We start from the raw sequence: 57,671 nt of genomic DNA, 5'->3' as shown, positions 1-57,671 counted from the left end.
TATCGACCAGCTTGCGGAATAGACTTGGATTAGGCACACTGGGTCCTGCTGCATCTTCCACTTTGAAGAGCACATCGTAAGGTTCCAGGCGGATGTGGTTACAGCCTGTCTGCCAAACGAACTGACCTGTAACGGTACCTATTGCATTTGTCTGGGGGGTAAAGGTTGCCACAGCCGGAGCGACCAGTGTGCTTTCATACACCCCACCATTGGAAGTAAGTGTGAGCCTGTCGCCGTTTTTATCTGTTGCCCTGATGAGCTGGCTGATGCGTGTTCCTGCTTCAACGCAGATGTCCGCCAGCGGATCCAGTAAGGGCCGGTCGTTGCGAGCGTCTTCGACCAAAATTTGCATATCTCTTATAATCTGGCCAATCCGCACGCCATCCCGCCATTCTTCTACGACAAAAGCAACATTGTATTGTCCGGCAGTTACCGGAGCATCCCAGGTAAGATCACCTGTAATCGGATTCATATTAAACGTTGCCGGGCTTGCACCAGCTTCGGTTGCACCCGGAGGAGTAACCTGAGTTGGATCTTTGTAAACAACGTCTCTTCCCACGCCTCCGCCAAGAGATTGCTGTGGAACATATAATTTGTATGAAAGACTATCACCATCAGCATCAAAGGCGCCGGGATTGTGGATATATCGTTGTCCCACTGCTGCCAGATCGATTGGTGCATTTAAAAGAACCGGTGTCTGGTTAGATCCTATTGAGCTGTTTATGAGTAAGATGGAATGTACAAAGAAATTGATACTCTGTGTATTAATTCCATTGTTGATATTAAGCGTGCCCTCATTACGGTTATCCATCTCGACAGAGATTTCATAAGCGGCTGCTGATGGAAAGGTATATGTAGTAACATATTCATTTACCGTTGTATTTAAACCAATATTCCTGACAGAAGATGGATCTCGCTGTACCACCTTTAAAGTTTTGGTTGTGTTCGGGCCAGGTACTCCAAAGTAAAAGTTAACCTGTGTTGCTGCATCGGCAGCTGGTTTCCCTCTGGGGCTGACGTCAAAATATGCGGTTAGTTTAACCTCATAGGTAAGGGAGGAAATTTTTCGTGCGGTAATTTCTCCTGCACGAAAGTGTGTAGCGCTCGCCTGATAGCTGCACAGAAATAGTAGAATAAAAAATGGGCAAAGCCGATACCGTAGAAGAGAATTCATCATGCTGATCTTTCTTAACGAACAAAGAGTTATATCCTGAACGAAAAATGATAGAAAAAATGTGTACTAAGAAAACCTTATCATAAGGATTATTTGTTCTCATTATACACCTGGTGACAAACTTAAAGAAATGTATGAAGCTTCAATATTCTGATTCTTAATAATGATTATAAATTATCCCCAGTTTTATAAAAATGAGTTTGTTTTATTGTGTCGCATAGGTTTGTGGTATACCTTTGAATCGTTCTAAATATACCTCTTTTTTTTGCACTAAAACCATTCGTGTTTCCTATGTCGTGGTTTACACAAACGTTAACGAGTTCCATCGGTAAAAAACTTTTGATGGCTCTTACCGGACTTTTTTTAATAACTTTTTTGGTTATCCATGCTGGAATCAACGCCATGATTTTTTATAATGACGGCGGTGAAACTTTTACGCACTGGGGCCATTTTATGGGTACCAATCCTATTATCCGTACGCTTGAGATCGGTCTTGTTGCCGGCTTTCTGATTCATATCGTAGACGGACTTATGCTTTGGAAAACCAATGCAGCGGCTCGCCCGATTGGTTACAAGGTCAGCAATCCTTCTGCCAACAGTACGTGGTATTCGCGCAGTATGGGTTTGCTTGGTACTTTGCTTCTGATCTTTTTGGTAATCCATACCGCTCACTTTTGGATTCCTAACCGTTCCAATCAGTTTGCTACCGGTGAAGAATTGAACCTCTATCAGATGATGCTGGATATTTTCCAAAATCCGTTAGTGGTTCTGATTTATGTACTCGGCTGCATTTCCCTGTTCTGGCATTTGCTTCACGGCTTTAAAAGTGCTTTTCAAACCATGGGCTGGAATCACATAAAGTACAACGGGCTGGTTTCATTTATTGGAACAGCATATTCAATCGTTATTCCCCTTCTTTTTGCACTGATGCCAATCTCAATTTATTTCGGATGGGTATCATAAATAAAAAGAAAGCTGCCGGCTTAGCCAACAGCCTAGTTTTCAATATTCATTTTTCGGTTAATTAAATATTAAAAATATATATGGCAACTTCATCTAGTCTGGATGCCAAAATACCACAGGGGCCGATTGAAACAAAATGGAGTAAATACAAGTCTTCGGTACCTCTTGTAAACCCTGCCAACAAGCGTAATCTTGAAATCATCGTTGTAGGAACAGGTCTTGCCGGTGCTTCCGCGGCTGCGACTTTGGCTGAATTGGGTTATAAAGTAAAAGCTTTTTGTTTTCAGGACTCTCCGCGTCGTGCGCACTCTATTGCTGCACAAGGAGGGATTAATGCAGCTAAAAACTACCAAAATGATGGAGACTCGATCTACCGTCTTTTTTACGATACAATCAAAGGGGGAGATTATCGCGCAAGAGAGGGTAATGTGCACCGTCTTGCAGAAGTTTCCGGTAATATTATAGATCAATGTGTTGCTGCGGGTGTTCCTTTTGCCCGTGAGTACGGTGGTTTGCTTTCCAACCGCTCATTTGGAGGAACACAGGTACAGCGTACATTTTACGCGGCTGGTCAAACGGGTCAGCAATTGTTGCTTGGGGCATACTCAGGATTACAGCGTCAGGTTGGGATGGGTACAGTTCAGATGTACAACCGTCACGAAATGCTTGATGTTGTTAATATTGATGGCAAATGCCGCGGGATTATTGCAAGAAACCTGATTACAGGTGAATTGGAAAGACATGGCGGACATGCGGTGCTGCTTTGTACGGGCGGTTACGGAAACGTATTCTATCTGTCAACAAATGCAATGGGCAGTAATGTGACGGCAGCCTGGAAAGCGCATAAAAAAGGTGCTTTTTTTGGAAATCCATGTTTTACACAAATTCACCCGACTTGTATTCCTGTTTCAGGAGAGCATCAGTCTAAGCTGACTTTGATGTCTGAATCCCTTCGTAATGACGGGCGGATTTGGGTACCGAAAGCTAAAAACGATACTCGTCCGGGAAATGAAATTCCGGAAAACGAAAGAGACTATTACCTGGAAAGACGTTATCCTGCTTTTGGTAACCTGGTACCACGTGATATCGCTTCGCGTGCTGCAAAAGAAAGATGTGATGCAGGTTATGGCGTAGGAACTTCCAAACTGGCTGTTTTTCTTGACTTCGCTGCGGCTGTTGATCGTTACGGACATGGTGAAGCTAATAAAAATAACATTGCTAATCCTTCTAAGGAAGATATTATAACCTGGGGAAAAGCAGTCGTAAAAGAAAAGTATGGTAACCTTTTCGATATGTATAAGCAAATCACAGGAGAAGATCCTTACGAAGTGCCTATGCGTATTTATCCGGCGGTTCACTATACGATGGGCGGACTTTGGGTTGACTACAACCTGATGACAACCGTGCCTGGTCTGTATGCTTTGGGTGAAGCCAATTTCTCTGATCACGGTGCGAATCGTCTGGGAGCTTCGGCATTGATGCAGGGACTTGCTGACGGATACTTTGTAATTCCTTACACCATCGGATCTTATCTTGCAAAGGAGATCGGAACCGGTAAAATACCGACTGATCATGAGGCTTTTGTACAAACAGAGAAAGAGGTAAAGGACCGCATTGATAAATTGGTAAGCATTCAGGGCAAAACATCTCCTGAGCTTTTCCATCGCCGTTTAGGGCAGATCATGTGGGATAAATGCGGAATGGCCCGTAATGCACAAGGACTTAAAGAAGCAATTGTTGAAATACGTGCGCTTCGTGAAGAGTTTTGGAGAGACGTGAAAGTTATGGGCACCACAACTGAATTTAATCCTGAACTGGACAAAGCCGGTCGTGTTGCAGATTTTATAGAGTTAGGAGAGTTGATGTGTATTGATGCGCTTACCCGTGAGGAATCGTGTGGCGGTCACTTCCGTGAAGAGCATCAGACAGAAGAAGGCGAAGCATTACGTGATGATGAAAATTTCATGTTTGTTTCGGCATGGGAGCACAAGTCGATTGAAAACTGGGAGCTTCATAAAGAAGAATTGATATACGACAATATCAAGATTGCCCAAAGAAGTTATAAATAAACGAGCTTTCAGCCGTCGGCTACCAGCTATCGGTGGGGCCGCCTCGGCCATTCGCTTATATTAATATTATTGGTTAATTGATAACCGTTAAATGTTAGAAAAATGAGTGCAGGTAACATGCATATTAAGCTTAAAGTCTGGAGACAAAGCAATACAAATAAAGGAGGTTTCGAAGATTACAGTCTGGATGGTGTTTCTCCGGATATGTCTTTCCTTGAAATGTTCGACGTCCTTAACGAGCAACTTATAGAAGCAGGAACGGAGCCGGTTGCATTTGATCACGATTGTCGTGAAGGAATCTGCGGTGCATGTTCGATGTATATTAACGGACGTCCTCACGGGCCATTGAGAGGTGTAACAACCTGCCAGCTTCACATGCGTTCTTTTAACGATGGAGATACCATTGTTGTAGAACCATGGCGTGCAGAAGCTTTTCCGGTTATTAAGGATTTGGTTGTAGACCGTGATGCTTTTGACCGTGTGATCGCCGCAGGTGGTTTTATATCTGTCAACACAGGTAATGCACAGGATGCAAACAGCTTGCCAATTCCAAAAGAAGCGGCAGACGACGCGTTTTCAGCAGCAGCCTGTATCGGATGCGGAGCTTGTGTTGCTGCTTGTAAAAATGCATCGGCCATGCTTTTTGTATCTGCCAAAATTTCCCAGCTGGCATTATTGCCACAGGGCCAGGCAGAGCGCAGCATTCGTGCAGAGAAAATGGTTGCACAAATGGATGCAGAAGGCTTTGGCGCTTGTACCAATACAGGTGCATGTTCGGCTGAATGTCCGAAGGAAATCAGTATGGTAAACATTGCCCGTATGAACCGGGAATATATCGGAGCAAAAATTTCTTCAACTGCGGTTTAAGAAAAGTTATTATAGATTTGATAAAAGCGGGTACTGATTGTTCAGTGCCCGCTTTTGTATTTATTGCCCGCCAAAACTTTGTTTATTTTAATAGTTTTGGCGAGTAATAATTATTCATTGCTCGCCAAAACTGTAATTTATTTAGTAGTTTTGGCGAGCAATAATTTTTCAGAGATGATAGTTGGCAGAGAAACAGAAACAGAAATCTTAAAAGAAGCCCTGGGAACTTCTGAAGCAGAGCTTATTGCCATTTATGGCCGCCGCAGGGTCGGTAAAACATTCCTGATTAGAAATGTGTATAAAGATCAGTTAATATTCGATTTTTCGGGTATGCATAATAGCTCAACGCCTGAACAACTGGAGAGTTTCACACTTGCATTGTCAGCATTTTCCAAAGTGAGCATCCCTCTCGCAACTCCCCGAAATTGGATTCGGGCTTTTGAAATATTAAAAACCTACATTACAGCTCAAATCAAAAGGAAAAAGTCTGTCATTTTCTTTGATGAATTTCCATGGATTGATTCGCACAAATCCGGATTCTTACAGGCATTTGAACATTTCTGGAATTCCTGGGCCTCGAATCAAAAAAATCTGGTGGTTGTAATTTGCGGTTCTGCTGCTTCCTGGATGATTCGAAAGATTGTCAATAACAAAGGCGGCCTGCATAACAGGATTACACGAAGGATAAGATTATTACCCTTTACTTTAAACGAAGCTGAAACCTACCTTAAAAGCCGGAGGATTATTCTGGACAGATATCAGCTATTACAGCTGTATATGATTTTAGGGGGAATACCGCACTATCTAAAAGACATCAAAACCGGAGAAAGTACGGCTCAAAATATTGACAGGATGTGCTTTACGAAGGATGGGCTGCTTGAGAATGAGTTTAAAAATTTATATGACTCTTTATTTATACAGGCTGACAAACATATTGCTGTAATTCGGGCGCTGGCAGGAAAACCTATGGGATTGACAAGAAATGAGATTATAGAAACCTGTCACTTTACAACTGGCGGAGGCACAACCAAACTACTCGAAGAACTACTGGAGTCTGGATTTATAGAGATGTATATTCCTTTTGATAAAAATGTAAAACAGAGTATTTATAAGTTATCTGATGAGTACTCAGCATTTTATTTGAAATTTATGGAAGGCAATAAAAATTCAGGTCCGGGATCCTGGGTTAAGCAATCTGCTTCTTATTCCTGGAAAAGCTGGAGTGGTATGGCCTTTGAAAGAATTTGTCTTAAACATATTCCGCAGATCAAAAAGGCGCTGGGGATTTCGGCCGTTTATACTCAGGAATCGGCCTGGCGTTATGCACCGAAAACAAAAGAAAACGGAACACAAATTGATCTTTTAATCGACCGTCAGGATTTTACTATTAATCTTTGTGAAATAAAATTTTCTACATCTGAATTTACCATTGACAAAAAATATGCTTCTGAAATTCAGGCAAAGGTTAATATCTTCCGTGAAAAAACTAACACTAAAAAAACAGTTTTTCCAACTATGATCACCACATTTGGTACTAAATCAAATGAGTACAAACTTAACCTGATCCAGAGTGAAGTTAAAATGGAATCTTTATTTGAAGTACTTAGCTGACGGAAAAATGTATAAACAAAAACGAGACACCGGAATCCGGCGTCTCGTTTTTGTTTATACCAAAGGGCATCAGCCTTTCAGTTTCAACGCTTATTTTTTAGCAGTTGTATCAGCTGCTGCGGTACCGGTAGACTTGTATTCTTTGTTCAGTCCGTCGATAATTTTTTGCGTTACATCCAAGGATGGGTTGGCAAACAGAATTCCGCCACCCAAAGAATAACCAAGAACGTATTCAAAGCCATTGTCTTTGTTATACTTCTCAATGTATGCACGGATGTTTTTATAAAGCTGTTCGTTCTTTTTAGCTTCTTCCTGGCCCAGAGCCTGTGCAGCCTGGTCACGGTAAGCAACAAGATCCTGTTGTTTTTTCATCAGCTGAGCCTCTGTTGAACGCGCTTGTTCAGGAGTCATTGTTTGTGCTTTTTGCTGGAAAAAGGCAACTTCATTTTGCAATGATCTTCCTTTTGTATTCAGTTCATTTTCCAGCTGGAAGTTTTTGTTTTCAAGTTCTTTTTTAGTGTCTTTGAAAAAATCATAATTTTTCAAAAGAGAATCGACCTGTACATAAACAGTACGACGTCCGGGAACAACTGCACCGTCTGCTGCTGTAGAGGTACCGTCTGGCTTGCCTGAGAAATGTAAAAAGAATAACACCGCTACAGCAAGAGTAAGTACGATGTTCCAAATCAACGAAGTATTGTTATTCACGTCTTTAAAGTTTTATTGTTTTTTAGAAAGAGCCGCAAAGATAATGATTTGTGTTTCAAGGCATGCAATTCAGCAGTTTTTTACTACACTTAAAATAAAGAGATTCAAATGCTGTCTGTTAAAGCATTTTTTTGATAAATTATATTATTTCACCCGGCCCAATTTTCTCTGTCCAGACTTCGGTATTGTATGGCTTCGGCCAGGTGTTCGACTTTGATGTCATCGCTTCCGGCCAGGTCTGCTATGGTTCGGGATACTTTCAGGATGCGGTCGTATGCTCTGGCAGAAAGTCCAAGCCTGTCCATCGCCGTGCGTAGCAAGGCTTTACCCGGATCGCTGATGATGCAAATTTCTTTTACCAGTTCCGGCGGCATCATGGCGTTGGAATAAATTTCTTTCCTGTCTTTAAACCGTTCAGTTTGTCTTTCTCTTGCCTTGATCACCCTTTCCCGAATTTGTTCACTGCTTTCAGATTTACGGGTAGATGCGATCTGGTCAAAAGACACAGGAGTAACTTCTACGTGCAGGTCAATCCGGTCGAGCAATGGTCCGCTGACTTTGTTCAGATATTTCTGTACAACACCTGGTCCGCATACACATTCTTTATCAGGATGATTATAATAGCCGCACGGACAAGGATTCATGCTGGCTATCAACATAAAATTAGCCGGAAACTCAACCGCCATTTTTGCCCTGGATATACTCACTTTTCGTTCCTCCAAAGGCTGGCGCATCACTTCGAGAACCGTTCTTTTAAATTCAGGAAGTTCGTCCAGAAAAAGAACGCCATTATGTGCAAGGGAAATTTCACCCGGTTGTGGAAAACTGCCGCCTCCAACCAGCGCTGCATCGCTGATAGAATGATGCGGAGCACGAAAAGGCCGGCGTGAAACCAATGTGGCGCGTTTTCCAAGTTTGCCTGCAACAGAGTGGATTTTTGTTGTTTCGAGTGCTTCCGGCAAACTTAATGGTGGCAATATACTCGGAATACGTTTTGCGAGCATTGTTTTACCTGCTCCCGGCGGCCCAATCATGATAGCATTATGTCCGCCCGCAGCAGCAATCTCTAAGGCACGTTTTATATTTTCCTGTCCCTGAACATGTTCAAAGTCGGCATCATATTCATTTTGACTTGTGAAGAAAAGATCTCGTGTATCTACAATCAGAGGTTGAATGTCCTTTTTACCTTCAAAAAAAGCAATCGCGTCTTCAAGTGTTTCAACCGGAATAACATCGATGTTGTTGACAATTGCCGCTTCATGAGCGTTTTCAGCAGGAAGGACAAAACCTTTGAAACCCTGTTTTCTGGCTTCGATCGCAATGGGAAGTACTCCCTTAATCGGACGCAGAATGCCGTCTAAAGAAAGTTCACCCATGATGACGTAATCTTCAAGATTTTTCTCGGTAGTGAGCTGTTCCGAAGAATTCATGATGCACAAAGCAATTGGCAGATCGTACGCAGAACCTTCTTTGCGAATGTCGGCAGGAGCCAGGTTCACAACCACTTTTTGCCGCGGCATTTTATAATTGAAGTATTTTAGAGAAGCTTCTACGCGCTGCTGACTTTCTTTTACTGCGCTGTCGGCCAGGCCAACCATAAAAAAACCCATTCCCTGGCCCACCGTAACTTCGATGGTAATCATATTGGCATCGACACCGTAAACGGCGCTTCCAAAAGTTTTAGCTAGCATGTGTGTATTCTTGTTGATGAATTATAGATATCTTTTTTGGAAATCTTTCAAAAATAAGAAGAATTTATATAAACGATGAGTGCGTTTTTAACAGATTTATTTCTATTCTACTACTGCTGAAACGCAAATATAAGTAGGTATAATTCCGGTGCTTCGGATCCGGACTTCTGCATCTTCCGCCTGTGTATTACCGGTTAGGACGAGGGCAGTATCCAGGCCAAACTTGTTTCCACCCAAAATGTCGGTATGCAAAGTGTCACCGACCATCAAAATATCTCTTTTGCTTACATTCGGATAATTTTTGATATGCTGGTAAGCAAAAATAAACATCTGGGGATCGGGCTTACCAAAACGGATAAACTGTCTTCCGATCGTATCTTCAATCATTTTTGCCAAAGCTCCTACAGCGATAGATAAACGACTTTTAGATGCAGGATAAGTTTTGTCCGTATTGGCTACGATCACGGGAATATTCCTTTTACGAAGCAAATTCAGCGTTTTTGTTAAATCCGTGTTCCAGTCAAATCCTTCATCATCCAAAAAAACCAACGCATTCACATCTGACACAGCATTCAGGTCAAGCTCTCTGATCGATAATGTCTGCATTTCCGAAGTACCGATGTAGTGTGCAGAGTTGTCTGTTCCTAAGTAGGCGACAATTCCCTGACGCACCTTTAAATCTAGGTATTCCCGTGCGAGCATTCCTGAAGAAATTATACGGTCGGGCGTAACGTCATTTATTCCTAGTTTTACATAAGATTCCGCCAGTTGTTCCGGGCTTCGTGAGGCATCATTGGTGACCACATAAAAGTCTTTTCCTGTTTCCCTCAAATAGGCAAATGTGTTCTCAATCCCCGGAATTAACCCATTATAGGTTTTCAAAACACCGAATGCATCAAAAAATATTACTTCATATTTAGATATTACAGATTTGAAATTGTCTAGTATCATAACAGGTGTCTAAGAGTGAAAAAGCATTGCAGATCCTATATTTTTAATAAACGAAGAATTTTGTCTTCGTCAAAACCATCGATAGCCGGGAAATACAGCTCGTAGGCTTCTCTTTGGAGTTTGGTGCAATAGGATCTGTGGAAAAAATATTTTCCGTATTTGATAACATAATTCAAAATAAAAAACCGGTAGGCTTCCTTAATAAAACGAACCTCCTTTTCTGTAAGCGGGTATACTTTGTGGTATTCCTGCAAAAAAATCATAAAACGATCTTCCGTTAAGGGGCCCATCAGATAGCTAAAAACAGTGCGGTCACCCACATTCGAAACAACACGGCTGAAAAAGTAAAAATCCATAACCCGGGAAGAAACTCTGAACCAGTCATAATCCCACCGTGAGAAGAATTTCAGGTCTTCGGTTACAGAAAAATTTCCAATGTTCCAGTCCACAAAAACGGGCATCAGGTCAAAAGAACTGACGTTCAATCGCTGGATGTTTTTCATAAAAATATCGCACTGCCTTTTCAGGATATGGATGTAGCCGCGATGTTCATACTTTCCGGTCTCCGTTTCCAGAATGTCCAGCAGATGCTGAATATCTGTTCTCAGATTTTTTGATGACTTTGGAATCGATTTTCCTGCACGAAAAGAAGCCAGGTGAAACTTGGCTGCTTCGGTACCGAGCTTTCTGATCTGATCTTCGTTTAGCCGGCGTGGCAGACGGTTCATGGCACGTATCGGATTGTAAAAAACAACCCAGGTATCCACAAAATCTTCCTGATAACGATAGGTATAAACCTGATTGTTTTTCATCAGGGATCTGGCCAGTACGTTTTCGTATGGATAAAGCAAATTGTTGGCGAGCGTCTGAATAATCCGGTGATCTTCCTTAAAGTGCTCATACTTACCAAAATAGGAAAGCTTAGCAATAACATTATCGTCATTATCCAGTGTTACCCGGAAAACGTGGTTAGTCGAAACCTTCGCACTGATATCTTCTACAAACTTTACTCCGATCGAACTGTCAAATCCTTCCCACGCTTTTCGTATGATGGCGGGATAATCTTTTAAACGCATTACTTTTTCTCATTTGGCTTTGATGAATCTACATAGCCGTCCGGTATTCAGAGGGTTATATGGGCAGCAAAGGTAAGAACTTACCCAAGCAGATGGATGTATCTGTTCATTTTGATTTAAATATTATAGCAGAAGAATAATACTTTTGCTTTATTTTGTATATAAACTTATCACTGCTGCTTTGTTCTTCTATTTCTCCCGCTTTCTGATTCGTCTTGCGTTACCTATTTTTTTACGCAGGCTAATGGTTGTCAACCTGGAAAATGTTCCTAAAAGAGGCCCATTACTTCTCGCTTCCAATCATCCTGATTCGTTTTTTGATGCTCTGGTTATCGGCGCCACGCTTACGCAAATGATTCATACACTTGCCCGTGGTGATGCATTTAAAAAACCTGCGGTGGCATTCTGGCTGAGACAAATCAAACTGATCCCGGTTTTTCGGGGATCCGAAGGAAGAGATCAGGTTCGTAATCTTGACAATACTACAAAAGAAAGTCTGGCTGCGATGAGAGAAGGCGATGCGGTTATCGTTTTTTCCGAAGGCGTTTGCGTAAATGAATGGAAACTTCGGCCGCTTGGAAAAGGAACAGCGCGTATGGCGCATCAGGCCTGGTTTGGAGATGCCAGCCTTACTGATATGCTTGTGATTCCTACCGGTATGAACTACGAACATTATCGTGGTACAGGAAAACGGGTGTCGATTCGTTTTGGAGAGGCTATTAAAAGAAATGACCTGAAAACGAATCCAGAAGAATATGAAAAATGGCTTCGTGAATTTAACGACTTACTTCAGGAAAGAATGAACCGGGAAATTTTGACTATACCTGAGGGAGCTTCAAAAGAAGAACGTTTGCAGGCGATGAATGCATTTTTCGGAACAAACTCGGTACCGTCAAACGGAAATGTATTTTTCCGGGCGATTGGCTGGGTTGGCCGTGCGATCCATCGTCCGTTATACCATGTTTTTACCAAAAAAGTAGCTAAAATTACAGCACGCAGTGTCTTTTATGACTCGGCTCTTTTTGGGTTATTACTTTACCTGTATCCAACAATTGTTTTGATATTATCTCTGATCGTTGGCCTGTTCGCTGGTTTTAAAGCAGGTTTGGCGCTGTTCGCTACGCTTCCGCTTTTGGCATGGATGGGAAACAGATACCGGTAGCCAAAAGGTGGATAAAGTATGGAAACGTTTAATTTCCATACTTTATCAAAAAAAATGATCAGTCTTTCACTCTGCTCAGACCGAGTAATTTAAGCATCCAGTCAGGCAACGGTTTATTAGTCTTTCTTTTTTGTATGTCTAAAAACCACCCTATTTTTTTCAGGATTGGTAATTTATGTGTCTCTACAAGTTCGATTAACGTACCATCGGGATCCTCTACATAGGCAAAACGCCCGGCAGCAGATTCCATACCAAATGATTTTTCGCTGTCCACGGTAAACGGATACCCCTGCGCCTGAATTTTGGTTTTTAGTGTAGCCATGTCCAAAGTATCAAAGCATAAATGGATATAACCGCAATCACCCCAGTAACGGTTTTCAAAAAGTTTTTTAGGAGTCCGGTCCAAAGCCTGAATAAGTTCGATCTGAATGTTTCCTAAAAGTTTGGCAAATGCACCTTCGGGCGTAAAATGTTTTCGAAGTAAAACCCTGCGGAAGCGCTGACCCGAAATTGATGTCGGCAGATCTTCAAAAACACCGGTTTTGTCATAAACGATTTCCATAGGTTCCAACAAATTCCGGTAAAACGCAAGCGATTTGTCTACATCCGAAACACCTACAACAACGCCTGCAACACCTCCAACTGCATGGCCGGTTTTTTGAAACCAGGAAGTATCGCTGGTAATCTGAAATATATTTCCGTAAGGATCATTCCCCCAAAAACCCTCGCCCTCGGGAAGTGAAGATAACGGCCCGACAGCCTCTTTGGATTTGCTTTTAACCCACTCATGTGCCATTTTTACATCCGGTGCTTTGAATCGTACAGCATTGATTCCGAGATCTCCCAATTCCAATTTAAAGTTTGCTGGCTGGGAGGTACGGCTTGTAAAAGACCAGATTTCCAATCCGCCCCCACCAGCCATATTAATTGCCAATGCGGCATGCCTTTGGTGCACTTTACCGCCGGTGTAGGGAGTCATAAGCGGTGCTTCGGCTTTGTCATCAAAAACAGGAACATCAAAGCCAAGCACACGGCGATACCATTGCCAGGCTTCGGGAACATTTTGGACTCCAACACCTACTTGTTGAATTCCGGAAATAAGTGGAGAACTCATTCGTTGAGAAATTGATTTAACACAATGACATGGGAGCCGGTAACCCGGCTGGAAAGCAAACCGCAATTTTACGAAATAAAAACAGCAATCGGGAAGGTTGGTGGCCAGTTATTAGATGTATTAAAACAAAACCTTTCAACTTAAGGAAGATCGAAATCCAAACGAGATGATTTTGGTAGGGTTTTTATAGTTTTTTCTAAGTCGCCGCTCTGAACTTATACAAGTCGAAAGCGTTTATGAAATTGGTGTCATAAATAAATTTATATGCTATGACTATACTTATTTTTATCCTTTCTCTCAATCTGACGACCTTAAGTCCGCTGGAATTTATAAGCAGAGACCATCCTGTAAAAAAGCAGCAAACAGCAGAAAAAAGGAAACTGATTGTGTTTTCCGGTTCAGACTGGTGTAAAAATTGTATTCTTTTTAAAAAGGAAGTGCTTAACAGCCAGATGTTTCAGGATTTTGCAAAAGAGAATATCGAGATCGTTACAGCTGACTTTCCGCAAAAAAAGCAGCTTTCCGCAGAAGAAGTGAAGAGAAATGAAGCTTTGGCTGAAAAATATAATAAGCAGGGTGAATTCCCTAAACTGATACTACTTTCAGCAGATGAATCCGAGGGTAAAATTATTTCTTACAGCCAAAGTCCTGAAAAATTTGTTGCCGAATTAAAAAGTTTACTGGCCCGCTAATGGAGGAATTTAAAATAATCAGAAAATTAATGGGCTCCGTTTTTGAACTGATTATTTCGGATACAGATAAAAGCCGGGCGGAAGAGCTTTTGGAAACAGGAGTAAAGGAAATTGAAAGACTTGAAAATCTGCTTTCCGAATTCAGAGAAACATCGTTTACCTCATTATTAAATAAAAATGCAGGTTTGCAGCCAGTCACGATTGAAAAAGAAGTCTTTGACCTTATTGAAAGATCAGTTCAGATATCAAACCTAACGCAGGGTTCTTTTGACATTACCGTGGGGCCGCTCAAAAAACTATATGATTTTAAAAACGGGAAATTCGTTTTGCCGGATAAATCAGCAGTTAAAAAAGCTTTACAGGTTGTCGGATATAAGCACATTTCTCTAAGAGAAAACAACAATGTTTTTCTTAAAAAGAAGGGCATGTTTATCAGTTTTAGTGCAATAGGAAAGGGATATGCTGCCGACAGGGTGAAGCAAATATGGCAAATTTTAGGAGTGGAACACGGTGTTGTAAATGCCGGTGGTGATTTGACAGTACTTGGTAAAAAGGGCAATGGTCAGGAGTGGAAAATCGGCATTGCCGATCCGGACAACCCTGATAAAATTTTATGTTATATTCCCATTGAAAATGCATCTGTTGCAACGTCCGGCGATTATGAACAGTTTTTTATCAAAAACGGAATCCGTTATGCGCACAACATCAACCCGAAAACGGGAAAACCGGTAAGCGGTATTAAAAGTGTGACAGTAATAAGTCCCCGGGCAGAACTGTCCGATGCGCTGGCCACCGCCATTTTTGTAATGGGAGTAGGTGCCGGAATACATCTTATAAATCAGCTTCCCCAAACGCATTGTTTGATAATCGATGATCGGAACAACATAAGTCATTCATCAAATCTTATCTTTGAATATGCAAAAGAATAGATTTCTGTTTCTGATTTTCCTGGCGGTTTTGTTTTCCCATTCTGCCTGCCAGACTGTAAAACCTTATCAGCGTATTTATCTCAATGATCCTGAAATGCAGTTGGGCAGCAATACCGGAAAAAAATTTGAAGGATATGTGGAAAGCATCCGGGAAGGCGCAACGGAGGCGGGAGGTACTAAGTCGAGCGGAGGCTGCGGGTGTAATTAATCTGGCATGAATAAACGATACCTGGTTGTTGGTTTGCTTTCTCTGATGTTATTCAAAGCCAAAGCGCAAAAGGAAGATAGTTTGTATCAAAAGCGAACGGTTTCTCAAACCGATATTGAGCTGGTTTATTCCCACTATATCCAGGATGGTAATAATTCAGCCGTGACAGGTGGTCGAGGAACCGAAAAACTCACTGTTTATTCTCCTTCGGCCCGTATCACACATACGTTTAAAGATTATAATACATTTCGGTTTGTAGGAGGTGCAGATGCTGTTACGTCTGCTTCCACGGATAAAATTGATGCGGTTAAATCATCTGCATCGCGTAAAGACCTGCGTTCATATGCAACGCTTGGTTTCGAAAGAAAATTGAAAAGGAAGGATCTGACTGTTGGCATCGGCTCTGGTTTTTCATTAGAATCGGATTATTTTTCCATTCCGGTTTTACTGAGCTCTGAATATACAACACCTTCCAGACAGCGGACTTTTAACCTGGGCTTTCAGGCTTACTTCGATGATTTAAGATGGGGGCGAATCAATGAAGATTACTACCGGCCCGTAAAACTGATTTATCCTGCAGAGCTGCGAGACACGGCTTGGTTTAATAATTACAGACGGACATCCTACAATTTAAAACTAGGTTTTACACAGGTTATCAACCGAAGGCTTGTTGCCGGAATTTTCCCAGAAATCGCTTATCAGAAAGGGCTTTTGTCAACACCATTCCATCGTGTTTATTTTCAGGACGTAAAACAGCGCGTCGAAAAGCTGCCGGAAAAGAGATACAAGGTTCCCGTTAGCCTTCGGGTTAATTATTTCGCTGGAAAACGCACGGTGCTGAAACTAAATTATGGCCATTACTGGGATAGTTTCGGGATCCGGGCTAACAGTGCCGAGCTGGAAGCAGCTGTAAAAACTTCTCCGCAATATACGTTCTCACCCTTTTTTAGAATTTATAACCAATCTGCTGCCAGGTATTTTCTGCCTTATAAAAAACATATATCATCCGAAACCTTTTACACTTCTGATTATGATCTTTCGGCATTTACCAGCTACAAAGGCGGGATGAATATGCGGTTTGTGCCACATATGAACCGAGTAAGAAAGCTTTCTTTTGATGAGATCAACCTGCGTTACAGTTATTTTTATCGCTCCAATGGTCTTAACGCTCACATTCTAACACTTTCAATCCGTTTTAACTATAAGAAAGTATAAATCCTGATTTATGACGTATAGACAGACTCAAGGAATTTTTTTGCCGGATTCTGTATGGTTGGTGCCTAATAATTTATATCTTTAAGAGTAAAAATCAGAATATTATTTTAATTTATCCGTCAGCGCATCCTTTTGTTGACTCTCATCGTATATTTGATGAGCATTAGTCTCAATATATTAGTAATGAATCAGTACGTAGTTATTGCCCCAATACAAGAAAGTTTAAAGCAGTTTATCAGTTCAACAAACTATTCAAAAGTCATAGTAATTGCAGATAACAATACCAAAAAACATTGTTATCCATTGTTAAAAAGTGCTTTACCAGCACATAAACTGGTATCGATTCCAAGTGGTGAAGCCAACAAAGTGCTGGCAACCTGCGAAAAAATTTGGGAAGCGATGACAAATGAAGAGTTGGACCGTCATGCATTGGTTGTGAATATTGGAGGAGGGGTGATTGGAGATATGGGCGGATTTTGTGCGGCAGTTTATAAAAGGGGCATAGATTTTATACAGGTTCCCACAACCCTGTTATCCCAGGTGGATGCGAGTGTTGGTGGGAAATTGGGTATTGATTTTCATGGGTTTAAGAATCATTTAGGTGTTTTTAATATACCAAAAAGTGTATTGATTGATCCCATTTTTTTAAAGACTTTGCCGGAGCGTGAGATAAGGTCAGGGTTTGCAGAGATTATCAAACATTGCCTGATTGCAGATGGAGATAAGTGGAAGCGGATTAGCCAGCTTGATTTTGAAGAGCAGAATTGGGCCGATCTGATTGACCATTCGGTTAAGATAAAACAAAATGTTGTAGATCAGGATCCTACGGAAAAAGGACTGAGAAAAATTCTCAACTTTGGACATACATTAGGGCATGCAGTTGAAACGCACTTTTTAACAAAAACACCTGCCGAACGTTTATTCCACGGAGAAGCAATTGCGGTGGGTATGATTATGGAAAGCTTTTTGTCTTTCAAAAAAGGAATGATCAGCAGTGAAACATTAAGTGCGGTTGAAGAATTTATTTTTGCAACATACGGTAAAGTTAAAATCGCACCGGAAGACATTGAATCGATTTTGGCCTTAACCCGCCAGGATAAAAAGAACAGGGGAAATGAAATCCGTTTCTCTTTATTGACAGGAGTGGGAAGCTGCGGTTATGATATTGTAGTTTCTGTTTCTGAAATGCGTAAAGCAATAGCTTATTACATGGGGTGATTATCGGGGGCGGATCATAAGCTATTCAAGGTTTGAGTTTTATACATTCATATATATTTATAACCTGACAAAATGAAATGCTTATGTTAAAGTCTATTAAACCGTATGCCGCCGCATTTTTAATTGTTTTAATGGCGGGTTGCTCGAGTGGTCGTAAGGTGTTTGTGGAGCACGATTACAGTTATGAGACCAATTTTAAGGATTACTCTTCCTATACGTTCCTTGAATGTGAGCGTGATACAAACAATCTTTGTACAGAAATTTATGAGGCGATCCGCCGCCAGATGCAGGTTCGTGGATATAAGCTAACTGCCGACAAACCAACTCTTTTGGTTAATTATGGTATCTTCTACGACAACCTTCGTTATCAGGGTTATATGCAGCCGGTTATTAAAAACTGGGTAGATACCGAAAACGACGGTTTCCGTTATGAACCGATCAAATATGCTCTCGATAAAGGAACGCTGATCGTATCTTTAATTGACGCTGACAGTGATCAGGTCGTATGGAGAGGTTACGCTTCCGGCATTTTCAAAGGTGCTGAAAATACGAATAATCACTACCGGAGCGTAGTCCGACGCATTTTTGACCAATACCCTTTGTTTGCAAAAGGTTACGATCCGCGACGTTATACTGAGCAGGTTGGGCGGTAGTTTTTTAGTTTACAGTTTTTAGTTCACAGTAGACAGTCTGATGCTGTTGACTTAGGATTATGAACTTACTACGGCGTTAAATTCACAGTTCCAAGTAAACAGTTTGCAGTCTAATACTGTGAACTGTTTACTTGGAACTAATGAGTTATCTTAACTTCAAAGTCGCCAAAGTCAAAATAGCTAAAATAATTCCGACGATCCAGAAGCGGGTTACGATTTTGGCTTCGTGGATGCCTTTTTTCTGATAATGATGATGTAAAGGTGACATCAGTAGAATTCGCCTTCCTTCGCCATATCGTTTTCTGGTATACTTGAAATAACCAACCTGCAAGATTACTGAGAGGTTTTCAGCAATAAATATTCCGCAAAGTACCGGGATCAGCCATTCTTTACGGAGTGCCAGCGCGATTACAGCGATAACGCCTCCAATCATCAAACTTCCTGTGTCGCCCATGAAAACCTGGGCGGGATAGGCATTGTACCAGAGAAACCCGACACAGGCCCCGATAAATGCTGCGCAAAAAATTACCAGCTCCCCCGAGTTAGGGATGTACATGATGTTGAGGTATTGAGAAAATCTTGTATTTCCCGACAAGTACGCCAACACACCTAATGTCAAAGCTATTATGCCGGAAACACCAGCCGCAAGGCCATCAATTCCATCTGTAATATTGGCTCCGTTAGAAATTGCAGTGATGATAAAGATAGCCACAATAGTATAAATGATCCAAGTATATTCTTCCGGAAGCCATCCAAACAGCAGCGTCTTATAGTCAAATTCACTGTTTTTAGTAAACGGAATAGTTGTTACTGTTGGATGTATAATGTCCCGGTAGCGCTGTATTTCGCCTAATGAAGAGCTTAAAACAGGTTTTTCATAAATCCGGATTTTGACGTTATCATTAAAAGAAAGCGTAAGCCCAACAATTATACCTAAACCTACCTGGCCAACAATCTTGAATCTTCCGTGTAAGCCATCTTTGTTGTTCCTGAATTTTTTTAGATAGTCATCCACAAACCCGATCATTCCTGTCCAAAGCGCCGTGATGATGAGCAGTACAATGTATACGTTGGTCAGTTTGGCAAACAGCAAAACAGGTATAAGCAACGAGGCCAGGATAATAAATCCACCCATGGTAGGAGTACCCATTTTTTCCATCTGTCCTTCAAGTCCCAGGTCACGAATGGACTCGCCCATTTGTTTCCTTCTCAGAAAATCAATGATCCATTTCCCGTAAGTGGCTGCTATAAACAAAGAAAGTACAGTTGCCCCTAACGCTCTGAAGGAAATGTACTGGAATACACCCGCACCAGGTATATTAAATTGTTTGTCGAGATATTCGAATAGATAATAAAGCATGAAAGACAAATTGGGATGACAATTGCAAAGTTGCGTCTTTTCGGACACTACGCAAAAGTTACGCTCATTTTTAGCAGTAGTATTACGAGGTTTTAATTAACAGAGAAAAAATAAAGGCAGCTGTTAGTTTTTCGGGTATTCAAGAAAAGCTTGTCCCAGCACTTCCTTATCGTCAAAATGATGTTTTACGCCTTTGATTTCCTGGTAATTTTCATGTCCTTTTCCCGCAATTAGAATAATGTCTTCCGGACTTGCTTCTTCATAAGCACGGAAAATCGCTTCTTTACGGTCTTCAATGACAGTAGTTTTTTTGTAATCAAGAGGAGGCACTCCTTTTCGCATCTGATCCAAAATGTCCGTAGGATCTTCGTAGCGCGGATTATCGGAAGTAAGAATAACCCGGTTGCTGTACTTACATGCAATTTCAGCCATTTTCGGCCGCTTTTCTGCATCTCGGTTTCCTCCACAGCCAACAACGGTAATCACTTTTTCATTTCCATGACGTAAATGCGTAATGGTTTGAAGAACATTTTCCAGCGCGTCGGGTGTATGTGCATAATCCACGATACCAACGATGTTATCGGCAGAATGAAATTGTTCAAACCTTCCGGGAGGACTTTTAAGTGCAGAAAGTACAGTTAAAACGATCTCAGGATCTTCACCCAGTAAAACCGCAGCACCAAATACAGAAAGTAAATTGTAAGCATTAAAACGGCCAATTACCCTAAACCAAACCTCATGCATGTTGATTTCCATGTGCATGCCCGTAAGCGTGTCAGAAATGATTTTCCCTTTAAAGGAAGCCATCGTCTGAAGGGAGTAAGTTTCAATTTTTGCCTTTGTATTCTGAACCATCACAGAGCCGCGCCGGTCGTCTACATTAACAAGCGCAAAGGCGGATTTTGGAAGCTGGTCGAAGAAGCCTTTTTTTGCTTTGATATAATTATCAAATGTCTTGTGAAAATCGAGGTGATCGTGTGTGATATTGGTAAAAATACCTCCTGCAAACTGTAACCCCGTAATGCGATGCTGTGCGACCGCATGGGAGCTTACTTCCATAAACACATGTGAGCAACCTTTTTCCAGCATCAAAGCCAAAAGCTGATTTAGTGCGATAGAATCCGGAGTGGTATGCGTGGACGGAATAACCTCATCTTCAACCTGGTTTTGCACGGTGGAAAGCAAACCGCATCGGTAGCCTAAACCACGGAACAGTTGAAAAAGAAAAGTGGCAACCGAAGTTTTTCCATTTGTGCCGGTTACACCAACAAGCGTAAGTCTTTTGGAGGGATTTCCATAAAATTCAGAAGCAATCAGTCCCATCGCTTCCGCAGAATCTTTTACGGTAATATAAGTGACCTCAGGATTTATGTTGGCGGGAAGTTCTTCGCAAAGAATAGCCGATGCTCCGGAATTAACTGCGGTGTCGATGAACTGGTGTCCATCGGTCTGCGTGCCGCGTAATGCTACAAACAAACTTCCTGCAGAGACCCTTCTTGAATCTAATATCAAATTCTGAATCAAAACATCGGAAGGTCCGGTGATAGTGGTACCGCTAATGTTTTGAAGTAATGTATTTAAAGATTTTCCCTTATCAATATCCATAAATGGAATTTACTGTAACGTTAATAATATCGTTTTAATGCCGCTGTTGTTTGCTCCCGGCGGAAGAGATTGTTCCACTACCTTTCCTGAACCTTTGAAAGTAACTTTGTATCCTTTATTTTCAAGAATATAAAGTGCATCCCGCATGGCTAATCCCTGCAAATCAGGTACTTCCTTTGATTTTACAGCCAAAGTTTTCCATCTAGGCTTACCTTTATCCACAATGGAACCCACGGCATATTCTGCACCTTCCGGCAGCGCGGTGAGTTTTAATTCTTCACTGATTATTTTAAGATCGGAAGCTTTTCCGGCCCATCTTAAGTCTTTGCTTTTTTCAGGGATCGAATCTTTTACCGGTTTTTGAATGGCTACATCATAAGCATAAATCCTGTCGGCAACTTCTTTGAAAACCGGGGCGGCAACACTTCCTGCATAACGGGTATAATCTGCACCGGAACTTCTTGGATTATCAATAATGACAATGCAGCTGTATTTAGGCTTGTCGGCAGGAAAATAACCCGCGAAAGAAGTATAGTTCCTTCCCTCGGTATAAATTCCATTGATCAGTTTTCTGGCGGTACCGGTCTTTCCTGCAATTTTATACAGATCCGATTTGATGTTTTTTGCGAGCCCGTTATTCACGACACCTTCCAGCATTTTTTTTAACTTTCTGATTGTTTCAGGTGAAGCAATTGGCTTTTCTTCAACATAAGGCACCATTTTGTCTTCCACTTTTTCCGCGCTCCTGATTTCACGTACCACCATCGGGCGAACCCAATAACCATCGTTGGCGACTGCGTTATAAAAAGCAAGAGTTTGCAAAGGAGTCATTTGCATTTCATAACCATGGGCCATAAAGTAGAGCGAATAATTACTCCAGAACTTAGAACTGCGGTCACGGATCAGCGGCGGCTTTTCACCTTTCATGTGAATACCGGTTGGGCTGGTCAAATGAAATTGTTTTAAATATTCCAGGTATTTATCCGGCTTATTGGCAAAATAGCGCTGCATAAGCAGAACGATTCCGATATTGGACGACTTTTCCAATACCTGTGAAGCAGTTATTACACCAAAACCACCCCGATGCGCATCTTTAATTGTATGATTACGAAAACGAAGTGCTCCTGTTCCCGTATTTACCGTAATTTTATCCGGATCCATGTTGGTTTCTTCCAGCAAAGCCATCATCGTCGCCAGCTTAAAGGTTGATCCGGGATCATTACTGCCGGCTAAGGCATAATTAAAAACTTCTTCATATTTATCATTGGATCGCTTGGTAAGATTGGCCATAGCGCGGATTTCTCCGGTTGCCACTTCCATAATTACCACCGAGCCAAAATCTGCCTGCATTTCAGTAAGCTTACGGCGTAGAGCGATTTCAGCCATGTCCTGGTAATTCATATCCAGAGTGGTATAAATATCCCTGCCGGTTTCCGGCTGAACATTCAGAGCATCGCCAACCGGGATTTTCATTCCGCCTTCGACCATTTCCACCCAGCCGATTCCTGCTTTTCCTTCAAGTTTTTTATCAAAACTGGCTTCTATACCAATATAACCTCTGCCGCTTTTGGGATCTGTGCCGCCAATGGTACGGTCTGCCATTGGACTGAAAGGTTTATAGCGTTTGTAAATTGTTTCAAACTTACCACCTCCGCCTTTTCTCTCTTTTGCAAAAAACGGCCACTCTTTTATCTTTTCACGATCAAGGTGGCTGATTTCTTTACTTTTTAAGCGTAAATATCTTTTGCTCTTGCTTACCCGGTAACGCAGGATTTTACTTTTGTATTCGGAAGCGCTTAATTCTCCGAAATTTTTTGAAAGCAACCGCGCCAGTTGGTCCAGGTTTTCCCTGAAATATGTTGAATCGGCTACTTTCGTGTCCAGACCAACATAATAATAAGGCAGAGACGTAGCAAGTAAACTATTGTCGCTGGAATAGATATTTCCACGCATTGCAGGAATCGTGTCCAGTTTCAGATCATTTTTTACCGAATACTCGACCCACGTTTTTCCTTTGAATGTATCGTAATACTGAACACGGATCAGCTTTGCAAAAACCAGGATTGCAAGCAAACCAAGGGCCCAGCCTACGGTTCGCGCACGGTTTATTAATGCTTTTTTATTATTCTGACCGCTTTCTACATCGTTCTTCATGACTTGCAGCAATAGAAATATTTAGGACGAAATGATTGAGTGTGTTGTGATTTTATAAGTGAAGTATGTCATTCGTCTTTTGCAATGATAATTTTTTTAGGCGGTGTAAGATTTTCCTCCAGTCCGGAATCTTTCACTCTTTCTATCACAACCGACTGCTTCCCTTCCTTCTGATATTCAGCGTGAATGGAAGTATACTCAGCCCGCAGATCATCCACTTCCTTTTTTAATTTGATACTGTTTCGGACGTAACTCTCCGATTCAAAGCCGATTCGTTCATAAAGCACAAGCAAAATAACGACCCAGCCGAAGTAATAGAAATACTTTACCGGAACACGCTCTTCGTGGCCGGGTTCTTTCTCTCCAAATAATTTATCCAAAGGCAAAAAACGGTTCAGCCAGTTGAAAAGACTGTATTCCCTTTTTGTTTTTTTTACTTTTGGCGGAACAGGTTTCGGTCTTCGTTTATTGACAGCCATGTTTTAGCTATTGGCTTTTAGCATTCAGCTATAAGCATCGTACATAATTTTTTTATTCTTCGCGATCTCTGCGCCAAACTCATCTGCTCTGCGTGAAAATCTTTTAAACCTATTTCTCCGCAATACGCAACTTCGCACTTCTGGCCCTTGGATTTCTTGCCACTTCTTCCTGTGTCGCTTCCACCGGTTTGCGGGTAATACTTTTCAAAGGTTTGATTTCATTTCCGTAAAAATCCTTTTCGACTTCACCGTCAAATTTTCCTTTTTGGATAAAGTTTTTCACGAGTCGGTCTTCCAGAGAGTGGTAGGACATCACAACCAGCCTTCCTTGCGGATTTAACACCTCCGGAACCTGCATCAGGAATTCTTCCAAAACTTTCAGCTCATCGTTTACCTCAATACGTAATGCCTGAAATACCTGCGCAAAGTATTTGTTTTCGCGGTGACGAGGGGCATATTTCATTAAAATTCCCTTCAGGTCGTTAATCGTTTCAACAGGAGAATTGTGTCGTGAAGAGAATATGGCTTCTGCCGCTGTTTTGGCATTGTGAACTTCGCCATACATCCCGAATATTTTTTGCAGCTCAGCAGCAGAACGGACATTAAGTACTTCCCTGGCCGTTTTTTCACTGTTCGGATTCATCCGCATGTCCAGATCTGCATCGAAACGCGTTGAAAAACCGCGTAGAGGCGTATTAATCTGATGAGAAGAAACACCAAGGTCTGCTAAAATACCATCCACTTTTTCGGCCTTGTGAAGCCGCAGATAACGTTTTATATGCCGGAAGTTGGCAGCGATAAAGGTAAATCTTTCATCTCCCTTAAATTCTTCTGCATTTGCCACAGCATCAGGATCCTGATCAAAAACGAGCAGGCGGCCTGTCGTCAGTTTTTCCAGAATAGCGCGCGAATGACCGCCGCCTCCGAAGGTAACGTCGACATAAATTCCATCGGGCCGGATATTCAATCCTTCCAGGCATTCCGATAGCATGACCGGTTCGTGATATGTATTTTGCAACTCCATTTATTAAAAGCAACGTGCGTAGGAACTATTTCTTGCCATGAGGCAGTTACAAACTTAACAATTTTAAGGCGTAGGAATACCTGTTCCCAAAGGATTTAATTTTAATGACCTACCTGTTATTTCCCATCAATAAGTTGAACATGAGAGCAATAAATTTTTTTATCGCAATATTTATTATTGCCGGCATCGCAGGCTGCGGTTCTTCTGCGGACACGAATCTGAAACGCGGTATCTGGCGGGCCACATTGACCCGTGACGGACAGCAGCTTCCGTTGCTGTTGGACATATTTGAAAATCCGAATGGAAAGAGCTATACAATATACTCAGTGAACGGAGCAGAACGTCTTCGTCTGGATACAGCTTATTTTGAAAAAGATTCCCTGCATATCCCTATGGAGCTTTTTGATGCGGAAATCGTAGCAAGTCTTGAAAAGGATGTTTTAAAAGGAAGATACAGCCGGTTGAAGGAAGGCGCGGTTGTTGCATCTCTGCCTTTTGAAGCGACATTTGGCCAAAACTTTCGATTTTTTAAAGATGGTGAAGCAAAAAGCAAAAAGGATATAACCGGAAAATGGTCAACCCTATTTATTAACCCTGCTACCGGTGACTCAACTGTTTCAGTCGGAAATTTTACACAAAAAGGTAGTGAAGTAGAAGGTTCTTTTTTAACCCCGACAGGGGATTACCGCTATCTGAACGGAAATGTAAACGGTGACAGTTTGTTTTTATCCACTTTTGATGGTTCGAATGCAATGTTGTTTAAGGCAGCGATTCAGGGAGACGGAAGTCTGAAAGGTGCTTTGTGGTCCGGGATTAAGGCTTATAAAACCTGGGAGGCAAAAACAAACCCAGAGGCAAAACTGCCGGATGCCACCAAACTTACTTTCCTGAAACCCGGTTTTGATAAAGTTGATTTTTCCTTTCCAGATGCAAATGGTAAGCTGGTTTCTTTAAAGGATCCGAGGTTTAAGGATAAGGTTGTTATTCTTCAGATACTGGGTTCCTGGTGTCCGAACTGTATGGACGAAACCAATTTCCTGGCTCCCTGGTATAAAAACAACAAAGAACGCGGTGTTGAAATTGTCGGATTGGCCTTTGAACGGTCGGATAAACCTGAAGTTTCAAATCCTAAGATTAAAAAAATGATAAACCGTTTCAATATGGATTATCCGGTTGTGCTTGCAGGAACAAACACGGACGAGGCGACAGCAAAAGCGCTGCCGATGTTGAATAAGGTAATGTCTTATCCAACAACTATTTTCATTGATAAAAAGGGAAAAGTTCGTGAGATACATACCGGCTTTTCCGGACCGGGAACCGGCAAGTTTTACGAACAGTTTGTGGAAGAATTTAACGGGCTGATTACTAAAATGGTTGATGAGAAATAGTCAAAAATAGTGCCGGCGCTGTATGGATTCGTACAGCGCTATTTTTTTGATAAGTAAATTAGTATGCTTGCATAATATTCCTGTCTTTTCTTACATTTGTAAGTAAGACAAACTCTGACATCAATATAAATCTGAAAAGATGCGCAAGGAAAAAACGATTGATTTCCAGATAAAATGGGCCTGGCATTCTATTTCAAGAATGTACAATGCCTATGCTGCGCGGTTTGATACAACAATGGCTGTGGGTTATGTGTTGCTGAATATTGACATTGAAAATGGCACGCCTGCTACGAAAATAGCGCCTTTGCTGGGAATGGAGCCAAGAAGCCTTGTCCGCATGCTTAAAAACCTGGAAGAACGTGGTTTGATTACCCGTGAGGTCAGTGAGAATGATAAACGCTTTGTGAGAATTATGCTCACCGATCTTGGAAAAGAAAAACGTGAACTGGCGAAAGAAGGTGTCATTTCATTCAATACAATGATCCGTGACAAAATTCCCCTGGATAAACTGGTTACTTTTTTTGATGTGATCAAAGACATAAACAAACTGGTGGAAGAAGAAAATCAGAAGCTGAAAGCCGGGGATGTGGAGGAGGAGATGTGAGGAGCAAAGGGAAAAGGGAAGATGGAGGAAGCTGGTCGGATGGCTTTTTCGCCATCCGACCGGTAAAAAATATTAAAACAAAAGGCTAATAGCTACCAGCTAAAAGCCAATAGCTATTAATCCTAAAAACCAAAATCTTTAAATAATGAATCGTTCCATTCGTAAAGTTGCTGTTCTTGGTTCAGGTATTATGGGATCGCGCATTGCCAGCCATTTTGCCAACATAGGTGTAGAAGTTTTACTTCTTGATATTGTTCCAAAGGAACCTAATGACGCTGAGAAAGCAAAAGGTCTCACGACCGAACATCCGGCAGTAAGGAACAGGATTGTTAATGATTCTTTCCAGCAGACGCTGAAGGCTACGCCCGCATCCTTGTACAGTCCTGACTTTGCATCCAGAGTGAAACTTGGCAACTTTGATGATAACCTGAAAGACATTAAAAATTATGACTGGGTTATCGAGGTAGTTGTTGAGCGGCTGGATATCAAAAAGAGTCTGTATGAAAAAGTGGAGGAGCACCGCAAGCCAGGTACGCTGATTACTTCCAATACGTCAGGAATTCCGATTCATCTAATGGCAGAGGGCCGTAGCGAAGATTTTAAAAGGAATTTCTGCGGGACACATTTTTTTAATCCACCGAGATATTTACGTTTGCTGGAAATCATTCCTACCGCTGAAACGGATCAGTCGGTGGTCGATTTTCTAATGCATTACGGTGATCTTTTCCTGGGAAAAACGACGGTTCTATGTAAAGATACACCTGGTTTTATTGCCAATCGGCTTGGAATTTATGCTTTGATTCAAACCATGCGCGTGGCTGAGGAAATGAATCTGAGCGTGGATGAGGTGGATAAGCTGACGGGGCCGGTGGTAGGTCGCCCAAAATCCGGAACATACCGACTTTCTGATGTGGTTGGACTGGATACAACGGTGCATGTTGCCAATAATCTGTATGCATCGGGAGAAGGAACTGACGAATCGCGTGACGCATTTATTTTGCCGTCGGTGATGCAGAAATTGTTTGATAATAAATGGCTGGGAGACAAAACCGGTCAGGGTTTTTATAAAAAAATTAAAGATGAAAAAGGTAAGTCGGTTATTCTAGCCCTTGACTTTTCGACATTGGAATATAAACCTTCCGAAAAGGTAAAATTCGCCACTTTGGAAGCAACAAAAGCGATTGGTGAAGTACCAAAGCGTTTTAGTGTTTTACTTGCCGGGAAGGATAAAGCGGGAGAATTTTACCGCAAAACGTTTTCTGATATTTTTAAATATGCTTCGTTCCGTATTCCTGAGATCTCGGACGAAATCTTCCGGATTGACCAGGCAATTTCGGCTGGTTTTGGCTGGCAGCTTGGACTATTCGAAACCTGGGATGCCATTGGGGTTAAAAGCATGTTAGGTATCATGGAAGAAGCCAACATGAAGCCGGCGGACTGGGTTTATGAAATGGTGAATGCAGGAAACGAATCTTTCTACAAAGTTGAAAACGGGAAACGGCTGTATTACGATGTAGCTTCGAAAACCTACAAAAAGATACCGGGTCAGGATAGCTTCATTCTGTTAAGCAACCTATCTAAACAAATTGTATGGAAAAATGCAGGAGCTAATCTTTATGATATTGGTGACGGGATTTTGAACCTGGAATTTAAATCCAAAATGAATACAATGGGTTCTGAGGTAATTGAAGGAATCCAGAAAGGAATAAGTTTAGCAGAGAAAGAATATCGCGGTCTGGTAATTGGTAACGAATCAAGTGAAGCATTTTCGGCCGGAGCCAATCTGGCAATGCTTTTCATGTTTGCTATCGAACAGGAGTTTGATGAGATTAACATGGTAATCGGGCAATTCCAGCAAACCATGATGCGCGCCCGATACTCTTCTATACCTGTGGTTACAGCGCCGCACACGCTTGCCTTAGGCGGCGGCTGTGAATTAAATCTTCATGCCGATAAAGTGGTTGCACATGCCGAAACGTATATGGGGCTCGTTGAATTTGGTGTTGGTATCATTCCTGCCGGCGGAGGAACCAAAGAAATGGCTTTAAGATGTTCCGATATGTATCAGGCAGGCGATACGGAACTGAACATTTTGCAAACGGCATTTATGAACATTGCTCAGGCGAAAGTTTCCACATCTGCTCAGGAAGCCAGGACTATGAACTATCTTCAGGAAAAGGACCAGATTGTATTGAACCGTTCAAGATTAATTGCAGAAGCCAAACAGGCAGCAATTGATCTGGCAGAAAATGGTTATACGCAGCCAAAACAGAGGAGCGATATTAAAGTTCAGGGAAAAGCAGGTATGGCTTTATTTATGGCTGGTGTTGCCCAAATGCGCTTAGGAAACTACATTTCCGATCACGACGCAAAGATTGCCAACAAACTCGCTTATGTGATTAACGGGGGAGATTTGAGTTACCCGCAGAACGTTTCCGAACAGTATTTGCTGGATCTGGAACGTGAAGCATTTTTGTCCTTATGTGGTGAAAAGAAAACACTCGAAAGAATGCAGGGGCTCCTGAATGGCGGGAAACCACCAAGAAATTAATACTTAGCCCTTCTGAACACAGCCTCATTGCGTTCAGAAGGGTTATTAATGTCGAAATGTCCGGTCGCGGGCAAAATCAAAAAAAGACTACATTCTTAATTTTTCTTCCCAGACCAGTAGTTCAATCAAAGTCATTCCTAATGCATTCGCAACATCAGAGGCTCTTTCCAGCGTCATCCTGGTTTCTCCTGTTTCTATTTTGCTGAAACCCGTTTGGCTAAGACCTACTTTTAGGGCTATATAATCTTGCTTATAACCGCGTGACAATCTGATTTTCCGTATTTTTTTTCCTATAAACTTGGGTTCAACATTGTGCATAGTCGGAATTAGATTAGAGATTTTCCCATATATTCTATATCCGGTTAGACTAAGGTAGAAGTACTTAGTCACATTCATTTGTTGTTACTATCTTGCGTTTCTGAAATTTCATCAGCACACGCGTATTAAAATGAACCTGACAAAGTACTTCGAACGCTTCCGTCGCCTGCATCGCCTGATAAGCAAAAAAGCCACAGGCTCCCCCATAGAATTAGCTTCAAAACTCGATCTTTCAGAACGAGCCGTATTTGAATATATCCGGATCATGAGGGAAATAGGTGCACCTATTTCATTCTGTCCGATTAGGCGCAGTTATTATTATGAAAGGGAGGTTCGGTTTGATATTGGTTTTCGGGAGCTGGATGATAAAGAGGTAACTGATGTGGATGGAGGGTGCAATAATACGTCGTCAACTTTCTTGACTGAATGTGTGGGTTATTCTCATATACAGTTTAAATACGAGGAGCACCCATGATTCTTCATTTAAAATATTTAATCTTTCGTTTTGCTAATTTCATTCGAAATCCGAATAATCCTAATTATAAATTAATGTCAATCCGGCAGAAGTTGCTGGATGTTGGGGTGTATTATCTATTTTTTTCTTTTGTAGTTTGTACATATTTTGGTTTGATTATCCTAGTTCTGGAAGAGTTACATGTAGTGAATGAGCTGGAACATGTTTATAAAAACCATAACTTGTGGAAAAGAGCTTTGGGAGCAATAATATTGGCTCCTATTTTGGAAGAAGCTCTATTCCGCTTTCCAATAGGACGTTTGCGGATGAAACCCTGGTTTAGATGGTTATTTTATTCATCTGCTTTAATTTTTGGGTGGATCCATTTCTTTAATTATCAATTAGTAACATCTAATTACATGTTTTTCCCGTTGATTACACTGCCTCAAACATTTTTTGGATTTCTATTGGGATATATTCGGATGCTCTATGGTTTTTGGTTTGCGGTGATGCTTCATCTTTTATATAATGCTCTTGGAATAGGGCTTAGCTTCATTTTTGATTGACTTGATATGTAAAATAATTATTTTTTTGAATATTTTTTATCACTGCAGTAATAGTGCAGTGAGAGAACTTAGATTTACAGCATCATCTTTAAAAAGTTGGCCAACAGATTGAATGATGGTATTTGTATAATTTAATTTCACTTTAAACTAATTAGTAATGGAAAAGTTACAATTGCACGGATTAGGACTCGTAGAAATGAATACGGAAGAAATTTTACTGTCTTATGGAGGTGGCTTTTGGGCCGAAGCAGGTTATCTCGCAGGAGCCTGTATTGCTTATGCAACTAACGCAGCTGACAAGCTGAATCAGATAATGCTAGAAACTGTTAAATCGAAAGCGGTAGAAGGAATATTTTCAAAATAAAAATTAATTAAGATGGCAATTGTACAAAAAAATAGTGTTTGGTTATCTGCAATGAATGTTTTAGATGATAGTAGTTTGATTGATATTTCAGGAGGCGAAGTTGTAGTTTCTGCCAAAGATGCATCTGAAATAGGTAAGGAAGCTGGCGCAAACATTAAAGGTATGGTAGATGGATGGAATGATTTTTGGAGTAACTTACAAAAATCTTACAACCAACATCGTCAATAGTTATAATTTAGGGTGTGTAAATATTATACATCCTAAATTATAGTTTATTTGATAACTTATTTCAATTAATCACGTAAATAATATTATTTGTGTGATTTTTTAAATGCCTACAGTTTTAAAGTATATGATTATTAATTTACTTACTTTCTATCGAAATCCATTTTCTAATTTTTATTCTGGAAAATTAGACTCAATAAGACAAAGACTAGAATTGATGAAAAATCTTTATCTTATTTGTATTTTGGCCAATTTCATTATTGTATTAATTATTAGTTTAATAGTTGAGCCTACAACAAAATCGTTATTTAATTTTTCTATTTCAGATAATTTAAAAAACAATCAGTTAAATTTTAGAAACTTAAATTCTGAATTAGAGGGATTTTTAAAAACGTCGTTATTCGGTCCATTTGAAGAAGAAATTGCGTTTAGATTGATTTTGATTACTAAAAGCTCAATTTTAAGATTAGTTGTTTTAATTTCTTGGATTGAATATTTTCTTCCGGAATGTTATAGACTCAATTTTTTTTCATCCACATACAATTTACTATTAGGATCTATTTTGATTTTGCTTTTTTTTGATAGATATAATGACACGGTAGATTATACTCATTTTTTAAATAAAGATAAATATAATTTGCTATGTTGGACTTAAACAATTTCATTCTCCCTAATTCATATTGGTAATTTCTCACCGGTTAACTGGTATTTTATCTATTTATATCCAATATACGTCTTTCCTCAATTTATATCGGGAGTCATTTTTAGTTATTTAGCTATTAGATATAATTCAATAATGTTGCCTTTTATTTTGCACGTTATTATCAATACTACACCTGATATAATTAGGTTACTAAACTAAGAGAATATTCTCAGATAAAGATATCATTCTATCTTGGCCACCCACACACTTATCAAACAACACGACATTACCGACTGCGGAGCAGCCTGTCTTGCTTCCATTGCGGCTCATTATAAATTGCGGCTCCCAATTGCCCGTATTCGCCAGTTTGCAGGTACGGATCAGAAAGGCACCAATATGCTTGGCCTCATTGAAGCTGCTCAAAAAATGGGATTTCAGGCTAAGGGTGTAAAGGGTGCTGTCGAAAGTCTTCCAAAAATTCCGCTACCTGCTATTGCTCATGTTATTATAAAAAAGAATTCTCTATCGGCTACTGACAATTCCGGAACGGGCCTGCACCATTATGTGGTCCTGTATTAGGTAACGACTGTGAAGGTAACCTACATGGATCCGGGAGATGGTAAGTATCATTCCAAAACCATAGAAGAGTTTAAACAGTTGTGGACAGGGGTATTAATGATACTTCTTCCTTCCGAAGAATTCAAGGCGGGTGATCAGCGCATATCCGTTGCACGCCGCTTTTTAGCTTTGATCAATCCGCATAAAAGTGTTATGATACAGGCATTGTTTGGTGCGGCTGTTGCTACCTTACTTGGTTTATCCACCTCCATTTATATCCAAAAAATAACAGACCATGTATTGCCCTCCGGTAATATGAATCTGCTGCGTTTATTGAGTGTCGGTATGCTTTTAATCCTGCTATTGCAAACAGTTGTGGGGACTATAAAGACCGTTTTCGTCTTTAAAACAGGACAGCAAATTGACGCACAGCTAATCCTTGGGTATTACAAACATTTACTGAAACTTCCGCAGCAATTCTTTGATACCATGCGCGTGGGAGAAATTATTTCCCGTGTAAATGATGCCGTTAAAATCCGTTCTTTTATTAATGAGACTGTCATGGATCTGGTCGTTAATGTATTTATTGTGCTGTTTTCATTTGTACTCATGTTTACTTATTACTGGAAACTGGCACTTATAATGCTTGCCATCATTCCGTTTTATTTGTTTTTTTATTGGTTGTCTAACAAAATAAACAAACGTTTACAGAGGGAGTTAATGGAAAACTCAGCCGAACTGGAAGCGCAACTGGTAGAATCGTTAAATGCAGCATCGACTATTAAACGGTTTGGCATGGAGGCTTATGCCAATTACAAAACCGAAACACGGTTCATCCGGTTGATCCGGACTGTTTACAGTTCGTTTATGGCTTCTCTTTCTGTTGGTACCGCAAGCGGGGTTGTTTCGCAGTTATTTACGATCATTTTGCTTTGGGCTGGTACTTCGTTTGTTATCACCAATGAACTTACTGCCGGCGAGCTCTTCTCTTTTTATGCATTAATAGGGTATTTCACCGGACCTGCCGGAAGGCTGATCAGTGCAAACCGAACCATTCAGGATGCATTGATTGCGGCAGACAGACTCTTTGAAATTATGGACTTGGAAAGAGAGAAAACAGAGAATAAAATTGAACTAACGCCGGATATGATCGGTGATATTCATTTGGAAAATGTCACTTTCAGGTATGGAACACGGGCTGTTATCTTCGAGAATTTAAACCTTACGATTAAAAAAGGAAAAATCACTGCAATAGTAGGAGAGAGCGGCTCCGGGAAGTCCACATTAATTTCGCTGTTGCAAAATTTATATCCTTTAAAAAATGGCCGTGTACGGATCGGAGATTATGATATTCAGCATCTTGGCAATGAAAGTTTACGAAGATTGGTTAGCGTAGTTCCGCAGCAAATCCATCTGTTCGCAGCAACGGTTTTGGAGAATATAGCACTTGGAGAATTTGAGCCTGATATAAAAAGGATACTTTATTATGCGAAAAAACTAGGCATTCACGAGTTTATTGAGGAATTGCCGAAAGGATATGCAACGGAACTGACAGAAAACGGGAACAATTTGTCTGGCGGACAAAGGCAGAGACTGGCGATTTTAAGAGCGTTGTACCGCGAGCCGGAAATTATTATTTTCGATGAGGCTACGTCTTCGTTAGATACTATTTCAGAAGAATATGTTCAGGAAACGATTAGATCCTTATGTGCTGGCGGAAAAACTGTGGTACTGATTGCACATCGGTTGTCTACCGTCAGGGATGCGGATGAAATACTGGTTGTTCATAAAGGGAGAGTAATTGAAAAAGGAAACCATATGGAATTGCTCCTGCAAAAGGGACAATATGAAACATTATGGACACAGCAAAGCGGTTTGCCATTACAGGAAGCTAATCATTCAGTTAATTCATAATGCAGCAGCAACTTTTTCCAGCGGACGTTCTCGAGAATAGTACAGAAGGATATCTGCCACGGGTGGCTGTAAAAAGTCAGTGGATTTATACTGTCACAGTGGTTGCGGTAATTCTTACATTATTTTCTCTTCCGTTTCTTTATATAGATATTTCCGTACAAAGCGGCGGTATTTTACGCACAAAGAATGAAAAAACGGAGCTTCGCTCTTTGGTAAATGGAATCATTCAAAAAGCCCTGATCAGTGAAAACCAGCCGGTGAAAAAAGGCGAAGTGCTGTATGAAATTAATTCAGAGGAATTAGCCGTTCGTATTCAATTAAATACAAATCAGCAAAAGGAAAAGATTTCCTTTATAAACGATCTTGAAAAACTGGTTGGTGTGAACAAAGAATCTCTTTATGAAGGACGTTCTTTCGGTACGACACTTTATGCGCAGCAATTTTTTTCATTCCAGTCAAAAATGCAGGAAAATTTATTTCATCAGCAAAAGATAAAAAAGGAATTGGAAGCGGACAGAAAGCTCTTTAAAGAGAAGGTAATTGCAATGCGGGAATTTGACACCAAGGAATTTGAACATACACAATTGGCAGCTCAATATGAGTCAGCATTCCGCCAGCAGATGGGTCAATGGCAATCGGATCTGAGCAGTCAACGCACAGCTTTGCGACAGCTTCTCTCTGAGGAAAAGCAATTAACCGAACAGAGGAAAAGTTATGTACTCAAAGCTTCGGTTACAGGGACGATCCAGCAAGTTACCGGCAAATATGTGGGCAGCTTTATACAAGCGGGAGAAGTTGTTGGTACTATTTCCCCTGATGATACACTGGTCATTGCTGAATGTTATGTTTCACCTCAGGATATTGGTCTTATTAAAAGGGATCAGGCTGTTTTATTCCGTGTTGATGCATTTAATTACAATGAATGGGGAATGGTAAAAGGCACAGTCTCTGACATTGCTCGTGATTTTATAATAATGAATAATCAGCCGGTATTCAAGGTTAAATGCATTTTAACGCAAAGAAAACTTCATTTAAAAAACGGCTATGCGGTGTCTCTTACAAAAGGACTTAGCCTGCACGCTGAATTTATCATTGCAAGACGAAGTCTTTATCAGCTTATTTATGACAAGTCGGACGATTGGTTAAATCCGAAGAGGAAATCGGAGTAATCTGACATGTATTTGATTATTCAATAATATGGTACCACAGCCAAGCCCGCCGCGTTTAAACTCCTGAGCACCATTCAAGCCAAACCCTCAACAACGCTCCCCTTACTGTTAAACAGCTTATTAGATAAATACCCAACATAATAAGTATCAGTCGTTTCAAAAGTTAATCCTTCCAGTATCAATGCGATTTCTTCCTGGGATACTCTGCGGTGGACCGGGTTCATCGTTCCACCGTATTCTCCGGCTTTGGCCAACGGGTTCCATTGATATTTGGCATCTACAATGCTGCCGCGTGCAGCCATAATGGGCGGGGGCGTAGCCGATCCGCGAAAGTCCGGGTTTTCAGGATGATCGAGACCCAGGCTGTGGCCGAATTCGTGTGCAGCAGTAGTGGAAGTACCGAGGTTATCGGTTGTAAGCCAGTGGCCGGAATTATCTCCAAGACCAAATCCCATAAACGACCTCGTAATTTTATTTTCATTTTCAATCCTGATAAAATTATTCCGGTAGTCATCATTTACCGTGGCCATTTCCAAGGCTTCCCGGGACGAAATGATCTGGTAATGAATGTCAAATAACACGTTTAATAAGGCTCCGTTTATTGCGACCGTTGCTTTGGGTTCATTGTACATCCGGTTTATTTCTTCAACAATCAGTTCGCCAACCTGCTGATTTGCTTCCGACCCGTAGAGATACAGTTTAGAGGCAATGGTAATCCGGTTTTCATTTTGCTGGAGGTTGATAATGGCAGCCATGTGTGTATGTTGTTTATATTTTTCTGGAATTCAGTCATTTAATCACGTTCTTGGTTACGCTTTATTTAAGCGAATGAGTAAAATATTTCTTTAAATTAATACATTTTTGTAGCTTACTACTTTGAAGCCCGAAACAGAAGTGTAGAAGTATCAGGCGAATTAAAAGTACAATGAACCACCAATGATATCAAAAAAAGCAAAATATGCGCTGAAAGCGCTTAAAGTGTTGGCAGAACAATTTGGGAAAGGTCCTGTATTGATCTCCTATATTGCTGAAAAGGAAAAAATACCGAAAAAATTTCTTGAAGCTATATTGCTGGATTTGCGTAACAACGGTGTTCTTCAAAGCCAGAAGGGAAAGGGAGGAGGTTATATGCTTCGTATTCCGCCTTCCGAGGTAAGCTTTTCAAAGGTACTCCGCATCATTGACGGGCCAATTGCTCCTGCACTCTGTGTATCGATGTTCTTTTACGGCAGATGTGATGACTGTAAGGACGAAGAAACTTGCAGCCTGAGAACGGTGCTTGAAAAATGGCGGGACGCCAATCTTGCTGTTTTGGATAAAACAACTTTAACCGATTTACTTAGGGCAGAAAATGCTCCGGAAACAGATTTACTATCCTGAGACTAGCGATCCTTTCGTACGAAGAGTCTGGTATCGTCGAATGTGCCCTTGAAATTGTAATTTGAGGATATATATTCTGCAAGCGCGGGAAAATTTTCGAATCCCTGAGTTTTTCGATCCTGTACCCAGAAGCTGTTTTTACCCACGGCATCCAGAAATACAACAGGTTTCGTTCTCTGGATATTTGAAATATAACGGCTCCTGTATTTACCAAGCATATCGTGCTGATATATCGAACGCTCTGAATGATTTTCAGCTGTGCCTTCAGCCAGCTGTGCTTCTACATAATACATACATTGCCATCCCCAAACGACCATAAAGTCATCTTTTTTGGTATATTTTTTCAGTTCCTTCACAACCGGACTTTCCGCAAGTGTGGTTGCATTGTCTGATATGAATGAATTGAGCTGATGTTGATTTTTAAAAGATGAATAGTCTGAAAAGCAAAAGTAAAGGAGTAATAATCCCGGGAAAACAATTGCCCATTTATTCAATCTTTGAATACCAAAAGCCGCGAGTAAACTCCAGGGAACAATACAGAAGTTAAGATAGTGAACAAAATCATTTCCTGATTTGGTAACTGCGTAAACAGATGCTAAAACCAGCCCAATAATTATAGCTGAAATCTGTAAATTCCCTTTAATGTTTTTTTGAAATACCTGGATAAGTCCAAAAATAGCCGGTAGTATCAGTACAGCGGTAAATATTATAAAATCAGTACTTAAACTTAATATTTTGAAGAACTGCTGTACAATCGGAGTTTTGGCACTTCCTCCTGCATAAATGACATTACCGAGTAAGTAGAAATCTATCAGATCAGTAAGTACATGATTGCAGGCAGCCCAGATAAATGTTAAAGCCGGAAAAGTTATTCCTCCAAACACAAGCATAAGGGCCGGACGATAACTTTTTTTATCCTTATAAATTAAATAACAAAACCAGAATGCAGCAACCACCAAAAGCAGAGCCTGAGGCACAGCCTGTAGTTTAGCAAAAGGAACAGCCCCTGCTGTTAGTCCCAACAGATAACTGTTTGTTGTTGAATTAGCCTTATCCAAGTGATATCTGGATAGAAACCAAAGTGTCAGCGTTAATAAAAAGGCAGGTAACTGCTCACTGGAATAGTGAACAAAATCGGGTTCCTGAGTAAAGGATAGAAAGATTAAGGGAATGAGTACAGAAATTTGCGCAGTCAGCGAGCCGAACCAGTTTTTTAAGGACAATAACAAAAATAATAATGTACCCACGGTACACAGCAACCCCATAAACCTGCCGGAAGTGTAATCAATTTGAAAGCCAAAAAGCCTGGGAACAACAAGCAGATAATTGTCTAAGGGACCGATGGTAGTACCGTCAACAGAGCGCCAGTAAACCGGATTGTGAAAAAGCGTAATTGCGTGGCTTAGCATCTGGCTTTCATCCGGATTTATTTCCCGGTTAAAAACGATAACGGGTAATCGCATGAAGGTTAACAATGCGATGCTTAAAATTACGAAAATAGGAAGTGATACTTTTTTGTAAAATGCTGATAACATGACAATGCCAGCCAGAATATATCCGATCAGCCAATAAACGGTTGGGCAGTTGTCGAAGTGGATCATACTAGCTGAAAGACTCTACTTTTTCAACAAAATCCCGATAATGTACGGCTGGAATAAAATGCTGCTGAGAGCGATATTGCAAAACCATAAAAACCAGGAAAAGCGATATCATAAAGGATTGGAGCATGAGAATCACAAGTGTACTCCCTAAAGTAGATGCCCATCCCGGAGTAGCATTTCCTATAAATTTTAAGAAAAGAATAATACAGATAAAAGCAACCGAAACTGCGGACATCAGCATCGAGAAGATTAAAATACGAACCGCTGTTGTATCCACCATAACCGATATTGCACTCAAACCATGAAGGACCAGTGAGACAAAATTCATCTTACTTTCTCCTGCCAGCCGCTTGGCTCTGTTCGTCAGCACGGAGTCATATGGTATTCTGGATTTTATAATTCCACCAGGATAGTTATTCCAAATTTCTGAAACACGTACCAGATTTTGCAACCGTTGCTGAGGAACCAGACTAAAATTCCCAAAAGTAATAACCTTACCTGTTAGTAGCTGGAAAACCATTTTGTAAATGACATAAAACGCACGAAACATAAAGTTTTCGGTACGTTTATTTCTTTCGGCAAAGATGATTTTATCAGGCTCTTTTAATGATCTTGCAGCAAGTTTATTTATGTCCCCGGGGGCATCTTCTCCGTCAGCATCCATTACAATAATTTTTTCTGCCGGCAAGTTCTGCGCCACCCAGGAAAGGCCAATAGCGATTGCTTTCTGATGACCAAGATTTCGGTAAAGCCTTAAAACCCTAATTTCGCGTCCTTTAAATGCAGGAAACGGAGTGGTACGGTATCTGGAAGAACAGTCATCGACTATTAAAAGCGTTGTGTTTTCCAGAATTTGGAAATCCACATCTTCATTAATCTTTTCAATAAGAAGATTCAGCGCCTCCCAGTCGTTGAATTGGGGAATGATAATTACAAAATGGTCTGGCATATAGGGAGGTTTAAAGACCTTCGAAGATTATAAACCTTCGAAGGTCTTTTTATTTAAACGGTTTTAACTCCTAAACGGGAAGATATTCCGTCGTGTATCTGTGTTAATGTTTCTACCAGGCCAAACTCCCAGTTCCAGCCCGGATAATGTGCTTTAAACTTGGTAAGATCACTTACGTACCAGATGTGATCGCCTACACGGTTGGTATCTGAATAGGAGTATGAAAGTTTATTGCCCGTTATGGTTTCGCAAAGTGCAATTGCCTCAATCATCGAACAGTTTGCAAAACGTCCACCTCCTGCGTTGTAAACTTCGCCCGGGCGTGGATTCTGGTAAAAGTGCCAGAACATGTTTACCAGGTCATGGCTGTGAATGTTATCGCGAACCTGTTTGCCCTTGTAACCAAATATCGTATAGTGATTACCTGTAATTGCACATTTCATCAAATAGGCAAGGAAGCCATGTAACTGTGCTCCTGAGTGATTTGGGCCTGTAAGACAGCCACCACGGAATACTGCAGTTTTCATGCCAAAATATTTTCCGTATTCCTGCACCATAATATCAGCTGCAACCTTTGAAGCACCAAAGATGGAGTGTTTAGTGTGGTCTATACTGTGGCTTTCATCAATTCCATTCTCAAAATACGGGTGATTTTCATCGATTTCCCAACGTGTTTCCAATTCTATCAGAGGAAGATAATTTGGGTTATCACCATAAACCTTGTTTGTAGAAGTAAAGATAAACACAGCCTCAGGCGCATGCAGGCGTGTCATTTCCAGCATGTTAAGTGTGCCTGTTGCATTTACACCAAAATCCGTAAACGGCTCCCGCGCAGCCCAGTCGTGGCTTGGCTGTGCCGCTGCATGTATAATTAGCTTAATATCCGTTCCGTATTCTTTAAATATTGGTTCCAGCTGGCTTACCTCACGAATGTCAGCAGAGTAGTGTTTATAGTTATTAAATGCGTCCTGAATCCGGTTACGGTTCCATTCTGTATTTCCGTCGGTTCCGAAAAAATATTGACGGAGATTATTATCAACTCCAATAATAAGATCAAATTTATCAGCAAGGAATGCAACTGATTCGCTTCCTATTAATCCGGCAGAACCGGTTACTAGCGCTATGCTCATGATAAGTATTAGATGTGTTTTTTAAATTTGTTGTTAGAATAATACTATAAATTCGCTGTGTGTATACATAAGAATGTAAAGTAAAATAAAAACACACAATTATCCCAACCACTGAATAATCGTATAACTTTTAATGCAATTGGAAGTAATCATAAGACATAAAAAAAGATATCCCCAGCTTTGAGGATATCCCGAAATATATTTTTATAACGGTACCTGTTACTGTTTCACAACCGCGCTGGTTGCTCCGCTGTAAAGCCTTTCCCGAATTGCATTAACACGTGTTTCAAGCTCCGGCTGGGCAGTATACTTATTTGCCATTTGTCTTGGCAAAGAATCAGGCCCTGCTCCGTATACATAAGAATTTGCTACGTTCACATCTTTCTGACCGATATGATTGTATTTCTGATAATCACAGGAAGACAAAAGTGCTATACAGGCAACAAATGCAACTACTTTACTAAATTTCATCTCGTTACTGGTTCATAGTAATATGCACAAAAATAGGTGCCTTTTTAATAACGACCAAATTGTGCGTTCCTATTTGTCAAATTTTTAATCTTTCCAGCTCAGTCTTCACAAAATCCATCAGTTCGGTGATGTTTTTTTGTGAAAAATCGAACGAAATATTCGCTGCCTGGTATATTTCAGTAATTGGTGCGGTGTAGCCTAGTTTAAGTGCATCCATATACCCTTTCAGACCTGCCTCAGGGTTTTCACGATAATTTTTCCAGACACCAATCGCTCCCAGCTGTGCAATTCCGTATTCTATGTAGTAAAAAGGAACCTCGTAAATATGAAGCTGTCGCTGCCACAGATATTCACTGAAGGTTTCCAGACCGGACCAGTCCATCACTGTATCTGTAAAATCGCTGTAAATCTTTACCCATTGCTCTGTGCGCTGCTCAGCCGTATGGTTTGGATTTTCATACATCCAGTGCTGAAACTTATCTACCGTAGCAACCCATGGCAAAGTTTCTATAATTGATTCTAGATGCTGAATTTTTGCACGTTTTAAATCTTCTTCGTTATCAAAAAACTCATCCCAAAAATCCATCGTGATCAGCTCCATGGACATCGAAGCAAGTTCAGCTACCTCTGAGGGGGTATGTTTGAAAGAGTTAAGCGCCAGATCACGCGTTACCAGAGAATGGACCGCATGGCCGCCTTCGTGTAAAAGCGTAATCATATCGCGCAGGTTGGAAGTTGCGTTCATGAAAATAAACGGAACACCAATTTCATCCAAAGGATAATTGTAGCCACCTGGTGCTTTGCCTTTTCTTGATTCCAGATCCAGATGTTTCATGGTTTTCATTGTCCGTAAACAGTTACCCAGGAATGGATCCAGGCGGCTGAAGCAGCGGATCGTTTTGTCCAGTAATTCTTCGCCGGTTGCAAAAGGTTTTAGCGGATCCAGGCCTTTCGGGTCAACTTTTGTATCCCACGGACGAAGTGCATCCACTTTTAATGCATCTTTACGGCTGGCTGCCATATCGTCAAGCAAAGGAACAACTGCTTCTTTTACGGATGCATGAAAGTCAAAACAATCCTGAGGAGTGTAATCAAACCGGCCCATGGCTGCGAACATATAATCCCGGTAGTTTTCGAACCCCGCATTTTTAGCAACGGTACTTCTTAATTCGACCAGTTTGTTTAAAAGTTCGTCCAGTTTTTTGTGGTCATCGTAACGACGCCCGTTGATTGCCCGCCATGCTTCTTCCCGGGTAGCGCGGTCGGTTGACTGAAGGCGGTCTGCTGCTTTCTGCAAAGTCATTTCCTCGCCGTCGAGGGTAACAGTCATGGCACCGGCAATAGCGCCATACTTGCGTTCCTCAGTCTGCATTTCGGTGATTACAGGAATATTTTCTTCCCGGAAAAGCTCAATTGCTTTTTTCATACCGCGAAGTGTAATATCAAAACCTTTGTCTGTCAGTTGATCAAGAAACTGATTGCCTATGATTTTCTTGTCCAGCTCATTACCATACTCTGATAATTTTGGCTGAATTTCAGTAATAAAAAATTGAAGTGCATTAATCAGACCAGTGTTGGCCGTGTCGCAGGTTTGGCGGATATAACGCCAGGCAAAGTTTTCAGAAAGATAGGATTCGAGCTCACTGCGATTCAAAAACCATTGGCGAAGTTCATCAACGGAATTAATTTCCCTTTTTTGCAGATTTTCATATAGGGGCTGTAAATCTTCCCATTTTTTTAGTTCAAATTCTTCACCTATGAATACACGTGAGGCGCGTATTGGAATATTTATTGTTTCTTCGTTTGTCATTTCTCTGGTTACAATTATGGTTGTCCAAAGGTAAGGCGGAATGAAGCGAAAGTGCAAGGAGAAACGCTTTCCGAATAATCATAAAGATTAAAAAGGACGGGAGCGGATCTTATGTATGGTAACAGTGGTAAAATGGCCGAATAAATTTTCCCGCTGCTTGGAAAGGAGTTCTAATAAGATTTTAACTATTGAGTCAGTGTCCTTAAAGTGGTATCTAAGGAATAAAACACTAATGTCCTTGACGTTATGCGCATATACCCATTCGCCAAAATCTTTATCTTCAGTGAGAATTATTTTGGGAGGATTTCTTGACATTTCTATAATAGATTCGTCAGGACTACCTCGCCTGGATTCATAGATCGAAAATACGTCGAATCCTGCAAGTCGCAATTCTTTAATGAGTTTGTGATCAATATTTTCATCTGCAAGTATCACGCAGCCGATTCAATATTTTCCTCATTGGCGACAAGTTTGGCAGCATATATTAAAACTGCCTGTATCGCTTCTCTTTCTAAATCGGGATACATCGCCAATAATTGCTCTGTCGTAACACCTTCACCCAATTTACGTAAAATCAATTCAACAGATAGCCTTGTCCCCTTTATGACAGGTTTGCCTAACATCACTTTGTGATCCGAAACAATATGGTCTCTATAATTCATAAGTGTGATTACTTATAATGAAAAATAAAGTTAAGAAATTAATGAATTTATATCCAATCTAAGTGTTGGATAGTTAGCTTAATTTCTGCTGCGTAACATCCGTCAGATTATCGGTAACAATATTTTCTGTTTCCCTCACATTGGCAAAAGCGTAATGCATTTTCTCGCGGTCGAACTCTTTTTCATTGTTAGCCAGCCAGATCGTAGCCACTCCGTTTCCGATGATGTTGGTGATAGCCCGTGCTTCTGACATAAACCTGTCTACACCCAGCAGCAACGCAAGACCTTCGAGCGGGATCACTTTAATGGCGGTAAGTGTAGATGCAAGAACAACGAAACCGCTTCCTGTGACACCGGCAGCACCTTTGGACGTAACCATTAGAATACCAATTACAGAAAGAATTTGCCCCATTGTCAGATGAACATCAAATACCTGGGCCAAAAAGATGGTTGCCATGGAAAGGTATATTGTTGTACCGTCTAAGTTAAAGGAATAACCGGCCGGGACAACAAGACCCACTACCGGTTTGGAACATCCCATTCGTTCGAGTTTTTCCATCACCGATGGCAATGCGGCTTCGGATGAAGATGTTCCCAAAACGATCAGTAATTCTTCGCGGATGTATTTCAGGAAAGACCAGATGTTGATTTTATAGGTTCTTAAGATTAATCCTAAAATACCAAAAATAAAGATCGCCATTGTGGCATAAACGGTAACCATCAGCTTGCCAAGCGGAAGCAAAGTGGCAATACCATATTTCCCGATCGTGAAGGCCATTCCGCCAAATGCACCGATCGGAGCAAATATCATAACCCAGTGAAGGGCTTTAAAAACATATTTTGAAGCGAAACCAAGCCAGTGAATAATTTTATCCTTTCCAGAATATTTACTCAATACCGTTCCTAAAACCAGCGAAACCAGCAGAACCTGGAGCGTAACGTTATCCAGGAAAAACTGTAACCAGCTAAAATCCTGCACCTTATTTGCATAAACCGAAATATCACCCTTTTGAAGATTTGCCGTTACAACTCCATCGCCCGGCCGGATAACATTAGCAATCACGACACCGACAATCAGCGCCAGGGTAGTTACTACTTCAAAATACAAAAGTGCCTTTGCTCCAACCTTTCCAACTTTTTTCAGGTCGCCCATCCCGATGATTCCCAGGGTAATTGTCAGGAAAATAATGGGGTTGATAAATATTTTTACAACCTGGATAAACCCTTTCCCCAGGAACTCCATTTCAATTCCTTTTTGTGGGTAATAATGGCCAAGAAGTGCGCCGCAGGTAATAGCAGTAAGAACCCAGAATGTAAGGTTGGTAAATAACTTTTTCAAACTTTGGTAACGTTTAGGAGTAGATAAACAGCATAAGGACCAGCGTGCGGCGGTGATGTAATTTTTGAAGATACAATAATTAACTGCTCACGCCGGAATCCCGGACAAGAAAAGTAATTTTTTAATATTGTTTATACTTGGTCTAAATAAATAGCTTATATTTGCCTGTATTGAAGTAATGGCGAAATCAAATTCCGGACAAGTATCATCTTATGGCAATTTATTCATAGGCAGTTATGCACGACGATTCCCATTCTTACAGCACATTACGTATTCTTAGCCAGTCGGCCAATGGTTACATCGGCCGTTGCAATTGCTGCGATCATTACAATTTTGTTTTTGGAAACTTTCTGTTCCTGTTTTCGGAGGAAGGCTTAAATGGTTTCTGCTCGATCTTGTATGATAAGCAGCATGTTCATTCGTTGGAAAGTCCCTTGCCCAACGGTAAAAATATTTTGTTTCCTTCTCCTATTCCAAACTTTATGTTATCGTTTACAGAAGAAGAGATTGAAGAAATAAAAGGGCTTTTTCAGGAAACACTTCTGGCATTGGAAATTGACAGAATTTTTGCCCACAACAAATAGATTTAAAATTTTCTCTAATGTTAAGACCTGCGTTTTCAAAAATATTTTTTTCTCTATGCTTACTACTAACGGTCTTTGGATCAATAACCGGTTATGCATCCAAGCCGCTTCGGATTGTATCTGTAAATGGCACGCTGAGTGAAATTATTTCAGGCCTCGGTTTGGAAAGTCAGCTGGTAGGCGTGGACATCACCAGTACTTATCCTGCATCCTTATCCAAAATACCAAAAGTCGGTCACAACAGGAGTATTTCTGCGGAGGGTATTATTGCACTGAATCCTGACGTAATTCTTTACACCGATCAAAGTATGCTTTCGCCTTCTGTGATCAAACAATTGACTAGCAGTGGTAAAAAAGTGGTTGAATTTAAACATGAATATTCCAAAGAAGGGGCAGTAAAGCTGATACGCGAAGTAGGAGCTTACTTTAATGCCAAACCGCAGGCTGAAAAAATGGTTAAAACGCTGGAAGCGGATCTTGCGAAAATTGCCAAACCGGCCACTCCTAAAAAACTGCTGTTTATATATGCCCGCGGAACCGGAACACTGATGGTTTCAGGGACCGGAACATCCCTGGATAAACTATTTATTTTAACAGGAAATAAAAATGCCGTTCAGGGATTTACAGAATTTAAACCACTTACAGCCGAATCTCTTTTAGCAGCCAATCCGGATGTACTGGTTTTGTTTACCAGCGGACTCGAAAGTGTCGATGGTGCCGAAGGACTTCTTAAAGTTCCGGGAATTGCTAATACCAACGCCGGCAGAAATAAAAAAATAGTATCGATGGACGGTCAGTTTTTAACTGGATTTGGTCCGCGTCTGGGAAAGGCAGCGATTGAACTTGTACAAAAAATAAGGTAACATGCAGGCTCAGACACTCAATAAACCGGAAACAACCTTCTTAGCACCCGGCCTGCCTGCAAAACGGAAAGCGTCCGTATTTTGGGTAGGTACGGTGTTGGGAATTGTTTTGCTTGCCTGCGTCATTTTTTCGGCTTGCATAGGTGCGTTATCTATTTCCCTTGCGGAACTCTGGCAGATTATCGCTTTCAAAACCGGACTGACAAACGTCGCTAAATTCGAAGAGCAAAAAGCGCTTGTTTTTTGGATCATCCGGTTGCCCCGTGTTTGCCTGGCAGTGCTGGTCGGAGCAGGTTTGGGAATCGCTGGTGCCTCGCTTCAGGGGCTTTTCCGAAATCCTATTGCTGATTCAACGCTTATTGGTGTTACATCCGGAGCGTCGCTGTTTGCTGTTATTGTCATTATGCTCAACGTTAAATATCTTGGTGTTATCAGTGAAATAGGAGGTGCATACACACTTTCTTTGGCAGCATTTGTAGGCGCTGCACTTACTACTTTACTGGTTTACCAACTGTCGAAACTTACCGGTGAAGGCGGAATGACGACCATGCTTCTTTGCGGAATTGCCATTAATGCATTTGTAGGAGCTATGACCGGACTGATGACTTACATGGCTAGCGACGAACAGCTTCGTACTATTACTTTCTGGAATCTGGGAAGTCTTGGCGGAGCTAACTGGACATCCGTTTTGGCAGTTGCTCCCTTTGTTTTTTGTTCAGTTATATTCATGCCATACTTATCCAAAGCCTTGAATTTGTTGGTGTTAGGTGAAAGCCAGGCTGCTGCACTGGGAGTGAATATGACTGTGTTGAAAAGGCAGGTCATTGTGCTGGCTACAATGGGCGTCGGATCGTCGGTTGCAGTGGCTGGTACGATTGGTTTCGTAGGGCTTGTTGTGCCTCATATTATCAGAACTGCTTTCGGTCCGGACCATAAAATGCTGTTGGTTGGCTCTGCCATTGGCGGAGCGATTGTACTTACACTTGCTGATACCATTTCGAGAACAATCGTTGCACCTTCGGAACTGCCAATTGGAATCCTTACCGCGATGTTGGGTACGCCCTTTTTTCTGTATATTCTTTGGGATCAAAAACGGAGGAAAATATGATCCAGGTAAGCAACGTCCATTTCGGTGTTAAGGGAAGAAAACTACTAAGTAACGTAAGTTTTGCTGCAAAACCAGGCGAATTTTGGTCTATCATCGGCGCTAACGGAGCAGGGAAATCCACTTTGATGAAGTTGTTATCCAGGGAGCATTCACCTACTTCGGGAAGTATAACGTTTCATGGCAAAGATTTAAAAAAGTATAAACTGAAAGAGCTTGCACAGCGTCGTGCTGTATTGGCACAGCAAAATTCAATTACGCTTGCCTTTACCGTTCTTGAAATCGTTTTAATGGGCAGATACCCGTTTTATGATACACAGCCAACCAGGCGTGATCTGGAAATCGTGGATCTTTGTCTGAAAAAAGTAGGTATATCAGAATTTAAAAATCGCCTTTTTCCAACCTTGTCGGGAGGAGAGCAGCAACGTGTGCAGGTGGCAAGAACTTTGGCGCAAATTTGGGAAGTTAAAGAAGGTCTCATTTTGCTTGACGAGCCGACAACGGGTATGGATTTACTTCATCAGTATGAAACTTTCCAGCTGGCAAAAGAAATGACGGAAAAAGGTTTCGCTGTAGTTGCCGTCGTTCATGATCTGAATTTGGCTTTACAGTATGCCGATCAGGTTTTGATGATGAAAGGTGGAGAAACTTTTGCGTCCGGATCTGCTGAAACGGTGTTAACAGAAGAAAATATTAAAACTGCATTCGGTTTAACGGTACGTATTATCCAGCCGGATCATACACATTTTCCAATAATTGTGCCGGATACAGCTCCCGTACAAGCTTCTGTATGAGTCGTATTTTGTCAAAATTTTAAATAGAATTACCCAAAGAGTCAATAATAAATTTGAAATATAAATTCACTATGAAAACAATCCTCACAACAAGTCGTGCTGAGCTCAAAGGAAGCTGGACAGCGTTTAAAGCAGAAAACCCTAAAACCAGAATCCGTGACGCGGCTAAGGAGTTAAATACAACGGAAGCGGAACTGGTGGCTACCGGAATCGGCGAAAATGTGACACTTCTGGAAGGAGATTTTCGTGAATTGTTAAAAGAAATAGGTTCACTTGGTCATGTGATGGCACTAACACGTAACGATCACGTGGTGCACGAACGCAAAGGTGTTTACGAAAATGTTTCATTCAACAATCACGTAGGTTTAGTTCTTGGACCTGATATCGATTTGCGAATGTTTCTGGGAGACTGGAAATTCGGTTTTGCTGTTTCAGAAAATGATCGTCACAGTTTTCAGTTTTTCAACAGCAACGGAGAAGCGGCACATAAAATATATTTGACTGAAAAAAGTAATAAGGAAGCTTTTGATATTCTGGTTGAAAAATACAAAGCTGCGGATCAGGAAACTGCACTTTTGATCACCCCAAAAGCTGAAAAGAAAACTGAGGAAGAAACAACACCGGATATTGATGTGGCAGCGTTTCAAAGCGAATGGCTGGCATTGAAAGATACCCACGATTTTTTTACTTTACTTCGCAAATATAAGCTTTCGCGCAAGCAGGCACTTCGCAATGCACCGGAAGGTCACGCCTATCAGATCAAACCTGAAAGTATGAAATCAGTGTTTGATGCGGCTTCGGAATCACAGGTTCCAATTATGGTTTTTGTATCAAATCCAAACTGCATTCAGATACATACCGGTCCAGTCAAAAAAATCTTTGTGATGGGTCCGTGGTTAAACATTATGGATCCTGAGTTCAATCTTCATTTACGTGAGGATGCTATTGATGAAGCCTGGGTAGTAAAAAAGCCGAGTGAAGCAGGTTTGGTAACAGGTATTGAGCTGATCGACAAGGAGGGGACAATGTTCAATCAATTCTTTGGTAAGCGTAAGCCGGGTATTCCTGAGTTGCCGGAATGGACAAAACTGGTTGAAGAATCGGTAATCAAACTTTAAAAGAATTAGCCCAGCAGGTTTAAACTAGCTATTGCTAATAATTAAGTTAATAAATTTCGCCATAGTAGTTAGAAAGGACTGATCCGGATGGGTCAGTCCTTTTTTTGCTATTAATTTTCCAAAAACCAACGGATGATTATCTTTGAAAAGGGATCCTGACTTTTGTCAGATTCCTTCACACACACTATAACCGGAATGAAAAATTTTATACATTATTGGCGGACAGCCAAATATGTTCTGCATGAAATCCGGCCATTTGAGTTAATCAGGAACATGGGTTTCCGTTATGTAACTTTCCGGCTCTGGTTTGCCTTTCAGAAACATACAGGCTTGTTAAAACTGCGTTTTCCAAAACATTCGGATCAGCAGAAATTTATAATATTGAAGTCCTGGCAATATCTGCCGGTAAAATTCTTCTTTCATAAGCCATTCGAATCTGCCCCTTTTTCACACTCATTTGACGAACTAAAAAAGCGGGTGGAGGCACTTCACAATAGCAACTTTCAATTTTTCAACTCTGTATGGCGTCCGTTTAAAGGCTGGCATATACATCCTGAAACCGGTTTTGAATATGGTCAGACACAGCATTGGTCTGAAATTTCTGATTTTTCAACACAAGCAGGTGATATAAAGTACATCTGGGAAATGTCCCGATTTACGTTTGTGTATGATCTGATACGTTATGATTTTCATTTTCAGGAAGACCAGTCTTCTTCTGTTTTATATAAAATAGAAAACTGGATAGACAGCAATCCGGTTAACTGCGGGCCAAACTGGAAATGCAGTCAGGAAATAACCTTCCGTGTTTTAAACTGGACTTTTGCCCTTCAATATTATAAACGTTCAGATCGGTTGACTGAGGAGCTGTTTGAGAAAATCATCAACAGCATTCACAGGCAAATACAGCATGTTGAGCAAAACATTAACTTTTCACGAATTGCCGTACGAAATAATCATGCTCTGACTGAAACACTTGGACTTTACCTGACAGGGTTGCTTTATCCCTTCTTTCCTGAAAGTGCACGTTGGAAGGAAAAAGGGAAAAGTTGGTTTGAAGAAGAGATTGAGTACCAAATTGAAGAAGACGGAACATTCCTTCAGTTTTCAATGAATTATCACCGGGTTGTCATTCAGTTACTCACCTGGTCAATCGGAATTGCTGAGGCAAACGGAGAAAAGTGGAATGAAATAATCTATGACCGTGCCCGGAAATCACTGCATTTTCTCAGAACCTGTCAGGATGATAAAACAGGCTGGCTGCCAAATTATGGGAATAATGACGGAGCATTATTTTTTCCTTCAACCGAAGCCCATTTCCGCGATTATCGTCCTCAGCTGGCAGCGTTGGCTAATGTTTTAGCATGCGTTTGGGCCAGAGAGGTTAGGGCACGGGAGTTTCGCAAACCTATGCCCCTGTCTCCATGCCCAACACACTTTTCCTTCCCACAGGGTGGTTATTACGTACTCAGAGACAGCGGAACCATTACTTTTCTTCGTTGTGGAAGTTATAAAAATCGTCCATTTCAGGCTGATAATCTGCATATTGATATTTGGGTTGATGGAGAAAATATTATGCGCGATGCGGGTTCCTATCGCTACAACGCGGATAAAAAATGGACGGGCTACTTTTCGGGTACCGCTTCGCACAATACGGTGATGCTTGGAGATTATGATCAAATGACAAAAGGACCCGGTTTTGTCTGGTATGATTGGATTAAAAAGAGCAAAGGAGAATGGAGAACGGAAGAAGGGAAAATAATTTTTGATGGTTTTTTCGAAGGGTTCAGGCATCTTGGAAAAGATATTAAACACAGAAGAAAAATGTTTAAGAGAGCAGGAGAATTGTATTGGCAAGTGGAGGATTGGATTGAAAATGCACCTGATAATTTGCCTGTGAGACAAGTATGGCATCCCTCGGAAACGTTTTTTGAGAAATTTACAATACAGGCTTTTGATAAAACAGGAAATGAGATACTGCCGGATGTGGAGCAAAGTTGGTACTCTCAATTTTATGGAATCAAGAAGGAGTGTAAGCAAATAGTTTTCAGTACTCCGGAGAGTTATATCAAAACTGTTATCAGAATGCACTGAGCAGCATGTTGCTTTGTTCCGTTAAACAGGATTAGTTACTTTTAGTTGTAAATGACGTAATTTATGAATTGGCGATTGCCGGTATGTATTTAAAGAATAATCGTAAATGACTACAGACATACGCTGGAAGCAAAGATTTTCAAATTATTCAAAAGCACTTTCGCAGCTTAAAAAATTTATTGATAAAGGGGATCTCAATGAAATGGAACAGCAGGGGCTGATACAGGCTTTTGAATACACCTATGAACTTGCATGGAATGTGATGAAAGACTTTTTGCAGGAGCAGGGTAACCAGGATATTTATGGGTCTAAAAGTGCAATCATGGAATCTTTTAAATTAGGCTTGATCGAAGATGGCGATGGCTGGATGGAGTTATTTAAAGATAGGAACCGATCGAGTCACACCTACAACGAAGATACTGCCAGCGAGATAGTGCAGCATATTTTTTCCCTTTCCTATCCGCTGTTTGTTATTTTTAAAAATAAAATGGACTCACTGCTATGATTTTTGGTTTAAAGGAGGCGGTAGTAGAAAGTATTCAAAGCGTTTTTGCATCTTTTCCTCAGATTGAGAAAGCGGTTCTTTACGGATCAAGAGCGAAAGAGAATTATAGAAATGGCTCGGACATAGATTTGACACTTTTCGGTAATGATTTAAATCTGTCTGTCATAAACAAAATCGAGTTGAAAATAGATGATCTTTTACTTCCTTACACATTTGACATTTCTATTTTTCACCAGATATCCAACCCGGATTTGATTGAACATATCAATCAGGCTGGAAAGATATTTTATGAAAAGAGTTTGAACGGTGCAGAATAATTGATATTTAAAAATGCCCGCTTTTCCATGCGAATTCTCCTCATCCATCAGTATTTTCTCGAAGACAATGCCGGCGGCGGTTCGCGCTGGAATGAAATGAGCCGGATCTGGACAGAGGCCGGGCATGAGCTAACGGTGCTGGCAGGAACTGTTCACTACATGAGCAGCCAAAAATCTATGGGCAAAACAAAAAATTTTTCGAAAACTAAAAACAAGGATGGCGTTACTGTCATCCGTTGCCCGGTTTATGCAAACTATAATAAGAACTTTACCGGGCGGTTGCTAGCTTATTTTTCCTTCGCATTTTCCAGCAGCCGGGCAGGTTTGTTTTATACCAAAAGTAAATATGATCTAATAATAGTCAGCTCTCCTCCGCTTTTTGTAGGCATCGCCGGCTTGGTTTTATCATTCTTTAAAGCGGTTCCATTTGTATTTGAAGTCAGAGATCTTTGGCCTGAATCCGCTATTGAAACCGGCGTTTTGAAAAATAAGATCTTAATAAAATTAGCATTCTGGTTTGAAAAGCTGGTTTATAGAAAAGCCAGATTAATAAGTGTGCTGACACCTGCGTTCAAAGACAAGCTCATTGCTAAAGCAGTGCCGGAAGAAAAAATTATCTACATTCCCAATGCGGCAGATTTTGAAACGGTAGAAAATGTGCTCAGAACCTTCGACGAAAAAGCGTTCAAAATAAAACATCATTTTGAAAATAAGTTTGTTCTAACTTATGTCGGGGCACATGGCATTGCCAATGCTCTTGTGCAAATTTTGATTACGGCTGAGCTTTTGCGTGAAGAGAACGTCTGCTTTTTACTGATTGGCGGCGGAATGAAAAAAGATGATTTAATGCTGGAAGCAGTAAATAGAAAATCGGATAATGTTCGCTTTGTAGATGAAGTTTCGAAAAAAGATGCTATCAGGTACATTCTTGCTTCCGACATGGGAATTTCCATTTTGAAGAAAACCGAGGTTTTTAAAACCGTTTATTCCAATAAAACTTTTGATTACTTTTCCTGCAGAAAACCTGTACTGATGGCTATTGATGGAATTTCACGAAAACTTGTGGAAGATGCCGACGCAGGAGTTTATATTGAACCGGAAAATCCCGAAGATTTTGCTAAAAAAGTCAGACACTATCTAAACAATCCTGATTTGATTAAAAGACATGGAGAGAATGGCTATGCTTTTGCCAAAATAAATTTTAACAGAGAAATATTAGCTCAACAGTATTTAAACTACATTGTTGGCCTTTAATCCGATATTAAACCTCGTAAAAATCCATGGTAAATTTCAGAAATATTCATCCAAGAAAGCGTATCGCTTTGGTAGCACACGACAACCGGAAAGCAGAACTGATGGAATGGGCTTATGCCAACCGTGAAATGCTGGCTAAAAACGAATTATACGGAACCGGTACAACCGGGAAATTGCTGGAAGAAACTTTAAACCAGACAGTCATCCGTTTGTTAAGCGGTCCGCTGGGTGGTGATCAGCAGGTTGGCTCCATGATTGCCGAAGAGAGAATTGATCTGCTGATCTTTTTCTGGGACCCGATGTCGGCCCAGCCGCATGACCCGGATGTAAAAGCATTGCTGAGGCTTTGTGTGGTTTGGAATATTCCGGTTGCTTCCAATCGTGCTACTGCTGATTTTCTCTTTACGTCTCCACTTATGGATGAAGAATACATTGCTTCTCAGATCGATTATAGTACTTATTTGAACAGGAAAGTCTGAACTGAAAAAGCAAACGGCGGGTTTCATTTATAAAAATATTTGAATGAAAAACGTAGCAAATTTATTCCCTCTGCCGGTAACAGAAACCGCCTATTCATACGCTGATTACATGTTCCTGATGCAAAAAGTAGTTTTGGAAAACAGAACAACCGGCCCCAAACAATCAGAAGATCTGGCGTTTTATACCAAGCTGAACCTGGCCAGAATGCAGCGGTTAAATAAGAAAGTTGAGATTAGTGAAGATTTGAAAGCCAAAGTTGCTCAGATTAATATTCCGCAGACCTGGTATATTCTTACCGAAGCCTGGTGCGGTGATGCGGCACAAAATATTCCTGTTTTGGTAGCTGCGGCCTTACCCAATCCATTGATCAATGTTAAATTGCTGCTTCGTGACGAAAATCCGGAATTGATGGATGCCTACACGACCAACGGCGGTCGCTCTATTCCGAAATTGATTTCCGTAGATGAGGATTTTAACGAACTTTTCACCTGGGGACCGCGTCCTGCTGGTGCCAATGAGCTGATGCTGCAATACAAAGCAAATCCCGTTCAGACAATGAAGGAATTTGTAGAAGACATTCAGCGCTGGTACATTGCTGATAAAGCGCAGTCGGTTCAAAAAGAATTGACAGAGATTCTTGAAGGAGTGTTCGCAGAAAAGTAAGTTTTTGCCCGGTTTACTCTATCTTTGCGATAGGCTGATATTAATTTTTCGTCTTGATATCATGATAAGAAATTAAGCCGATTCAACGATTTTGAACTGATTACTGAGATCTTCCAGCATTGTCGACTTACTTTAAAAATATATCACAAGGAATTGGTACCACACTGAAAGGTATGAAGCTGACCTGGCGGCATTTGTGGCAGGCCCGTAAGCGCCGCATGTCCACAGATATTCGCTCAGACAATTTCTTCGACATGCAGGATGGTATGGTTACGATCCAGTATCCACAGGAAACCGTCCCGATTCCCGATAATGGCCGTTACCGCTTGCACAATGAAATGGACGATTGTATTGTCTGTGACAAATGTGTGAAAGTTTGTCCTGTTGATTGTATTGAAATTGAACCCATTCGTGCCATTGAGGAAGTAGGCCGTGCAAGTGACGGCTCTCCGATCCGTTTATATGCGGCTAAGTTTGACATCGATATGGCAAAGTGCTGCTACTGCGGGCTTTGTACGACAGTATGTCCAACGGAATGTCTTACAATGACCAAGACCTTCGATTACAGCGAGTTGGATGTACGTGACATGGTTTATAATTACGCCAATTTGACCGCCGACGAAGCGGATGAAAAACGCCGGCTGCTTGATCAGTTTCAAAAAGAAAAAGAAGCATTAAAAGCTGCTCAGAAACCGGTAACGGCATCGGAGGTAACTCCGGGAACAGCTGCGGCCCGTCCGGCATTTAAACCAACTATCAAACCAAAACCACAGGAAACAGAAGCAAAAGAAGAAGTTTCTGCTGCTCCTAAACCTGCCTTTATACCCAAAAAAACAGCACCTGTTGTTGCCAGAACGGAATCTGAAACAGAAGGTCAGGCTGACAGTCCAAAAGCGCCGGCTGCCAAGCCTCCTTTCAGACCATCGATGAAACCCAAGGTGGAAACACCTGCTGATGCAGAACCGTTTGTTCCTGAAACCAACGCAGAAGAGACACCAAAGCCCAAACCAGCATTTCGTCCTGCAATGAAGCCAGAGGTTGAGGCACCTGCTGACGAGATACAAACTGTTCCTGAAATCACTGCGGAGGAGACACCAAAACCAAAACCAGCGTTTCGTCCTACAATGAAACCAAAGGCTATACCTTTTGCTCCGACTGAAAATCCTGTTTCAGAAACTGTAAATGAACCTGTTGAGGCAAAGGCTATTAGTACTGAAAACGAAGGTAAAGAAGAGGCGGAAGTTGCCAAGCCAAAACCAGCGTTTCGTCCAACGATGAAACCAAAGGCAGCGCCTGTTGTTTCTCCCATTGAAAATCCTGTTTCAGAAACTGTAAATGAACCTGTTGAGGCAAAGGCTATTAGTACTGAAAACGAAGGTAAAGAAGAGGCGGAAGTTGCCAAGCCAAAACCAGCGTTTCGTCCAACGATGAAACCAAAGGCAGCGCCTGTTGTTTCTCCCATTGAAAATCCTGTTTCAGAAGCGACAAATGAAACGGTTGAAGCAAAAGACAATCCTGTAACGGAAGATAATCAGGAGGAAATTCCAAAGCCCAAACCGGCATTCCGTCCTACGATGAAACCGAAACCTAAGTCAGAATAATCAGAATTTAAATGGAAGCAGCAGCTTTTTACAGCTTTTCTATACTGGCCATTATTTCGGCACTTTTTATTTTATTTTCCAAAAACCTTATTTATGGAGCTTTTGCTCTGTTTTTAACATTTTTGGGCGTGGCTGCTTTGTACGTTTTGGCTGGTGCAGATTTTCTCGCAGTAACCCAGATCATGGTTTACGTAGGAGGAATTTTGGTGCTGATGATATTTGGTATTATGCTTACACAAAAAGCCAGTAAAGACACCACTTCAACAACGCCGAACCGGGTGGAGGTTTTGCTATCCAGAGAATTCTGGGGATTTTTGACAGGAACAGGTTTTTTTATTTTTTTAGGTTATATCATTCTTGATTCTCAGTTTAAGATGACCGGAGATATCATCAGCAGTAAATCTACGATCCGGACCATCGGAGTTGAACTGATGACAAGCCACCTTCTTCCGTTTGAAATCGCCGCTATTTTACTTTTGGTTGCACTGATTGGCGCTGCGTACCTGGCATTAAACCGTAATCCTGCACAATGAACACTATTCCGCTCGAACATTATCTTCTGGTTGCGGCCGCTTTGTTTAGCATCGGACTTGCGATCGCCATCACTAAAAGGCATTTCATAGGGATGCTTTTGGGGATCGAATTAATGCTTAATGCTGTAAATATTAATCTGATCGCTTTTAGCAGATATGATCCTGAAAAATTAAGCGGACAGCTATTCGCACTTTTTGTAATCGTGGTAGCAGCAGCAGAGGTAACCATTGCGCTGGCAATTATCATGCGTGTTTACGGTCACTACAAAACCGTTGATCCCGATCAGGTAGATGATTTGAAAAGATAATTAAACTGAAACTGGTCTTCCCAAATCCGTTACAAATCATGCATTGGTTTTTCCTGTTTTTAGCTTTTTTAATTGGTATTTCAAATACGGTTCAGTCCGGCGTAAATGCACAGCTCAGAGAGTCACTAAATAATCCGATTCTTGCAGCTATTACGTCTTTTTCAGTCGGATTAATCATCCTGGTTATTGCCTTTGCCTGTTTTAACCAAAATCCTGTTCCCACCATTAATGATGTTAAACAGATTTCCTGGACAAAATTTACCGGAGGGATATTTGGCGCGTTTTATGTGGTAACCGTTGTTTTTATTGTCCGCCATATTGGTCCTGCCAACCTGATCTGCCTCGTAATAGCCGGTCAAATGATCGCTGCTATGACTATTGACCACTTTGGTTTTCAGGGCTTTGCAGTGCATCAAATCACACTTCCAAGAATCGC

General features: G+C 41.1%; 57 protein-coding genes and 2 pseudogenes (2 of these 59 cut by a window edge). 38 read left to right on the top strand and 21 right to left on the bottom strand.

Translation table 11 applies throughout. The annotated features are described in order from the left end of the window. Positions 1-1,177: pseudogene (locus E0F88_RS22930) on the bottom strand (gliding motility-associated C-terminal domain-containing protein); its annotated part reaches 16 nt to the left of the window's first position; the annotation flags it as partial. A gap of 288 nt (positions 1,178-1,465) precedes the next feature. Between E0F88_RS22930 and E0F88_RS22925 the strand changes: the two are divergent. The 4 genes from E0F88_RS22925 to E0F88_RS22910 all read left to right on the top strand — a co-directional run bounded on the left by E0F88_RS22925 (position 1,466) and on the right by E0F88_RS22910 (position 6,684). Further along, positions 1,466-2,137 (top strand): succinate dehydrogenase cytochrome b subunit, encoded by a 672-nt coding sequence (locus E0F88_RS22925; protein WP_131960613.1) that lies wholly within the window; start codon positions 1,466-1,468, stop codon positions 2,135-2,137. An 80-nt stretch (positions 2,138-2,217) separates the two neighbouring features. Further along, positions 2,218-4,206 carry a fumarate reductase/succinate dehydrogenase flavoprotein subunit gene (locus E0F88_RS22920; protein ID WP_131960612.1) on the top strand — a complete coding sequence of 663 codons (1,989 nt, stop codon included), beginning with the start codon at positions 2,218-2,220 and terminating at the stop codon, positions 4,204-4,206. Positions 4,207-4,323: 117 nt separating this feature from the next. Beyond that, positions 4,324-5,073: a succinate dehydrogenase/fumarate reductase iron-sulfur subunit gene (locus E0F88_RS22915; RefSeq protein ID WP_220466368.1), complete on the top strand. Its 750-nt coding sequence runs from the start codon at positions 4,324-4,326 to the stop codon at positions 5,071-5,073. 174 nt (positions 5,074-5,247) lie between these two features. Continuing rightward, positions 5,248-6,684 carry an AAA family ATPase gene (locus tag E0F88_RS22910; RefSeq protein ID WP_131960610.1) on the top strand — a complete coding sequence of 479 codons (1,437 nt, stop codon included), beginning with the start codon at positions 5,248-5,250 and terminating at the stop codon, positions 6,682-6,684. 90 nt (positions 6,685-6,774) lie between these two features. Here the strand turns inward: E0F88_RS22910 and E0F88_RS22905 are convergent, their stop codons facing one another. The 4 genes from E0F88_RS22905 to E0F88_RS22890 form a co-directional block, all read right to left on the bottom strand. Further along, a complete protein-coding gene (locus E0F88_RS22905) occupies positions 6,775-7,392 on the bottom strand; it encodes an OmpH/Skp family outer membrane protein (protein ID WP_131960609.1) in 618 nt (205 codons plus the stop codon). A gap of 149 nt (positions 7,393-7,541) precedes the next feature. Next, the gene (locus E0F88_RS22900; RefSeq protein ID WP_131960608.1) at positions 7,542-9,083 is read right to left on the bottom strand and encodes a YifB family Mg chelatase-like AAA ATPase; all 1,542 of its coding nucleotides are present in this window, start codon (positions 9,081-9,083) and stop codon (positions 7,542-7,544) included. Between the two features lie 102 nt (positions 9,084-9,185). Further along, positions 9,186-10,034, bottom strand: coding sequence for a TIGR01459 family HAD-type hydrolase (locus E0F88_RS22895; RefSeq protein WP_131960607.1), 849 nt, complete (start codon positions 10,032-10,034; stop codon positions 9,186-9,188). Positions 10,035-10,069: 35 nt separating this feature from the next. Then, entirely contained in the window at positions 10,070-11,110 is a 1,041-nt protein-coding gene (locus E0F88_RS22890; protein WP_131960606.1) for an aminoglycoside phosphotransferase/kinase family protein, read from the bottom strand. Positions 11,111-11,255: 145 nt separating this feature from the next. Here E0F88_RS22890 and E0F88_RS22885 point away from each other — a divergent pair, with 145 nt between their 5' ends. Next, positions 11,256-12,272, top strand: coding sequence for a 1-acyl-sn-glycerol-3-phosphate acyltransferase (locus E0F88_RS22885; RefSeq protein WP_229213876.1), 1,017 nt, complete (start codon positions 11,256-11,258; stop codon positions 12,270-12,272). A gap of 58 nt (positions 12,273-12,330) precedes the next feature. Here E0F88_RS22885 and E0F88_RS22880 read toward each other — a convergent pair whose 3' ends face one another. Continuing rightward, a complete protein-coding gene (locus E0F88_RS22880) occupies positions 12,331-13,386 on the bottom strand; it encodes a VOC family protein (protein WP_131960605.1) in 1,056 nt (351 codons plus the stop codon). 269 nt (positions 13,387-13,655) lie between these two features. Between E0F88_RS22880 and E0F88_RS22875 the strand changes: the two genes are divergently transcribed. The 6 genes from E0F88_RS22875 (at position 13,656) to E0F88_RS22850 (ending at position 18,301) form a co-directional block, all read left to right on the top strand. After that, entirely contained in the window at positions 13,656-14,078 is a 423-nt protein-coding gene (locus E0F88_RS22875; protein WP_131960604.1) for a thioredoxin family protein, read from the top strand. Next, on the top strand, positions 14,078-15,007 hold the full coding sequence (locus E0F88_RS22870; protein ID WP_131960603.1) for an FAD:protein FMN transferase: 930 nt from the start codon (positions 14,078-14,080) through the stop codon (positions 15,005-15,007). The genes E0F88_RS22875 and E0F88_RS22870 overlap by 1 nt, the downstream gene beginning before the upstream one ends. Beyond that, positions 14,994-15,215, top strand: a complete 222-nt coding sequence (locus tag E0F88_RS22865; RefSeq protein ID WP_131960602.1) for a DUF4266 domain-containing protein — start codon at positions 14,994-14,996, stop codon at positions 15,213-15,215. Before E0F88_RS22870 ends, E0F88_RS22865 begins: the two co-directional genes overlap by 14 nt. Positions 15,216-15,221: 6 nt before the next feature. After that, a complete protein-coding gene (locus E0F88_RS22860; protein WP_131960601.1) occupies positions 15,222-16,430 on the top strand; it encodes a DUF3570 domain-containing protein in 1,209 nt (402 codons plus the stop codon). Between the two features lie 183 nt (positions 16,431-16,613). Further along, positions 16,614-17,648 (top strand): 3-dehydroquinate synthase, encoded by a 1,035-nt coding sequence (gene aroB, locus E0F88_RS22855; RefSeq protein WP_131960600.1) that lies wholly within the window; start codon positions 16,614-16,616, stop codon positions 17,646-17,648. A 77-nt stretch (positions 17,649-17,725) separates the two neighbouring features. Then, positions 17,726-18,301: a DUF4136 domain-containing protein gene (locus tag E0F88_RS22850; protein ID WP_131960599.1), complete on the top strand. Its 576-nt coding sequence runs from the start codon at positions 17,726-17,728 to the stop codon at positions 18,299-18,301. Positions 18,302-18,446: 145 nt separating this feature from the next. Here the strand turns inward: E0F88_RS22850 and mraY are convergent, their stop codons facing one another. The 5 genes from mraY to rsmH form a co-directional block, all read right to left on the bottom strand. Beyond that, positions 18,447-19,661 (bottom strand): phospho-N-acetylmuramoyl-pentapeptide-transferase, encoded by a 1,215-nt coding sequence (gene mraY, locus E0F88_RS22845; RefSeq protein WP_131960598.1) that lies wholly within the window; start codon positions 19,659-19,661, stop codon positions 18,447-18,449. A gap of 123 nt (positions 19,662-19,784) precedes the next feature. Further along, positions 19,785-21,266 (bottom strand): UDP-N-acetylmuramoyl-L-alanyl-D-glutamate--2,6-diaminopimelate ligase, encoded by a 1,482-nt coding sequence (locus E0F88_RS22840; protein WP_131960597.1) that lies wholly within the window; start codon positions 21,264-21,266, stop codon positions 19,785-19,787. Positions 21,267-21,275: 9 nt separating this feature from the next. Beyond that, positions 21,276-23,420: a PASTA domain-containing penicillin-binding protein gene (locus E0F88_RS22835; RefSeq protein ID WP_131960596.1), complete on the bottom strand. Its 2,145-nt coding sequence runs from the start codon at positions 23,418-23,420 to the stop codon at positions 21,276-21,278. Between the two features lie 68 nt (positions 23,421-23,488). Then, positions 23,489-23,899 carry an FtsL-like putative cell division protein gene (locus tag E0F88_RS22830; RefSeq protein WP_131960595.1) on the bottom strand — a complete coding sequence of 137 codons (411 nt, stop codon included), beginning with the start codon at positions 23,897-23,899 and terminating at the stop codon, positions 23,489-23,491. A gap of 109 nt (positions 23,900-24,008) precedes the next feature. Further along, positions 24,009-24,923, bottom strand: a complete 915-nt coding sequence (gene rsmH, locus E0F88_RS22825; protein ID WP_131960594.1) for a 16S rRNA (cytosine(1402)-N(4))-methyltransferase RsmH — start codon at positions 24,921-24,923, stop codon at positions 24,009-24,011. A 140-nt stretch (positions 24,924-25,063) separates the two neighbouring features. Between rsmH and E0F88_RS22820 the strand changes: the two genes are divergently transcribed. From E0F88_RS22820 to E0F88_RS22810, 3 genes are all read left to right on the top strand, one after another. Then, positions 25,064-26,311: a peroxiredoxin family protein gene (locus tag E0F88_RS22820; protein WP_131960593.1), complete on the top strand. Its 1,248-nt coding sequence runs from the start codon at positions 25,064-25,066 to the stop codon at positions 26,309-26,311. 139 nt (positions 26,312-26,450) lie between these two features. Then, positions 26,451-26,915, top strand: coding sequence for a MarR family winged helix-turn-helix transcriptional regulator (locus E0F88_RS22815; protein ID WP_131960592.1), 465 nt, complete (start codon positions 26,451-26,453; stop codon positions 26,913-26,915). 145 nt (positions 26,916-27,060) lie between these two features. Beyond that, complete coding sequence (locus tag E0F88_RS22810; protein ID WP_131960591.1) at positions 27,061-29,466, top strand: 3-hydroxyacyl-CoA dehydrogenase/enoyl-CoA hydratase family protein; 2,406 nt, start codon at positions 27,061-27,063, stop codon at positions 29,464-29,466. A gap of 87 nt (positions 29,467-29,553) precedes the next feature. Here the strand turns inward: E0F88_RS22810 and E0F88_RS22805 are convergent, their stop codons facing one another. Further along, a complete protein-coding gene (locus E0F88_RS22805; RefSeq protein ID WP_165940132.1) occupies positions 29,554-29,784 on the bottom strand; it encodes a helix-turn-helix domain-containing protein in 231 nt (76 codons plus the stop codon). A gap of 130 nt (positions 29,785-29,914) precedes the next feature. Here E0F88_RS22805 and E0F88_RS22800 point away from each other — a divergent pair, with 130 nt between their 5' ends. The 8 genes and pseudogenes from E0F88_RS22800 to E0F88_RS22765 all read left to right on the top strand — a co-directional run bounded on the left by E0F88_RS22800 (position 29,915) and on the right by E0F88_RS22765 (position 35,677). After that, positions 29,915-30,259, top strand: coding sequence for an HTH domain-containing protein (locus tag E0F88_RS22800; RefSeq protein WP_131960589.1), 345 nt, complete (start codon positions 29,915-29,917; stop codon positions 30,257-30,259). After that, positions 30,256-30,804, top strand: coding sequence for a CPBP family intramembrane glutamic endopeptidase (locus E0F88_RS22795; protein ID WP_131960588.1), 549 nt, complete (start codon positions 30,256-30,258; stop codon positions 30,802-30,804). The genes E0F88_RS22800 and E0F88_RS22795 overlap by 4 nt, the downstream gene beginning before the upstream one ends. A gap of 157 nt (positions 30,805-30,961) precedes the next feature. Further along, entirely contained in the window at positions 30,962-31,168 is a 207-nt protein-coding gene (locus E0F88_RS22790) for a hypothetical protein (protein WP_131960587.1), read from the top strand. Positions 31,169-31,180: 12 nt separating this feature from the next. Beyond that, positions 31,181-31,396, top strand: coding sequence for a hypothetical protein (locus E0F88_RS22785; protein ID WP_131960586.1), 216 nt, complete (start codon positions 31,181-31,183; stop codon positions 31,394-31,396). Between the two features lie 124 nt (positions 31,397-31,520). Further along, the gene (locus tag E0F88_RS22780) at positions 31,521-32,048 is read left to right on the top strand and encodes a hypothetical protein (RefSeq protein ID WP_131960585.1); all 528 of its coding nucleotides are present in this window, start codon (positions 31,521-31,523) and stop codon (positions 32,046-32,048) included. Between the two features lie 3 nt (positions 32,049-32,051). Further along, positions 32,052-32,255: a CPBP family glutamic-type intramembrane protease gene (locus E0F88_RS34815; RefSeq protein WP_131960625.1), complete on the top strand. Its 204-nt coding sequence runs from the start codon at positions 32,052-32,054 to the stop codon at positions 32,253-32,255. Between the two features lie 33 nt (positions 32,256-32,288). Then, a pseudogene (locus E0F88_RS22770) lies at positions 32,289-34,508 on the top strand (peptidase domain-containing ABC transporter). Then, positions 34,508-35,677, top strand: a complete 1,170-nt coding sequence (locus E0F88_RS22765) for an HlyD family secretion protein (RefSeq protein WP_131960584.1) — start codon at positions 34,508-34,510, stop codon at positions 35,675-35,677. Before E0F88_RS22770 ends, E0F88_RS22765 begins: the two are co-directional and overlap by 1 nt. Positions 35,678-35,751: 74 nt before the next feature. Here the strand turns inward: E0F88_RS22765 and E0F88_RS22760 are convergent, their stop codons facing one another. Beyond that, on the bottom strand, positions 35,752-36,432 hold the full coding sequence (locus tag E0F88_RS22760) for a M10 family metallopeptidase domain-containing protein (RefSeq protein WP_131960583.1): 681 nt from the start codon (positions 36,430-36,432) through the stop codon (positions 35,752-35,754). A 181-nt stretch (positions 36,433-36,613) separates the two neighbouring features. Here E0F88_RS22760 and E0F88_RS22755 point away from each other — a divergent pair, with 181 nt between their 5' ends. After that, positions 36,614-37,057, top strand: coding sequence for an RrF2 family transcriptional regulator (locus E0F88_RS22755; protein ID WP_131960582.1), 444 nt, complete (start codon positions 36,614-36,616; stop codon positions 37,055-37,057). 2 nt (positions 37,058-37,059) lie between these two features. Here E0F88_RS22755 and E0F88_RS22750 read toward each other — a convergent pair whose 3' ends face one another. The 8 genes from E0F88_RS22750 to dctA form a co-directional block, all read right to left on the bottom strand. Then, positions 37,060-38,658, bottom strand: a complete 1,599-nt coding sequence (locus E0F88_RS22750; protein WP_131960581.1) for a hypothetical protein — start codon at positions 38,656-38,658, stop codon at positions 37,060-37,062. A gap of 1 nt (position 38,659) precedes the next feature. Beyond that, positions 38,660-39,607, bottom strand: a complete 948-nt coding sequence (locus E0F88_RS22745; protein WP_131960580.1) for a glycosyltransferase — start codon at positions 39,605-39,607, stop codon at positions 38,660-38,662. A gap of 53 nt (positions 39,608-39,660) precedes the next feature. Further along, complete coding sequence (locus E0F88_RS22740; RefSeq protein ID WP_131960579.1) at positions 39,661-40,737, bottom strand: NAD-dependent epimerase/dehydratase family protein; 1,077 nt, start codon at positions 40,735-40,737, stop codon at positions 39,661-39,663. A 219-nt stretch (positions 40,738-40,956) separates the two neighbouring features. Then, positions 40,957-41,208, bottom strand: a complete 252-nt coding sequence (locus tag E0F88_RS22735; RefSeq protein ID WP_131960578.1) for a hypothetical protein — start codon at positions 41,206-41,208, stop codon at positions 40,957-40,959. Positions 41,209-41,284: 76 nt separating this feature from the next. Next, positions 41,285-43,018, bottom strand: coding sequence for a M3 family oligoendopeptidase (locus tag E0F88_RS22730; protein WP_131960577.1), 1,734 nt, complete (start codon positions 43,016-43,018; stop codon positions 41,285-41,287). 87 nt (positions 43,019-43,105) lie between these two features. Next, positions 43,106-43,453, bottom strand: coding sequence for a DUF5615 family PIN-like protein (locus E0F88_RS34810; RefSeq protein ID WP_165940131.1), 348 nt, complete (start codon positions 43,451-43,453; stop codon positions 43,106-43,108). Beyond that, on the bottom strand, positions 43,450-43,680 hold the full coding sequence (locus E0F88_RS22725; protein ID WP_131960576.1) for a DUF433 domain-containing protein: 231 nt from the start codon (positions 43,678-43,680) through the stop codon (positions 43,450-43,452). Before E0F88_RS22725 ends, E0F88_RS34810 begins: the two co-directional genes overlap by 4 nt. A 73-nt stretch (positions 43,681-43,753) precedes the next feature. Beyond that, positions 43,754-45,019, bottom strand: a complete 1,266-nt coding sequence (dctA, locus tag E0F88_RS22720; protein ID WP_131960575.1) for a C4-dicarboxylate transporter DctA — start codon at positions 45,017-45,019, stop codon at positions 43,754-43,756. 236 nt (positions 45,020-45,255) lie between these two features. Here dctA and E0F88_RS22715 point away from each other — a divergent pair, with 236 nt between their 5' ends. The 15 genes from E0F88_RS22715 to E0F88_RS22645 form a co-directional block, all read left to right on the top strand. Continuing rightward, on the top strand, positions 45,256-45,603 hold the full coding sequence (locus tag E0F88_RS22715) for a DUF6686 family protein (protein ID WP_131960574.1): 348 nt from the start codon (positions 45,256-45,258) through the stop codon (positions 45,601-45,603). A gap of 17 nt (positions 45,604-45,620) precedes the next feature. Then, a complete protein-coding gene (locus E0F88_RS22710; protein WP_131960573.1) occupies positions 45,621-46,466 on the top strand; it encodes a heme/hemin ABC transporter substrate-binding protein in 846 nt (281 codons plus the stop codon). Between the two features lies 1 nt (position 46,467). Then, entirely contained in the window at positions 46,468-47,574 is a 1,107-nt protein-coding gene (locus E0F88_RS22705; protein WP_131960572.1) for a FecCD family ABC transporter permease, read from the top strand. Continuing rightward, positions 47,571-48,365 carry a heme ABC transporter ATP-binding protein gene (locus E0F88_RS22700; RefSeq protein WP_131960571.1) on the top strand — a complete coding sequence of 265 codons (795 nt, stop codon included), beginning with the start codon at positions 47,571-47,573 and terminating at the stop codon, positions 48,363-48,365. Before E0F88_RS22705 ends, E0F88_RS22700 begins: the two co-directional genes overlap by 4 nt. Before the next feature lie 71 nt (positions 48,366-48,436). Next, positions 48,437-49,483, top strand: coding sequence for a hemin-degrading factor (locus E0F88_RS22695; RefSeq protein WP_131960570.1), 1,047 nt, complete (start codon positions 48,437-48,439; stop codon positions 49,481-49,483). A gap of 195 nt (positions 49,484-49,678) precedes the next feature. Next, entirely contained in the window at positions 49,679-51,574 is a 1,896-nt protein-coding gene (locus tag E0F88_RS22690) for a heparinase II/III family protein (RefSeq protein WP_131960569.1), read from the top strand. Between the two features lie 106 nt (positions 51,575-51,680). After that, entirely contained in the window at positions 51,681-52,079 is a 399-nt protein-coding gene (locus E0F88_RS22685) for a nucleotidyltransferase substrate binding protein (protein WP_131960568.1), read from the top strand. Continuing rightward, entirely contained in the window at positions 52,076-52,396 is a 321-nt protein-coding gene (locus E0F88_RS22680) for a nucleotidyltransferase domain-containing protein (protein ID WP_131960567.1), read from the top strand. The genes E0F88_RS22685 and E0F88_RS22680 overlap by 4 nt, the downstream gene beginning before the upstream one ends. Positions 52,397-52,423: 27 nt before the next feature. Then, complete coding sequence (locus E0F88_RS22675; RefSeq protein ID WP_131960566.1) at positions 52,424-53,650, top strand: glycosyltransferase family 4 protein; 1,227 nt, start codon at positions 52,424-52,426, stop codon at positions 53,648-53,650. Positions 53,651-53,676: 26 nt separating this feature from the next. Next, entirely contained in the window at positions 53,677-54,129 is a 453-nt protein-coding gene (locus E0F88_RS22670) for a methylglyoxal synthase (protein WP_131960565.1), read from the top strand. Positions 54,130-54,172: 43 nt separating this feature from the next. Beyond that, a complete protein-coding gene (locus tag E0F88_RS22665) occupies positions 54,173-54,793 on the top strand; it encodes a thioredoxin family protein (RefSeq protein WP_131960564.1) in 621 nt (206 codons plus the stop codon). 173 nt (positions 54,794-54,966) lie between these two features. Further along, a complete protein-coding gene (locus tag E0F88_RS22660; protein WP_131960563.1) occupies positions 54,967-56,394 on the top strand; it encodes a 4Fe-4S binding protein in 1,428 nt (475 codons plus the stop codon). 11 nt (positions 56,395-56,405) lie between these two features. Beyond that, positions 56,406-56,927, top strand: coding sequence for an NADH-quinone oxidoreductase subunit J family protein (locus tag E0F88_RS22655; protein WP_131960562.1), 522 nt, complete (start codon positions 56,406-56,408; stop codon positions 56,925-56,927). Continuing rightward, positions 56,924-57,235 (top strand): NADH-quinone oxidoreductase subunit NuoK, encoded by a 312-nt coding sequence (gene nuoK / locus E0F88_RS22650; RefSeq protein WP_131960561.1) that lies wholly within the window; start codon positions 56,924-56,926, stop codon positions 57,233-57,235. The genes E0F88_RS22655 and nuoK overlap by 4 nt, the downstream gene beginning before the upstream one ends. Before the next feature lie 38 nt (positions 57,236-57,273). Further along, on the top strand, positions 57,274-57,671 hold the 5' portion of the coding sequence (locus E0F88_RS22645; RefSeq protein WP_131960560.1) for a DMT family transporter. 49 nt of this gene lie beyond the right edge of the window; only the first 398 of its 447 coding nucleotides appear in the window; it begins with the start codon at positions 57,274-57,276; its stop codon lies off the right edge, out of view.

The organism is Dyadobacter psychrotolerans, from assembly GCF_004349265.1.
Classification (GTDB): domain Bacteria; phylum Bacteroidota; class Bacteroidia; order Cytophagales; family Spirosomataceae; genus Dyadobacter; species Dyadobacter psychrotolerans.
This window is presented reverse-complemented; position numbering and strand designations above follow the sequence as displayed.

What these genes read in the sequence shown, in the direction of transcription:
- E0F88_RS22910 (WP_131960610.1), top strand. Translation starts at nt 5,248, where the DNA reads ATGATAGTTGGCAGAGAAACAGAAACAGAAATCTTAAAAGAAGCCCTG.
- E0F88_RS22860 (WP_131960601.1), top strand. Translation starts at nt 15,222, where the DNA reads ATGAATAAACGATACCTGGTTGTTGGTTTGCTTTCTCTGATGTTATTC.
- E0F88_RS22670 (WP_131960565.1), top strand. Translation starts at nt 53,677, where the DNA reads ATGGTAAATTTCAGAAATATTCATCCAAGAAAGCGTATCGCTTTGGTA.
- E0F88_RS22710 (WP_131960573.1), top strand. Translation starts at nt 45,621, where the DNA reads ATGTTAAGACCTGCGTTTTCAAAAATATTTTTTTCTCTATGCTTACTA.
- E0F88_RS22730 (WP_131960577.1), bottom strand. Translation starts at nt 43,018, where the DNA reads ATGACAAACGAAGAAACAATAAATATTCCAATACGCGCCTCACGTGTA.
- E0F88_RS22920 (WP_131960612.1), top strand. Translation starts at nt 2,218, where the DNA reads ATGGCAACTTCATCTAGTCTGGATGCCAAAATACCACAGGGGCCGATT.
- E0F88_RS22700 (WP_131960571.1), top strand. Translation starts at nt 47,571, where the DNA reads ATGATCCAGGTAAGCAACGTCCATTTCGGTGTTAAGGGAAGAAAACTA.
- E0F88_RS22915 (WP_220466368.1), top strand. Translation starts at nt 4,324, where the DNA reads ATGCATATTAAGCTTAAAGTCTGGAGACAAAGCAATACAAATAAAGGA.
- E0F88_RS22725 (WP_131960576.1), bottom strand. Translation starts at nt 43,680, where the DNA reads ATGAATTATAGAGACCATATTGTTTCGGATCACAAAGTGATGTTAGGC.
- E0F88_RS22835 (WP_131960596.1), bottom strand. Translation starts at nt 23,420, where the DNA reads ATGAAGAACGATGTAGAAAGCGGTCAGAATAATAAAAAAGCATTAATA.
- rsmH (WP_131960594.1), bottom strand. Translation starts at nt 24,923, where the DNA reads ATGGAGTTGCAAAATACATATCACGAACCGGTCATGCTATCGGAATGC.
- E0F88_RS22815 (WP_131960592.1), top strand. Translation starts at nt 26,451, where the DNA reads ATGCGCAAGGAAAAAACGATTGATTTCCAGATAAAATGGGCCTGGCAT.
- E0F88_RS22695 (WP_131960570.1), top strand. Translation starts at nt 48,437, where the DNA reads ATGAAAACAATCCTCACAACAAGTCGTGCTGAGCTCAAAGGAAGCTGG.
- nuoK (WP_131960561.1), top strand. Translation starts at nt 56,924, where the DNA reads ATGAACACTATTCCGCTCGAACATTATCTTCTGGTTGCGGCCGCTTTG.
- E0F88_RS22870 (WP_131960603.1), top strand. Translation starts at nt 14,078, where the DNA reads ATGGAGGAATTTAAAATAATCAGAAAATTAATGGGCTCCGTTTTTGAA.
- E0F88_RS22740 (WP_131960579.1), bottom strand. Translation starts at nt 40,737, where the DNA reads ATGAGCATAGCGCTAGTAACCGGTTCTGCCGGATTAATAGGAAGCGAA.
- E0F88_RS22675 (WP_131960566.1), top strand. Translation starts at nt 52,424, where the DNA reads ATGCGAATTCTCCTCATCCATCAGTATTTTCTCGAAGACAATGCCGGC.
- E0F88_RS22685 (WP_131960568.1), top strand. Translation starts at nt 51,681, where the DNA reads ATGACTACAGACATACGCTGGAAGCAAAGATTTTCAAATTATTCAAAA.
- E0F88_RS22820 (WP_131960593.1), top strand. Translation starts at nt 25,064, where the DNA reads ATGAGAGCAATAAATTTTTTTATCGCAATATTTATTATTGCCGGCATC.
- E0F88_RS22745 (WP_131960580.1), bottom strand. Translation starts at nt 39,607, where the DNA reads ATGCCAGACCATTTTGTAATTATCATTCCCCAATTCAACGACTGGGAG.
- E0F88_RS22850 (WP_131960599.1), top strand. Translation starts at nt 17,726, where the DNA reads ATGCTTATGTTAAAGTCTATTAAACCGTATGCCGCCGCATTTTTAATT.
- E0F88_RS22690 (WP_131960569.1), top strand. Translation starts at nt 49,679, where the DNA reads ATGAAAAATTTTATACATTATTGGCGGACAGCCAAATATGTTCTGCAT.
- E0F88_RS22780 (WP_131960585.1), top strand. Translation starts at nt 31,521, where the DNA reads ATGATTATTAATTTACTTACTTTCTATCGAAATCCATTTTCTAATTTT.
- E0F88_RS22865 (WP_131960602.1), top strand. Translation starts at nt 14,994, where the DNA reads ATGCAAAAGAATAGATTTCTGTTTCTGATTTTCCTGGCGGTTTTGTTT.
- E0F88_RS22785 (WP_131960586.1), top strand. Translation starts at nt 31,181, where the DNA reads ATGGCAATTGTACAAAAAAATAGTGTTTGGTTATCTGCAATGAATGTT.
- E0F88_RS22735 (WP_131960578.1), bottom strand. Translation starts at nt 41,208, where the DNA reads ATGAAATTTAGTAAAGTAGTTGCATTTGTTGCCTGTATAGCACTTTTG.
- E0F88_RS22750 (WP_131960581.1), bottom strand. Translation starts at nt 38,658, where the DNA reads ATGATCCACTTCGACAACTGCCCAACCGTTTATTGGCTGATCGGATAT.
- E0F88_RS22925 (WP_131960613.1), top strand. Translation starts at nt 1,466, where the DNA reads ATGTCGTGGTTTACACAAACGTTAACGAGTTCCATCGGTAAAAAACTT.
- E0F88_RS22755 (WP_131960582.1), top strand. Translation starts at nt 36,614, where the DNA reads ATGATATCAAAAAAAGCAAAATATGCGCTGAAAGCGCTTAAAGTGTTG.
- E0F88_RS22665 (WP_131960564.1), top strand. Translation starts at nt 54,173, where the DNA reads ATGAAAAACGTAGCAAATTTATTCCCTCTGCCGGTAACAGAAACCGCC.
- E0F88_RS22660 (WP_131960563.1), top strand. Translation starts at nt 54,967, where the DNA reads ATGAAGCTGACCTGGCGGCATTTGTGGCAGGCCCGTAAGCGCCGCATG.
- mraY (WP_131960598.1), bottom strand. Translation starts at nt 19,661, where the DNA reads ATGCTTTATTATCTATTCGAATATCTCGACAAACAATTTAATATACCT.
- E0F88_RS22800 (WP_131960589.1), top strand. Translation starts at nt 29,915, where the DNA reads ATGAACCTGACAAAGTACTTCGAACGCTTCCGTCGCCTGCATCGCCTG.
- E0F88_RS22655 (WP_131960562.1), top strand. Translation starts at nt 56,406, where the DNA reads ATGGAAGCAGCAGCTTTTTACAGCTTTTCTATACTGGCCATTATTTCG.
- E0F88_RS22890 (WP_131960606.1), bottom strand. Translation starts at nt 11,110, where the DNA reads ATGCGTTTAAAAGATTATCCCGCCATCATACGAAAAGCGTGGGAAGGA.
- E0F88_RS22900 (WP_131960608.1), bottom strand. Translation starts at nt 9,083, where the DNA reads ATGCTAGCTAAAACTTTTGGAAGCGCCGTTTACGGTGTCGATGCCAAT.
- E0F88_RS22680 (WP_131960567.1), top strand. Translation starts at nt 52,076, where the DNA reads ATGATTTTTGGTTTAAAGGAGGCGGTAGTAGAAAGTATTCAAAGCGTT.
- E0F88_RS22760 (WP_131960583.1), bottom strand. Translation starts at nt 36,432, where the DNA reads ATGGCTGCCATTATCAACCTCCAGCAAAATGAAAACCGGATTACCATT.
- E0F88_RS22895 (WP_131960607.1), bottom strand. Translation starts at nt 10,034, where the DNA reads ATGATACTAGACAATTTCAAATCTGTAATATCTAAATATGAAGTAATA.
- E0F88_RS22830 (WP_131960595.1), bottom strand. Translation starts at nt 23,899, where the DNA reads ATGGCTGTCAATAAACGAAGACCGAAACCTGTTCCGCCAAAAGTAAAA.
- E0F88_RS22715 (WP_131960574.1), top strand. Translation starts at nt 45,256, where the DNA reads ATGCACGACGATTCCCATTCTTACAGCACATTACGTATTCTTAGCCAG.
- E0F88_RS22705 (WP_131960572.1), top strand. Translation starts at nt 46,468, where the DNA reads ATGCAGGCTCAGACACTCAATAAACCGGAAACAACCTTCTTAGCACCC.
- E0F88_RS22880 (WP_131960605.1), bottom strand. Translation starts at nt 13,386, where the DNA reads ATGAGTTCTCCACTTATTTCCGGAATTCAACAAGTAGGTGTTGGAGTC.
- aroB (WP_131960600.1), top strand. Translation starts at nt 16,614, where the DNA reads ATGAATCAGTACGTAGTTATTGCCCCAATACAAGAAAGTTTAAAGCAG.
- E0F88_RS22810 (WP_131960591.1), top strand. Translation starts at nt 27,061, where the DNA reads ATGAATCGTTCCATTCGTAAAGTTGCTGTTCTTGGTTCAGGTATTATG.
- E0F88_RS22805 (WP_165940132.1), bottom strand. Translation starts at nt 29,784, where the DNA reads ATGCACAATGTTGAACCCAAGTTTATAGGAAAAAAAATACGGAAAATC.
- E0F88_RS22875 (WP_131960604.1), top strand. Translation starts at nt 13,656, where the DNA reads ATGACTATACTTATTTTTATCCTTTCTCTCAATCTGACGACCTTAAGT.
- E0F88_RS22840 (WP_131960597.1), bottom strand. Translation starts at nt 21,266, where the DNA reads ATGGATATTGATAAGGGAAAATCTTTAAATACATTACTTCAAAACATT.
- E0F88_RS22765 (WP_131960584.1), top strand. Translation starts at nt 34,508, where the DNA reads ATGCAGCAGCAACTTTTTCCAGCGGACGTTCTCGAGAATAGTACAGAA.
- E0F88_RS22795 (WP_131960588.1), top strand. Translation starts at nt 30,256, where the DNA reads ATGATTCTTCATTTAAAATATTTAATCTTTCGTTTTGCTAATTTCATT.
- E0F88_RS22790 (WP_131960587.1), top strand. Translation starts at nt 30,962, where the DNA reads ATGGAAAAGTTACAATTGCACGGATTAGGACTCGTAGAAATGAATACG.